We start from the raw sequence: 57,671 nt of genomic DNA, 5'->3' as shown, positions 1-57,671 counted from the left end.
TTGTAAGTAAGTTTAAAAAGGAATTGAAGCCAACCTCAACTCCTGGAACTTCTACGCCAACTGTTGGGAAGCAAGGTAAGACCGTATACCTCACCTTTGATGATGGGCCAACGGCTACAACTTCTACATTGCTTGATATTTTGGCAAAATATGATGCGAAGGCAACTTTTTTCATGATCGGACCGAATATGAACCAGCATACTGCGCAAGTGAAACGGATTGCGAATGAAGGGCATGCTCTCGCATTGCATGGAATGACGCACCGGAAAGAGAAGTTTTATGCTTCACCTGCGGCTGCGCTGGGAGAGATGGATAACGATAACGCCATTTTGAAAAAGATTACAGGTCAAAGCACTACACTGATTCGTCCTCCTTATGGAAGCAAGCCTTATTTCACAAAGGCCTTTAGAGATAAAGTGCTGGCTCAAGGTTATCATCTATGGGATTGGAACGTGGACTCAGAGGATTGGAAATACAAGGATGCTAGTACAACGATCTATAATTCGGTTATGAATCAGGTTCATAAGCTGCAGAAATCGCAGACCAATCCAGTGATTCTGATGCATGATCAAAAAGCTACGCTTAAAGTACTTCCGCGTATCTTAGAGTCATTGAAAAAAGAAGGCTATACATTCCACGTCATTAGCTCAGATCTGAAACCTCTGAATTTCTGGAAGGATACACGCTGAGTTTTTCAAAAAAATCAAGAGGGAATCCCAACAGCTGTGAACCAGCTATTGGGATTCCCTCTTTTTTCAAGTCTTGAACTAAACACTAATTTTTGTTTAATCCAACCACATTCATGCTCCCGAGTTTTTCTATCGGACCCAGATGACCTTAATTGCTGGATTTGCCACTGTTTCGGGTGCTATCGGACCCCATAGCCGCTATTGGTGCGAAAAACACTAGTTTCCAGCGTTTTCCACAACAATAGCTGCGCTGGTGTCCGAAACTTCGCTACAAAGGCGATAAATGGGCAAATAGCGGCGGCTGTGTCCGATACTCCGCTTCCAAGCCGCAAACCAGTGGGGATGAGTATAAGCCCACGTTATCGGACCCAGATGACCTTAATTGCTGGATTTAGCTATATTTCGGACGCTATCGGACCTCATAGCCGCTATTGATGCGAAATAAACCAGTTTCCAGCGTTTTCCACACCAATAGCTGCACTGGAGTCCGAAACTTCGCTCCAATGGTGATAAATGGGCAAATAGCGGCGGCTGTGTCCGATAGCCTGTGGGGGTAAGCATAAGCCCACATTATCGGACCCAGATGACATTAAACTGGGGAATATCAAGTAGATAGTGTGTTTAAAAAACTAGAGAACAGCCGGGGACACTAGGGTTACGGGGTACAGGGTACAGGCTACAGGGTACGGGGTACGGGGTACGGGGTACGGGGTACGGGGTACGGGGTACGGGGTACGGGGTACGGGGTACGGGGTACGGGGTACGGGTTACGGGTTACGGGGTACGGGGTACGGGGTACGGGGTACGGGGTACGGGGTACGGGGTACGGGGTACGGGGTACGGGGTACGGGTTACGAGTTACGAGGTACAGGGTACAGGGTACGAGGTATCATCTCCAAGGTTTTTATTGTTTCCTTCCCTTCGTCTTGCCACTGTTGTCGCTGGAGCCCACATAGCATATGTTTGCCCGCAACCTACTGAGTCCAGTTTACGTCTAACCGCTCCTGACCTACTGAGTCCAGCTTACGTCTATCCGCTCCTGACCTACGGAGACCAGCTTACATCTATCCGCTCCTGAGCTGCTGAGTCCGCTTACATCTCTCCCACCTTGACCAACTGAGATCAGCTGGCTCGCGCTTGCTCCCAATCTGCTAAAACCACAAACAGCAGAGCAGCGATCTCCGTTACTGGAGAACCGCTGCTCTGCTGTTTTTTTAACATTATTATGAAGCTCTATAGTTTGAAGCTGGACAATATTTTTTGCAGATCTTCTGCCAGCACCGCTAAATACTGAGCTGAAGCCGACATTTCCTCCATTGCGGATAGTTGCTCCTGACTCGCTGCACTTGTGTCCTGAACACCCTCCGCCCCTTTACTAGATATAACGTTGACCTGTTCCATAGCTGCTGCCACACCTTGTGATTCCATGGCTACATGAGCAACCGCTTCTCTAATTTCGGCTGTCTGTAAGGTAGCTTCTTTAATGGAAGTCTGAATCTCATGAAAAGCTTGAGATACCAGATGACTTTGAACTACGCCATTGGTGACTAGCTCAGTACCCAAAGCCATGGATTCTACTGCGCTTTCGGTTTGCTTTTGGATATGTGTAATAATATCTGTAACCCGCAAAGAACTATTTCTAGTTGCTTCCGCCAGATTACGAATTTCTCCAGCAACTACAGCAAATCCCCGTCCATGCTCACCGGCCCGTGCTGCTTCTATAGAAGCGTTGAGCGCAAGCAGATTCGTCTGTGTAGCAATACCGTTAATCGTTGTAATAATTGTATTAATCTCTTGTGACAATGTCCCCAGATTAGAAACAATCTCCTGACTCTGAGTTACACTGAGGTCAATTTCCTTCATCTGCACAATGATTTGGTCTACAGCCTCTACTCCACGATCCGATGAACCGGAAACTACGCCCATTAGATCCGACATTTCATAGCTGCTGCCCTCTACGGCTGCAATATCATTGGTCATTGCTTTTATGGAACGTGTTGTATTGTTAATGCTCTCTGTCTGTTCATCAAAACCCGCGGCAATCTCTCCAGAAGATACAGCGATCATTTGTGAAGCCAATGAGGTCTGCTCAGCGCTTGCACTCATCTCTTCCGATGAAGCTGACAGCAGCTCCGCACTCTCTGCAATCCCTTGCATCATCTTCCGCAAGCCCTGCAGCATATTGTTAAATGAACTGTTAATTTGGCCGATCTCATCCTTGGCAGTGTACGTTGCTATTACGGTCAAATCTCCATTTTCTGCCCGCTTCATTATTCCTTGCAGTTCTTTAAGGGGTTTTGTTATCAGTCGAATGATTGCAATACTAATCACGATACAAATCACACAGGCGAACGTAATCATTATGGTATTGTTTACCCGCATGCTTTTAGCGGTTGCCATGGAATCTGAATTGTGTTCATCAGCATCTTTAAGCAACGAATCACTAATTCCTTTAAGTAGGTTGATCATTTTTTCACGGGAATCGTTAAACTCGCCTGAAAATACTCGATAGGCCTCTTGATTATGATTACTATCAGCAATCTTTATAATGTTGTCCCGCTGTGCGCGATAATCTGGCAAAAAGGACTCATACTCTTTGATTTTACTTACAATAGCAGGATCATTATACTGAATCGCTTTCACCTTGTTCATAAGTTCATTGTTATCCTGAACCTTCACTTGGATACTCTCAGAAAGTTCTTTGTTTTTGCTGGCATCAACGCTAATCAAACGCTCCAAAAGATAGGATTCAATAGCCCGATTATTCGTACGCATCTGCCCCACGTAAGAAACAGGCAATAAATTTTCATTATATGTCTCATTTGTCTTTTCGGCCATTCGGGTCATCGTGATGATGCCTATGCCCCCTACAACATTCACCATGATTACAGCGAATACCAAAAGCAGCCCTATTTTGTATTTCACTTTCAAATTTTTCATCTACACTCCGCCTTCGCATTATCTTATGATCTATCTATTTTTATCGGTCGGAAGGGCTAAGAGTTTGATGATTTTTTGAATATTGTGTCGAATAAAAGTATATATTGTCATAAAACGACTTTCCTCCAAATATAAAAAGGGCGGGCACCCGATCCGTTAGTTACTCCGAATCCATGTACCCGCCTAATCAATCCTCTTCCTTATTCTCCAGAGGTATAGTACCAATATAAAGTATCACCGTTCTGCAAAATATAGCTGTCTGCACTTATGCTTGGATCAGCATCCCGGTTCGTTTTATACTTCCATCCGCTGCTTGGGCCTTCATCAAATTCAGCCAACCCGTCAATAGACTTCACGTAGATGCTTCCAGCGTTGCCGGATGATACTACCTTAGTGCCTAATTGACTGACTAGTAAGCTATAAGCCGTTTCGCCCTCTTTTAGAGCTACTGTTGTACTGGCTAGGATGGTTCCCTTCCGGCTATCTCCAATCACTGAAAGGGTAGCGGTAGCTTTAGCTGGAGCAATAACAGACGATCCAACAGTCAGAGACTGAGTATAACGCGCTACGCTCGGTACGCTGTCTTTAGCATAGCCGGTAACAGTCATTGTATAGCTATTTGCCGGGAGACCCCCATCAACAACAGCTACACCTTGTTCATTCGTGATTACCTTCTTATCACCAATCGAAACCTGCACACCTGCTGCTGGTGAGGTAACCGGATCAGAAGTGAAACTGTCCTGATTCCACACCCACTTTTTCTGAGAAACCTTTACGGTAAAAGCTTCATTAGCTTTTGGCTGCGTTGGGGAAAGCGCCACAGAATCTATAACCTGTGTATTTTCACCTGCATAATAGACAAGCACACGATCGGATTCCTGTAGTTCGAACGCATCCATACCCACACTTGGATATATCCACTCCCCGCCGCGTGATACTACGAAGCTCCACCATCCGTCGTAAGTACCTTGCGAAACTCCATGGATACCTGATACAAAGTTGCCATAAGACGATTTGGTGATATCTACTTTAAAATCATCGGTAGACCCTAGTTGCTGCAACGCTTCAAGAGCATTGGAGGCTTTTAAAGTCCCTTCACTAATCAATCCTTCCGGGCCTTCAACGGTAAGTGAAGCTGTTACATTCTTAGAAATTACCTTTATAGCTTTTGTATATTTAGCAACCGTTGGCGCTTTACCTTCGCGGTAGCCAGTTACAGTCAGTGTATAGTCACCTGCGGGCACATTTCCTGAGAATACGGCCTCACCTTTAGCATTCGTCGTTACCGTCTGAGCTCCAATTTGGACCTGAACACCCGCAGCTTTTGCAGTTACAGGAGAGGAAGTGTTCGTAGCAGCGTCCCATTTCCACGTCTTACTAGTTACAATGACGTTAAAAGAATCGCCCTCTTTAAGATTTGCTTTGGAAAGGGTAACGGAATCCACAAGTTTAGTGTCATCTCCGGCATAATAAACCAGTACCTGATCTGAATCTTTAAGTACAAAATCACTCATGCCTACATCGGGATTAATCCATTTTCCGTCACGTGATACAACATACATCCATCCGTCATAACCACCAAAGCTTCCAGCAGCAATACTTCCGATGCCAGTCACATAACTGCCCGAAGGATTCGTGATCGGCAAGTTCGTTTGAAGCGCCAGCTTCTCTAACGCTCCAAGTGCGTTGCCAGCATAGGCGTACCCTTGTGCCAACGTGGCCCGTGGTCCCTCAATCGTTACAGGAGCGTAGATGAGTGAGCTCTGAACGGAGGATTTGGAAAAATCGTATAGCTTACTGTTGCTTCCTTTATACAGCAAATTATACGCAACCAGCGCCTGAAGTCCTTGCTCTGTCGCCAGAACATTACTGCTTCCACCACGGCTATGGGTGAAGCTACCATCAGCTAGACGATAGCTAAGCAGGTTCTCCATTAGATCCACTTTGTTTTTGGTGTATTCTAATCCACTAGGATCAACTCCGAAGGATGTGAGTCCAAGGATTGCTTGTGCGCTACTTTCAGCACTGTCACCGTAACCCCCATGGCTATCTTGAGCTGCAGATAACCAAGCTACGGCTTGTAGCCCTGCTAAGTAGGCTTCAGGATTATTTTTATGTGCCGCCAGAGCCGTCAAGGTTATCGCTGTCATATCAGACTCACTTGCGCCCGAGGTTAATGCAAAGCCCCCATCCGGATTCTGTTTGGAGAGAATCTCCGTAAGGAGCTTATCCGCCGTCCATTTCGCGTCACTTGGGATATTATATTTACCAGAATCCAGCGCAAGTAAGGCATATACCGGATTATTTAGCGTCTGTTCACTGAGCTTGCTGTTATTATAAATTTTCTCAATCAGATTATAGCCAGGAGTCGTTCCGTTACCAGCAAAGCTAGTAGGATCTGCACCAATCGCTCTCACTGCGAGCACGATTCGAGCATAATCGGTTACATTGGCGAAATTGCCAGCTGCATCCTTTACTTTTTTCTCAAGCTCTGAATGGTAACTGGCTGGCAGCTTATATCCTGCTTGCGCTAATCCAATAGCTTGCCAATCCGATTGCACGCCACCTTTCAAGAGATATTCTGCAGCCGCATAAGTCGCATCCGCAACATTAATCCGCTCCGCAGCAGTTGCTTCCAGACCGGAGCCAGCGCTCGCTTCTGCAAATATTTGTCCTGCCGGAGCAAGAGATGTTCCTAGAATTGAAATGACCATGAATAAGGCCAGCCCAAGTGCTACAAACTTGGAAGACATGATTTTCTTCATTGTTTAACCTCTTTCTGTATAAGAATGGGTACTGCTGGGAATAAGACGCATAACATAAAGACCGCCCCTTTGGAGGGCGGTCAGGGAAGATTACAAATCGAGGCTCCGGCGCTTGCTTCCTGCCGATAGTCCATCTGTATATGTTCCACATTCTTACCCCACGAAGAATAGAAACGCTCACAAAAAAGGCAGGTCTCCTGGCTAATGCTTCATCGCTGTTCTTCACCTTCCCACCCTACCTTCAGGGCAGTGGCTTATAGAAGAAACGCTCCGCACATACAGTGGCGGGACCACGCCGGACTCATGCACCGGACTTCCCTTTTAAGCAGACGACTAGATTGATAGAGTCTGCACCTTTTCCAGTATGTAGTATCTTATTTTGACATCCATAATCATATCTATTAATACATAGCATGTCTATAGAAAAGCTTAGTATGGGCAGCAAAAAAATGAACAGCAATACACCACCTGCCGGTAGGTATTGCTGTTCAGAAAGCTTGTTATTCGGCTGTTCCTTCCGGACTTGCAGTTGGGGAGGGTTCAGCACTTGAATCAGAAGCTGGTGGAAAATTAGGGTCGGGATCTACGATCAATGTAAATCTTCCGGCCTTGATCATACTTTTCTCTAGAATTGTCGCTCCAGGCTCCAATGTAACCTCAACCTGATAGGATGGTTGTTCACCTTCAGTCACAGCTGTTGCGGAAGGCAACCCAGTGCTGTCCTCAGTATCAGAGGAAGGCGTAGGAGACGGAGAAGCATCAGCTACTGCGTTAGGAGCATCTGCACCTTCTGCTGTTCCTCCAGTAGTGCCAGCGGCATCTGAATCGTCAGCGGCGTTTCCCTCATCCGTCCCATCCGTTGACGGCACTGGACAAGTGCCATTCGTAGCAGCGACCTTAAAGCTTTTATCTATCTCTGTAGACGAAGACATTAAACTAATCTCAGTCGGTTGAAACTGCACACAGTCATCTGCACTTGCGAAGGTGAACACCAATATGCTGCTCCCCTTATCTCCTTCGTCGCTCTGATCCTTCAAGTATACTGAAGCCGGAGGCAGCTCATTACCTGCACTCTGAACAGGGGTCGGCTCAGGGCTTGTCCCCGGCAGAGCCGTCTTCGTATCATCCGGGCGTAACATACTGAATACGATAATTGCAATAATCACCAGAATACCCGTAATGGAGCCGGAGATTAAGAGTCGAAATCGGCTGCGGCTGATCCAGCGCGCCAGCGGGGAAGCCAGTTGGGAGCGGGCTTCATTGTACACATTTTGCAGAGCAGGCCGAGCTGCCGCGACATAGTTCTTTCGGAATTCCCGATTCTTGAACGCTTCACGATCACTGCTCAGGAAATACTTCAGAATCGCCTTACGGTAACCCGGTTGCAGCTTTTTATTCGAAACCGTAAATAAAGGATTGCCTTGCGACCAAGCAAAAAACCGATAGATGATTTCTTTGTCGGAACCGGATTTACGCTTTAACAGCTCCAGAAGCGCATCGTAATCCAGCGGACCCCCTTCACGCTGAGTTGTATAGTAAAAGGCTAGCGGAAGCCGTTCAAAGGGTTCCAGAACACGCGCCTCTTTTAGCAAACGACGACCCAGTAGCTGCACATCGTCTAGTTCCTGCGGAGACAATCCTGTAAAAATCTCTTCATTCGGCTTCTCTTCACCAAACCAGCGGTAAGCTGCACGCAGCGCATTCTCTTTCTGCTTGCTAATCCTATCCAGTGGCGGCTGCCAATCGACAACATTACCATACCGTAAAAAAACTACCTCCAGAAGCTCCTCCTGCGTCATATCGGAAAGCGATAAGCGGTTCAGTAAGAATCTATCTGCTGAAGCAGCAAGATCCTGCATTAGGGAGAGTGCCTTAGGAGCAACTCCTGTTCCTTTGCGGCGATCTTTTTCTGCCTTATCTACAATTTCATGAATTTCCGCTACAGAAGCCACCGGATCATGTTCCAGCTGGAGCTTTTCAAGCAAATAATCCTTCACAGCATTTTGAGCAAAAGACTGCTCTAACGCCACTGGCAGGAACCGCCCCCAATGGAGTACAAAGCTCAGTATATCCGCAGATCTGGACGCCGCAGCTAGTCTTGATTCCATATAAGGCTCAAGTAGCTGCTTACGGAAATATGTTTCAGACATCACGCGCTGGAAGTAGGCTGCACTTAACTCATCATTACTCTCAATGATCCCGTAAGCGGCACTCAAGATATCCTTGCGGCCCGCTTCCACACTATGAAGCATCCCATTGATGAAATAATCCACGATTCTGACCCTGTAATTGTGATCCTTAAGTACAAAATACTCCTTAAAACATTCCATAATCGCCGGATCTGGCACATTCCTTTGCCGAATCAGATCAAATTCCCGGTCGAACCGTTCTAAGAAAATATCGTTCAAGCGGATTCTAGAATGAATTGCACCGTCTGGTTTAAGGTAAGAGAGCAAACCACTTAGCACCGCACTCTTATTCTCCGTATATAAATGCTCGTTCCCTTGCTCAATCTCATAAAATATAGCCAGCTCATTATAGAAAGCAAGGGATAGCTTATGCTCAGGACTCTCTCCACGCAGAATCTGATCGGCGAAGCTTACAAAGTCGTTAATATCTCCTGGATTCAGCAGTAACAGCTTCCACACCAAATCAGCATAAGGCTGGCGGGACTCACCAAAATCGACATTTCCCATCCGTCTGGAAGCCAAATCGAAGGTATAATCCTTCTCAATACTGCGATCACCGGGACGCAGCGAACCTTTTTCCACAAAGCTAAGATGTATATATTTACGGCTTTTCGGTTCATTCGCATACGTAATCACGCCTAATCTACGGCGGAATTCATACGGCAGCACGCTATACAGAATTTCTGTAAGCTCCACCGCCCGCGCGGACAACTCCGTGATAGGTACGTTTAGAGCCACGTAGATTTTTTTCTTACCTGCTACAGAGAGCATCACAGCTTGCAATAACGCCTTGAATATCCCTTCATCAATCCCTAACAAGCGTAAGCCTGCGATTGGGTCAGGGCTGCGGTCTGTGCGAACAACTGGAATAGAGGGCAGCTCCGGCAAAGTTCCACCAAGCTCTCCAGTATAACTCTCTGCAAAATCAGCATGCAGCCAGTCCCCATAGCTCTGGACAATTTCTTCGGAACGTGAAGCAGGAACTACATAGTTATGTGCAAAAAAGGCGCTTCGTTGGCCTGTGAAATCGGCCGCTTGATAACGACTAAGCCCAATAACTGTATCCCCGTTCTCGGCATGAAATAGGTGCAGCGCACCAGGATATGCAGCCTCATCCTTCTCCCCACGCGCGGTCAACTCCGCAGGAGCATCGTAGAGGCAGAAGGGATGAAGGATTTTTTTCACAAAATTATTGTCTAGACTATCTGATTTCGCTACCGTATCGAAGCCTTCTGTGGAACGAAACACTCCGCGACGTTCGCGGGTATACATCTGTTGGGCGATTGTTGACCCTGAGAAACCATTCACGGGCCGTCGCTCCCCTCAATATACTTCAGCTTATGCAGCAGCCAAATAAAAGGCTCGTCTACACGAATCGGGCTTACTACACCCTCAATCTTTTGATTCACAGGATTGCTGCCCAACGCAGATACTGCAAAATAACCCGTATTCGCGAAATAAACATCCATCGTATCTTTAAAGGGTCTGTCCACCTTACCAATAAATCTGCGAATTTCCCCGTCGATGTTATGGAACTCGTCCATGTTTAATGTTTTGCGATGAACATAGTTATTGAACACATTGCTGTTGGACTTGATATAATCGCCATCCTCATCCTTCAGCGAATGCAGCATATCACTTTTTGCAAGTACAACCGCTGTTGGAATGTCTGTCTTACTCTTTTCCTGATAGGCAATAAAATCACCAAACATCGTCAGCACCACATCGCGCGGCTCGTCATATTGTGAGACCCATTCTCCGGGGCGGTCACCGATGTTAATATGAATTTTTTCACGGATAGAACGGATTTGCAGCGGATCGACCATAAACAGAATACCCGCAGAGTTCTTGATATGCTGACCATGAAGTCCAAGATAATCCTGATCCACCATCCCCTCACCTGCTACATCAAAGAATACAAGTGTCAGTGGCGGTTTATTTTCATCCTTAAAGACAAATTGAAAGATAAAAGGCTCCTGCATTTTTTCCTTCTGTGTAGAAGCCAGCAGATCCCCGCGCTCAAAAAGCGGTTCTTCATACAATGTACGGAACTTACGGCTAATCTCTGCATTAAGCGGCATACAAGCGGCATCAAAATGACCTGCTGTAGTATGCTGCAACGTGTGGATCAACGAGGTCATATACACCGATTTCCCGACTTGGGATGCCCCGATAATCGAGATGATGTTACTTGGCACCTTCCCGGCAGTCACCGGCAGCTCATTATGGCAGGCCGGGCAAAGCCGTCTGCGCGTAAGCACACCGTAACGATCCGTAAGCCCAGTTAACACATGATCCGTGTAATGATGATATTCTTCCGGAATATCCGCCGGGTTGATAATCGCTTCTATGTCATCTACCGTATCGAGCCCGAAGCGCTCACGGTATTTGTTCAAGGCGTCATCCTCACCCAATGCGTAATTTTCATCGTCCTCCCGGCTGTGCATAGCCCGAAAGACGACATCCTCCGGAGAGAATTTGGTGAAGCAATACGGACACACTATATCGTAAAAAAGCGGCCGCGGCTCCGGCTGATTCTTTTTCATAAAACGGCTAAAAAAAGACATCTACTCATCCTCCCAAAAGTTGTATCTACGTACTTGCTATGAACGCACTGCTCATTACCCGCTTGTACACGTAGACCGAGTCTCACTCCGGTACCAATTCGTAATAAAGCCCATATTTCTTGCCATCGGTGAAAAAGATGCGTACAAAATCATCCTTACCGATTTCAATCGGCGGAAGTACATTGCGTCCAGGAGCGAAATCCTGTACGAAGGGAAAGAGAATACCATCCTCTTTCCCTGCCGGATGCCCTCCACGTTTCTTGACATAACAGAGGACATCCCGTGCCACGGGCACTTCTGCCGTAATCGCCATATGTACGGTCTTTTGTTTTCCGAATAAGGCTTTTTTTTGTTGAATGGAATAATAGATTCGGGCTTTGCCTGCACTGACCATCACCCGGTTCACACCATCACTTTGCCTCACCAGTACAGTCTCACCGTTCTCAGCAAGACGAGCAAATATGGTATAGGATATCAGGCCGATCTCATCCAATCGATCACGATAACCATTGTTAGATTTGTATTCCTCACGAGTGTAGAGCTTCATCCCTACTGGCGGATCATCTCCGGTTCCCATGTCAGCCGCTTCTGCGGAGGTTTTGTGGATGTACACCGCCTGCACGCCGTCCGGCCAGCGCCATCTCAGCGTACAGAATCGGTCATCCACTTGGGATGTCACATCCGTTATTCCCGGAGCGGAAGCATTAACCTCGGCGTACCTCATTAATGTAAACCCCTTTCCGCTACACTAGAATCCTTTGCTGTTCCGGTTTCTGCGCCGACCCGGAAAGTTATCCGATGCTGGTGCAGGCGCTGCGTTATTGTTTCTTCTATTTCGATAAATACGTCCTTCACCTACCGGAATGACGCCTGTAAATAATGCAATAATAGCAGCTAATATTAGAACAGCCAGAAGACGAATAAGACTATCTGTAAAGGAGTCACCGCTAAGTCCAAATTCCAGAATCAGTCCTGCGAACAAGCCAGATATTACGCCGCCAATCCCAAAGCTTTTAGCCAAATGACGGTTATCAAACATAATTCCCAGACCTAATCCAAGCGCAGCCCCCATCAACATCAATGATAATATACGAACCGCAGCATAATAAGGACTGTCTGCCGTTGAATCACTGCGCTCAGTTAGCAGCGTCCGATCTCCCAGACGGTCATAGATCTGCTGGAACACATCGCCCAGAAGGGCTGAATCCTTGACATCATAATAGTGTCCGCCTGTCACTCTCGCAATATCCTGCAACAGCTGATTGCCTGCTGGATCATTCAAGCCCAGACCAATGGTATTCACGGCAATACCGCGCTCTACATAAGCCTGCAACTCTCTTGTGGTATCGAAATTACTCACTCCGTCAGACAACAAGATGACCATAGCTCCTTGGTCTTTTTTGCCGTCACTATCAATTTCCTTGAGTGCCTCCGAGACCGCACCGCTAATATTCGTGCCGCCTTCGGTTGGCTGCAGATTATCGATTGCAGTCAGCACCTTCTCACGATTCTCCGAATTTGAAAGTGGCGTTAAAGGCTGGACAACTACAGCTTCGTTGTTAAAGGTCACCACGGCCACCTTATTGTCAGTGTCCATTTTTGTAATTAACGCTTTTGCTGCTGAATACCGGCTATTATCGGGATCACTCTGCGTCATACTGCCTGAGTCATCGATAGCCATCACCACATTCTTAACCGGTCTGGCACCGCCAAAATTCAGTTCATAAACGAACTCCGTTAAGGCTCCAACTCCAAGTGCAAGGACAATCATCAGAGGCAGCAGTTTCCACGATAACCCCAGGTAGCGTTGTTTCCATGAAGCTCCGTTCAGTCGTGGCGAGATCATCTCTGCAAGCAGGCAGCCTACACCGACACCCAGCGCCACAATGGCAAAATAAATACCCACAAGCAGGATGGAAGGCAGATCGTTATACCAGCTTAGCAGCCATTCGCCAAAAAGAAAGGCGACCCCGCCGCCGATCAGACTGAAGAAGAGCAGCAGCAGATTGATTTTTCTCTGCATCGTTATACTTCCTTTCCGGGAAAACCTGAATTGTACTATTATCCTTTAAACATTCCGGGGGTTATGCTGCCTGATAAACGGGCTACCCGGATGTGTTATCATCCCCCAGATTGCACTTTGTGCAATAGAATGGAGTAGGAGGAACAACTATTTCTATTCTATTGCACAGTGTGCATTGGAAATAAGGAGAAATGTCCCTATCCCAGAAATCTACTTAAATCTACTGTATCAATATTGCACAAAGGCAATAAAGGGACTCAAAGTGAGGGTACCCATCTATTACGCCATCAGCGCATCTCAGGAAGCTGATCTTCACTCAGCCCATGGAGCTGATAGCCATTCTGAGCATAAGTCTCATAATAGACCTTACCGTTGCGATAATAGAGCAGGTCTTCTAAATGAAAGCCGCCCATCAGGTTGAGCTTCTCCACTCCGCTCCTCCGCTGCTCATGCACGAATCCTAACCGGTAAATCCGAGTTGTCTCATCCACTCCAAATGCGTAGCGTAGGAATTCTGATGAACTGTCTCCGAAGAAATATTTCTCCTCATGACGATGCTCTTGCGTATATTCGAATAGCCGAACATTAATGGCCGCGCCCTCTTCCAAATTATGATACAAGCGCTTGAACAGCTCTTCCCTCGATAGAACCTGACGATTCTCATAGGCAGCCGCAACATTTGCACGCCGCAGAAGCTCTTCCTCAAAAGATAAATTGAAAGGTTCTGCTGTCAGCAGCTCCCGGCGGCAAATATCAATCAAACGCTCAATCACAGCTTCTTTCCCTTGTTCTAAGAGCTTGGAGATACTGCCCATGTACTTCTCACTGAAGAATATTCCAGGTCCACGCCGGGTTTCGATATCCTTCATCACTTCTTCTGTGACTACGCGGTAGTATTCCATTACGTTCTGGCCCGTTGTTTCGTTTGTTCGCCCAATGCTGTCCATAACAGTAATACGCAATTCTTCCTCCAAAGTCTCCATAGCTTTCACACGAGCCATACTTTCCATATGAAGCTGCTCAAGTGCAGATTCCAAACGACTGCATAGGGCAAGCTCACTTTCTAGGCCCAATAGTTCATATTTTTTGCCATATACGGCTGAGAATAAGTAATGAATGAAGTTACGTACTGTTCTTTTGTCAAAAAGCGGCACACGCTGGAACGGCTGGCGCTCCACGCTTTCTGCATAAAGATCCTCAAGCTCCTCCTGCATGGAGAGAATCGCGGAACGCAAGCCTGCCATATGCTGACGTAAAAGATGGAGCACACTTCCGGCTTCATCACGATCTGCCGTCCACTCCGCAAGCTGATAAAAGGTTACCGCAGGCGTAGATGTTTCCTGTGCCGCCAGCATAGTGCGCCATTGGCGTAATGGATTCATTCCCTCTACTCTCCGGTTTGACTCTGCCACAAAGTTATTGCGGAAATAAGCTTCGCCCCCTTCACCGAACAACTGCCGTTCAGCTTCACGAAGTGACAGCTGCTTCAGTTCATTATAGGAAGGGCGTCCGTGACTCATTAAACCCGTCATTTCATTCAGGCCGTCTTTCTCCGGAAGTAGCTGTACCGCGTGTTCCCGCAAGCTGTCAGGGTCCAGCCCTAACAACGCCTGCCGTTCACGTATAGTCCACGAACTGCCCTCACTCATATCGGAGACAAGCCGCCGGAACGCATGATACAGCACTGCCAAAGCAATTTGAACATTAGGTCTTCTTACCCCGGAAAAGCCAGCAGAGGCGTAGCCTTGTCTTCCAGTGCTGCCTCTGATGCCGCTTTTGAAGGTCATATTGTTATATCCGCCATGACCAGTAGCCTGATCAGAAGCCGGGCGGACCCGATTTTTGAGCAGACTAATATGAGAAATAATCTCGTAGTTGTCATCCATACCGTGTGCAGACATCATACCGCGCTCATTTTTATCGGAGAGCAGATACACAAGGTCAAATAATGCGGAAGGACCATGGCCAACTGGAATCGACAGACCGTCTTCCGTCACAAGTAACGGCGCATTAAACTTATAGTCCGTAGCCTGCATTCTGTCCAATTCACGCAGAAAAGCCAGCCCTACTGAGCTGGAATATCCAAAATTATCCCCTTGCTCCCGCTCATTGATCAGAGCGTAGAGATCTGTCTGTACGGACTTGAAGGACTGGCCGAGTACAGCACGAGCCAGCAGTGTAATTTCCGGCAGCAATACATTAAGCGGATCATCAACCCGCGTAATGATAGAGAGATGGATGACGTCAAAAGATGAATATAGACGTCCATAATCCGCTATACTGTTGCTCAGCCGCCGGATAACTTTATTCATTTCAGCAAGATAACGTGTATCCTCATGAAACTTGCGGTAAAGTTCATGACGCACAGTGCGTGGATCTGACCCTGCCGTTTCCGGCAAGGCCATGGCCAGCACCCGGTCTTTCCCTCCCGCAACAGATTCACTTTTGCTTCCGTCTGTTCCCTCTTTTGCTGCACCTGACACAGCATGTAATGCCATAACACCGCCGGCGTTATCCCATTTTCGTTCGCAGCTATCCAGCACCGGACCGATGGCCGGAGCAACCTTGTCGCCTACGAACAGAAACAGGGCAGGGTAATGGATGCTGCTGCGTCCATCCCCTTTGCTGCGCTGTGCCTCTTCCTGTACCGCATATTGTTCACCATAAGATAATGCCTGTGTTTTGATCATAGGCCTATTTCAACTTTCTGCGGATACTGCCGAGCTTGCTAGTCATGCTCTTGTAGAATCCGTACATCTCATCGCCGCTCTCATACTCAACCCGTTCGTACTCCAAGCTGTCGCGTGCTTCCAGGAATGATACATACAGTCCTTCCAGCTTATAGAGCAGCGGGGTAACGTCTTCAGCGGCAGTCATTTCACCTGCACGACGTGCTGCCTTACGCAGCAGTACGCTGCGGCTCTTCTCATCCAGCTCCCGGAAGTGCCGATACACGGCATACTCTACGTAGCTGCGCTCTTTCATCAAATTAGCAAACGGCTCCCAAGCGTCCTCTTCTTCATCACGGTCATAAACGTAGAGTGCGCCTTTTTTGATAATGCTGTCCGTATACAAAGCTTCAATGAACTGATCCATCCACTTATCTTCGTCCAGATATTGATGAAGCACACCTTCAAGCTCAGCGGCTTTGGCAGTCAGTTCAGCATATTTGGACAGCTCGACACGAACACGTGAAATCAGCTGCGGTGAACGAATGAGATTCTCCTGCGCCATGTCCTTGTTGATGCTGCCAAAGATATCTTTAATGCCTTCGCGCTCCAAGCCCTTCTCACGCAGACTCTTCAGCTCATCAACCGCCTTCTTCACTTCACCGAGATTCGGGCGTGTGGATTGCAGTTGCATATCGAAACCACTCAAAATGGTGTCCAGATCAAAAGGTTTGGTGAACACAACAGAATATCTGTTACTTGTGTTCTCATCTACACCTTTTTCAATAATGACTCCACTTGCCAGCGCTTTTGCAAAGTCTGCACGCACTCTAGCGTTATAATCACGTACACGAGAATTGACGTAAGTGTCGCCCCATGATTTTTCCGGAATCGGAGAAGGCAGATACGTCCAGTTGTTCTTATCCGTCATCACGAGATGGCGGCCAATCCCTTCCTTGTCGAGAATGGTCCGCTCATAGTTCTCTTCAAACACCCGCAGTGGCGTGTATACGAAAAGTGGCACACCGTTACGTGTGTTAAGCCAGAAAATACGGTTTTTCACTTGGCTTTCCTTGATCGTAAATTGCGATTTGCCAAGCGCATTATTCTGATAATTACGAATCCCTTTTAGGATACCCGGCGCTTTAACAGGCACGGAAACGAAACCCCATGATGGGAAATGTAAGCTGCCCGAGCTATTGCTAAGGTGGAAGGTAGGCACAGCCTCTTCGTCCAATTTACCGGCAATAATCCGCTCAACGAATTTATCCAGCGGCTCTTCATGGCCGAATTTCATCACAAGGAAATCCTCCATCGAACGGGTAATCAGATCCCCAAACTTATCGCTAAGGAATTCCGAAATCGAGCGGACAATATCAATCTCCTGCTCTTTGACCCAACGTCCGGAATGCTTCAGCATTTCACGGGTGAAGTCGCGAATCAGGTCGTCGCCGTCCTTCTGATCCATGATCTTGGAGATGGTTGCCGAAATATCCGGCACGTTCACAATGTTCCAATAATAAGTTTTGTTTCCTTTATAGTCTGCCTGCTCTTCGCCATTGATAAGGATGTCCCCATTCTTGGCAAAAATCGAGCTAAGCGCACTAAGAATCTCTGTAAACACACCGTAAATCCGGCTGTTCTCATCGTTTAAGAGCTCATATAAGTCCTCGTAAAATTGAATCATTTGCTCAGTGCGTTCTACATCGGCATGCAGCCAATACTCATTGATTTTAGCCTCAATATAGGCATTTTTCTTCTTCTCTTTGGATACAAAAGCACTGCGGGCATCGCTCAGCTTCTCATCCGCACTGTCCTGAGCCGTCTCAATATCACGTGGCAAACGCAACAAGCTTTCACGTAAAGCCTCAATATAAGACTGAATCAGCTTCAAAATACAGAAGCCCTTCTCGGTATACAGCAGGCGGGAAACGTAGAATGGCCCTTGCTCTGGGTGCAGGAAGATGCGCTCCAGCTCTTCACTGAAACGTCCCACAATTTCGCCAGGCAACTGCTTTTTCGATTTGATATATTCTTCACGGGCACGAGCCAGGAAGTTCTGCTCCAGCTCTGTATCCATGCTTACCACTTGATTCTTAACAACATTGGCATGGCTCAAGCGTTCGCTGTTCTCGTAGCCTGGCAACGGCTCAGGCACACGGGATTCAAACGTCTTGATCATACTGTCGAGATCAATCCCCAGCTTACGTGCGAATTTCTCTACATCCTCTTGACCAGGGGCCTGCTGGAACATTTTTTCCATTTTATCAAACAAGCGGAAAGCCAGGTAAGTCGTCATTTCCTCAATCGGAAGCACAGCAGACGAGGCACCGATAATGTTGTATTCATAGTTAGCTGGGTAGGTCTTGTTCATCTGCGCAATGTTGGTGCGGATATTACTGATATAGTCATGGATGGCGAATTCTTCACCAGACTGTTTTTCTTCACTCGCCATAAAGTTCGTGATGTTCTCCGCCGTTACGTTCATACAGTAATCGTACGCATTCTCCAGCAGCTTACCCTCGGTATTCGTTGCAGAGATCAAATGACATAGATTAAATGGAGGCAGCGGTGAATTTACCGTCAAAATATTACCGTATTGCTGCTGGAATCGCTCACCACGACTGTCCACATTCATCCAGTAATCCAGCTCTTTTAGCGCTGCATAACCGTTCTTGCGAATATATTCACGCGTGTGCTCGCTTAGACTTTTATTAGACAGATTCACGTCCGGTGTAAATAGGTACCCCAGTGTGTTCACACGGTCAATGCCGGCTGATCCATAGTCACGTTCAATAATACCGCGCACGATATAGGCAATATCCAAGAAAGCCCCACTGCCTGTACCGCCCGACAGACCTGTCAGCAGAAAGACCATCAGCTTTTTGTTAGTGCCTACGGATAACGTCTTGATCTTCTTATCAATCGCGCCTACAACCTGATTAATCTTGGTGAACAAAAGCAGACGTCCAGCCTGCCGCACGCCAGCGGCACCATTCATACCATCTGTAATACTTAACTCAGGTGACAGCCAATCTGTAATATAAGAATCGAGAATACTACGGTTCTGTAGCAGTCCGCCGATTTCAGCATTCGCCAGGAGTACAAATTCATTTTGCGGGTCCAGCCCAATGCCTTTGTATTTTTTTCCGCGATCCTGTTCATTCGTCTCAAAAGCTAGAAATTCCACATTATCCGGCTTGTCCCGTTTCTTCTTGGATATTGGATCCTCCGGCAGCTTAAAGCGGCGGTTAATCTGATATTTAAGACGCAGCAGGGCATCAATGCCCGTGCCGCCTAGTCCAATGATCAGGATCGGATTATCAATCGTATCCACCCTGATTTTATCGCTGACAATCCCGCCGCCTAGTGATACATCCAACTGCTGTATATGCTCTCTTACTACTGGTTTCATATGCTTATCCTCCTAAAAGTTTTGCGGAAGCTGTACTTCAGATATCTTGCAGCAAAACTATTTCTGCGGCATACATTGCCATTGCCTACTATACTAAATATTCCAGATAAATCGTCTTATCTACCGTCTGTAGAGATACTGAAACGCGGTCCCCACTCTTCAGTTCAAGACCACGCGAAGCATCCGCAGCACGTCCGGATCTCTCCACAGTAACACCTTCTCCGCTGCGTAACAGCAAACGGTCATTCTTAGCCGGTGTGAAAATAACACTTTCGCTCTCCTTCAGTTCAGGCGCCAACTGCAGCAGCTGATGAAGGGTGAACTTGCCCTTGAAGCCTGCAAGCTTCTTATATTGTGGGTAGGTCTTCTCACCCGTATTGCTGTCTTTAACCTCTACTACCAGCTGTCCAACAAAACCACGTGCCGATTTCTTATTCAGCACATACCATGCTGCACCAGCTGCCAGCACTAAAAGAATGCCCCCTATAATGTAATACAGGGTTTTGGATGAAGCTTCCTTCAGGGGTTCTTCATTGCCAGTCCCTGTAGAAGGTGCTGTTGTTGCTGCGCCGCCTGTCTTCGCGCTGATTTGGACAGGTGCACTTTCCCGATAAAAGCTGCTTTCCTCTGCCCGTACCTTCAACTCGTAGTTATGGCTTTCTTTTACCTCAAATGTACCCTTGAAGACAGCTCCGGAGTTATCCAGTTCGATTTCTTGCACATCACCTGTATCGATATCTGTAGCAAGCAGTACCGCCTTCATATCTTGATACAAATTACTGAGTGTTACCTGAGTACCGTTGCTGAACAGATGCGAGGTGATGTCGATTTTATCACCCTTTTTATAGGTTGCTGATGGCAGCGCATCGATCTTAAGCTCCAAGTCATAGTTAAAGACTAGATTAATATCAATCTTATCCTTTGGCACACCTTTAACCTGAAGTTTCCAATCTCCTTCCTGCGGTGACAGTAGCTTAATCAAGCTATAAGTAGAAGACTTGGACAGCAGGACATTGTTTGAGGGGATCGCAACTTCTTTCCCTGACGGGTCCGTTAATTTCGCTGTCACAGGCTGTGAAGACATAATTGAGATATTGGCTTCCAAAACACTGCCGTTAGGCACGTTGACGGTCACATCCTGATAATCGCCATTTGCAGTAATCGACTGCACAGGCACTACCTTCAGCTTCAAATGGCTGGCAAAAATCTCACTCAGGATTTGCGGCAGATCATCTGCTGAGTCCGTCGAAAATGCTTTACCACCTGTCTCATTGGACAGGTCGGCGAGGCTTTGTTTATTCAGCTTGCCATCTGCATTAAGTCCAATGGTATAGATGGGATAGCCATTCTTTTTGGCAACCTCTACGGCCGCCTTCAGCTCTTTATCTGATTCACTTTGCGTCCGGCCTGTCGCTTTGTTGAAATCATTATTGCCGTCAGCGAGCATTACAATGATAGGCTCATGGGAAGGGTCACTTCCATTCTGCAGAACCTTCACAGCTTCCTCTACGCCAATAGCGATATCGGTGTAAGCTCCTCGGTCCAAACCATCAATAAAATCCTTCAAATCCTGCTTATCGCTCTCCGAGCTAATTTGCAGCAGAGCCTTTTCCCGTTGCACCTTGTCGGTATAGGCAACAATACCTACTTTATCACCTTGGGTGGATAACATATCTATGAACATTTTCATCGCTTCGTTGGCGATTTTGTTCTTGTCACTAGTCTTCATGGAGTTGCTGACATCAATAAGAAGCACAGCATCAATGTGAGATTGCGCCGACGTTGCTGCATAGGCTTTAACAGCTGCAAAAGGCGAGGCAGCTAGACAAAGAGCCAGGAGCAATACCGGAAAGATACGTAGAAAGAGAGTCTTGGTTGTTCTAATACTTTGATATTTACGAAGCATAAATAGGGCTCCTCTTGTGTTATATTAGGCACATATGACAGGTTCAGCACTATCGCTAAAATCTGTAAATAGCATGCCATTATGATATAATTAAACCTTGTAAACTTCAACTTTAGGACCGCCGGACCCAGTGCATTGATGCATAGAAGATTATCATTCTAAAAGCCATCTGGACTGCAGAGCGTCCATGAGAAAGGATTGTTCCATGATTTCATACGTCATTCTTGGGATTACGTTCCTAATTGCCGTAATTCAGATTTCCATTTATGCCGCACATCAGCGCAAACCACTGACACGTGATGATATTAACGATCGACTGCTAGCCGCTTTGAACGGAGGCGATAAAGGCCGTGAATAAGAAAAGACCCGTTACCTTCCGGCCTTTCAAGGCCCCGCGTTACGCTTATGACAAGCTGCGCATCTGTCGCCACTGCGGGCGGTATACCGCTCTTGGCGAAGACCGCTGTGGCAAATGTGGCAGAGCCTCACTTATTGCTGTAGAGCAGCACGCAGCATCACTAGCCAGACGGAAGATGCATACCCGCCTACTATTCATCTTACTGCTCACACTTGCCTCTGTCTATTTTGGAAATAGCATCCAACAAATGATATTGTGTGGTGCCGGGGGTCTTGTGCTTGCTGGACTATTGTACTATACGCAGCGAAAAGTAAGGCAGAACGAGAATCTTCGTTCTCTCAATGAGCTGCTTGGTCGTGGGATCGGCATCATCAAGGAAGGGCTGGAGGTCAACCGTCAGGAAGCTGTCTCCGTACTCCGTGAGGATGATGTTCTTGCCTATGAGAAGCTGCGCGAGCTCTCCATCCTGCTTCGCGGCGACCGGATCGCGCGGCAGCGAGTGGCTTTGCTGCATGGATTTTTACTCCGCAAGGATATGGATCTAGAACTGGAGCAGCTTCTTCTAAAAGACTTCGAACCACTGCTAGCCGAATATATCGGCGAGATCGCTAAAGTCCGTCCCGATCTCATTAAGGATCGTACACTACGCTACGTGAAGAACTATGAAGTGGAGATTCGCCAGATGGCTAACGGCTTAACCATCCTTACGAGCGTTGCAGGAGCGGCGGTAAGAATGAAGCGTTATGCCCTGCTCTACTCCAATATGATTGGCCGATACGTGCAAGATCTGCCCAAGGACCGTTTCTTGCGGTTGTCCAAACTCATTGCTGCGAATCCCGATGAACCTTGGAACGGCTTAGACCTCAGGGTAGCTGACATTCGTGAAGCCAAATACCGCTGGGACCCGGAGGTCCAATAGACCTGAAAGCTAAGATGAACCAATATAAAGCAAACATCCTTATTGATGACAACCAACCGTTTCTCAAAGAAATATAAGGATGTTGTATACCGTGAAACTTATACTTTCTTAGGCTTTCTTATATTTTGAAAAAAGAGGCTACTCTATATGACGTTCAAACAATTAATAACCCTGCGAAACTTTATGATCATTTTGTGTATATGCATGCTTGTGCTGCTTGGACAGAAGATTTTTCTCATCGCAGATAAAATACAAATCACCAAAGAAGCCGACCGTCTCTACGCTGCTGGGGATCTGATTAATGCAGAGAATCAGTACCGCCAAGCAGCGGCCAACCATTCTATTCATTACTTGGAAGAAAGAGTCGCAAAGCGTCTGGATGAATTAGCTCCAATCACAGATATCCGCAAAGTTCTGAATGTTTTGGTAGCCTCTACTAAGGAGGAAGCAGCGACTAAGGATTTTGCCGGATTTATGAAGAGCTATCAAGCTCTGCTCAGTTTAAAAGCTACATATATGAAGCCAGACGGCCCCTATGAATCCTATTATCGCCAGTTATCGTCGGCCTCAGGCATTTCAGACCAGTTCACCTCTTATTTCCGTCAGTTTAAGGAGCAGTTCCTTGCCGAGCTTGCCCAGAACCAGAGCGGAGGGGTGAGTAATGAAGAGAACTTCAAATGGAATCTTTTGCAGATTCCTGATGCTTATTATGGAAGTGCAGCTTCCAAAGAGGATTTACTAGCCTCAAAGTTTAAAAGCCATGATACAGCTATATTAAAATCCTTAGCAGGAGCAGGAAACTTTACCGGCATGCTGGAAAGCACCCTGTCCCTGATGAGTGCTTATAGCCAGCATAATTACGAAGCTCCTTGGGTACTTCAACAAGCAGAAAGCAGCGGGAAGATCATCCTGAACAAAGATCTCGAAGGTGACAATATCACAGCTTTTGCTGGGCATGCTGTAGCTTATCGTAATTTTGCAGGATCGGCAGGTGTCACTTCATCCAAGGTGCTGACTTTGATCGATACTAGTAAGACTAAGCTACTAAAAAATGCCAAACGTCTGACTACTAAAGGTCAATATGCTGAGGCGATACAATTATACGGAGAGCTTGCTCCGCTAGAGGATACTTCGACAAACATTGCCGCTGCTAGGCTGGCCTGGAATATCGCTGAGCCTGTTCGCCTCCTTCCTGGCGGTGAAGAGCAAAACAAATACGACAACGTCATCTCCCGCAAAGGACTATCGGGCACAAAAGTGATCGTCGCCGGGACGGATAACAGTGGCGTGCTCTATTATGCTGCGATGAATAACGACGACAATGTGGTCACATTAACCGGAAACAGCTTGCCACGCTTCGAGAGTCTGCGCAGTCTTACTTTTAATGAACAGTTGGCAACCTCTTCAGGTGTACCTGTGGTTTTAGCCCAATCTGAGGTTGAAGGTGGACGCACCCTTTTCACAGCATATGAGATGAAATCAAATGGTATTTCGCAGTTATTTTCAATAGCTGGCGATGGTTATGAACTCCAGTCCGATGACTCTATTCTCGTGCCTAATGCGGATCTTGGAGACGGTGTTGACGGGCAAACGGCACTTTACCGTAAAGTAGACGGCATCTATCAATTCGCGGAGATTGTTCAGGAGTATGCTGTAATCTCAGCTGCGGATCTGACCACTCATCCTTTGGAAAAGGTCTCTTTTCATTGTGAGATCGTCGTAGATAACTTCGGCAATAGTCTTGCTTACTCGGATGGGATTTATATTTTGCTTCAAGGAGAAGTGGGTTCCGTTACAGGTAACGCGTTAGTTAGTGGCCAATATCAGAATGGATATGAGCTTGTTGGAACAGACATAGGCGAGCAATATGTTCCTGTGTTTATAGTGGAATCCGTGGGTAGCATGAGCTTTGGGCGGTAGGGATTATGGAATGCAGGATACGGGATTACGGGATTTCGGGATTTCGGGATTACTTATTATGAATATGTGAAGTTAGTAGTGTGGTGGGTGAGATTCAATATAGTGACGGTGGCATAACCTATGTCGACAAGTGAACGACCATGATTAGTAGTGAGATAAGTTTAGCGGGTTGTGTGAACAACTCTGAGTGTAGGGTGTCACCTTCTGACGACTTAGGTGAACGACCCTGGGAGTAGTGAGAACCTTCTAGCGACTTGGATGAAGGACCTTGAGAGTTGCGGGAAACTTTAGCAACTTGGGTGAACGTCCTTGAGAGTCGCGATAAACTTCTAGCGACTTGGATGAACGACCCTGAGAGTTGCGGAAAACTACCTTGAGAGTCGCGGGAAGCTTCTAGTGACTTGGGTGAACGACCTTGAGAGTTGCGGGAAACTTTAGCAACTTGGGTGAACGTCCTTGAGAGTCGCGATAAACTTCTAGCTTCTTGGGTGAACGACCCTGAGAGTTGCGGGAAACTTTAGCAACTTGGGTGAACGACCTTGAGAGTTGCGGGAAACTTTAGCAACTTGGGTGAACGTCCTTGAGAGTCGCGATAAACTTCTAGCGTCTTGGGTGAACGACCCTGAGAGTTGCGGGAAACTTTAGCAACTTGGGTGAACTACCTTGAAAGTCGCGGGAAACTTCTAGCGTCTTGGGTGAATAATCCTATGGGTTGTATGTTCCTTCTATGGGTCATGAGTATGGGAGATCCTGTCTAGTCAGTTTTTGTCCAAGAGGTGTGGGTAGCCCGTCTATACTCTTAGTGTTCTTCTCTCCTCTATATTCTCTCAGACCTGCCTCGCCCTTTTGGATAGACCAACGCTGCAACGTATCTCGCTCACCCGCATAATTCATGAATGGAACCGAAAATCCGCAGGAAGTCTGTACTTTATGAACATCTATCAAAATGATCTGTCTGGCTCCAGGCAGAGATGTAAACATAGGGGACAGTGCTTCCCATTCTGCTGATTCAGGCAAAATCACAGCCCCTGTTCCATACAGCCTTAAAATGTTAGGCGTCCCCTCAAACGCACAAAACATAACCGTCACTCTTCCGTTTTCCAGCAGATGCGCGCTCGTCTCATTACCGCTGCCAGTCATGTCTAGATAGGCCACCTGATTAGGAGACAAAATCCGAAAACAATCATGCCCCTTCGGCGAAAGGTTAACATGCCCATCTTCTGAAAGCGGCGCCGACCCTACGAAAAAAAGGTGCTGCCGAAGAATAAACTCTTCATGTATTGGTAGTATAGCGGTAAATTGTTTTCCCATTTGGCATTCTCCATTTCTATATATTGGTGTGCTGGCTAATCGGGCATCTCTACTCAACTCCATCAGATCCGCCGACTCAACGAACTACATGAACTACATGAACTACATGAACTACATGAACTACATGAACTACATGAACTACATGAACTACATGAACTACATCAGCTTCACCAATCACTTCAGCTCCATCAACCACATTAGCTTAACTAACTAGCTTTGCCAACTACATCAACTACATCAACTCCATCAACTCCACCAGTTACTTCAGCTCTAACAACTTCGTTAGTTTCTCCCACTAGAGTAGCTCTATCAACCACATTAGTTTAACTAACTAACTTCACCAACTCCAGCTGTTACAAAGTTACACAAGCTCTATCAACTCGTTAGTTTCACCAACTAGATCAGTTCCATAAGCGCATTAACTCCATTAACAATACCAGTACCACTAGCTCCCCTACCAAACTAACTTTGACTAGGTCCGAGCGGCGTTTGCGGCTAATGTAAGGCACTTTTGCCTCTCTTTCTTGCTACTTTGGCTCGATGCGGCTAATGTAGAGCATTTTTGCTCTTATTTCTAACTAATTCGACGCTTTGCAGCTGATGTAGAGCATTTTTACCGTTCATCTCTGCTACCTACGCCTAACCCTGCGATTCTACGGGATTTCTACCGTTCATCCCTGCCACCTCAGCCTAATCCAGCAAATCTACGGGATTTCTACCGTTCATTCCTGCCATTTTGGCTCAACCCAGCAAATCTACGGGATATTTCCCGTTCATTCCCTCTACTTCTGCCCAATCCAGCAAATCTACGGGATTTATACCGTACATTTCCGCCACTTTGGCTCAACCCAGCAAATCTACGGGATATTTCCCGTTCATTCCCTCCACTTCTGCCCAATCCAGAAAATCTACGGGATTTATACCGTTCATTCCTGCCACTTTATCTCAATCCAGCTATTCTGCGGGATATTTCCCGTTCATTCCCTCCACTTCTGCCCAATCCAGCAAATCTACGGGATTTATACCGTTCATTCCTGCCACTTTGTCTCAATCCAGCTATTCTGCGGGATTTCTACCGTACATCCCCGCCACTTCTGCCAATCCAGCAAATCTACGGGATTTTTACCGTACAATTTTCCGCAGACACATTAGTTATGTATATGCTTCTCTTATGTCTCCCCCCGTCTGCCTAAATGCAAGCCTCAGCAAGGATTAACAACACATCCCCATATGAGATAAGAGTCGTTGTGCATTATTTTTTACTGATGTACATATTTTTTTAGATGTATATATTCTTTTCAAATGTATATATTCTTTTAAGTTGTCATATTCTCTTCCACCGTCAAGTAACCCTTCACCTCGGTACCCGGCACGTCAGCAAAAATAGGGACTACCTCTCGGCAGCCCCCTTTCTCTCGCAAGTTGCTTGGTACTACTATCAGAAGCAACTCCCTTAAACCCCTTTTTCCCTCTAAAATACTTCCCTTTAAACAATTTCCTATAAAATAAAACTTTTCCCTATAAAACCTCCCGCTTAAGCACTTAACCCACTAAGCACATAAAAACCATCTTTCCCCTAATCTATTCAATCGCAATATAAATCTCAACCTGCGTGTCAGCAGGATCAAAATTTCGCGAATCATAAATCTCAAAATCCCCCGTGTAAGTTCTTGCCTCCCTAGACTCCTTAAAGTACGCCCAAATCTCCCCCCACGCTTGCGCGACCACTTCAAATACCGGACCTTTTTTCGTCGTAAAAACCATGTATTTGCTCTCCGGTACAGCCGCATAGGTGAACTGGGTTTCCTCTAGTTGGCTTTCCTCCAGTCGGTTTTCCTCTAGTTGGTTTTCCACTAGTTGACTTTCCTCTAGTTGGTTTTTCTCTAGCTCGTTTTTCTCTAGCTCGTTTTCCTCTAGTTCGCTTTCCTCTAGCTCGCTTTCCTCTAGCTCGCTTTTCTCTAGCTCGTTTTCCTCTAGTTCGCTTTCCTCTAGCTCGCTTTCCTCTAGCCCGTTTTCCTCTAGCTGGTTTCCCTCTAAATGTCTCTCCTCAGCTACTTCATGCCCGATCACAACGGTATATGCTCCGCTCGCATCACTCTCATAATCCGTATACAACGCATAGATATACTCAGGATTTACCGTAGCTACCTGCCCCGCAATATTACTCTGAAAATAAGTTTCCCACAGCTGCGGCAAACCTCCATCAGGTCCCATTTCCACTTCATTAGTTGTGCGTATGCTAACCCCAGCCAAGGTCATTTTCGCTTTCTCTACAAAATAAGTATTCATCATTCTCCCTCATTTCCTGTGATTAAACTTAGTATACACAGGCAAAGTGGACATCTGTCTGTCCAGTTCGAATAGATTGATTTCAGTCTGGGTTATAAAGACACCATTAGGGTAATTAATAGTATGGAACTACACTCGAAGGGAATGACTACAGCATGTCAAAAATCAAATTAGCTGTCATCTACTACAGTGCCACAGGAACTAACTACCAGCTAGCACAATGGGCCGCGGAAAGCGCAGAAAAAGCAGGAGCTGAGGTAAAACTGCTGAAGGTGCAGGAACTGGTCCCCGAGGATAAAATCGCCGCAAATCCAGCCATGAAGGCCCTAGCTGAAGAAACAAAAGATATCCCAGTCGCCACACCCGACGATATAGTCGAAGCAGATGCGATTATTTTCAGTTCCCCAACCCGTTACGGTAACATTGCTTCCCAGATGAAGCAGTTCATTGATACAACCGGTGGCATTTGGGGCAAAGGACTAACAGTAAACAAAGTCGTCAGCGCCATGAGCTCAGCACAGAACCCGCATGGTGGACAAGAAGCTACGATTTTGGCACTCTACACGTCGATGTATCACTGGGGAGCAATTGTTGCAGCACCCGGTTATACTGATCCAGTCACATTCGGTGCGGGAGGCAACCCTTACGGAACAAGTGTCAGCGTAGATGGAGACGGTAAAATGATCGAAGATCAGGATCGGATCCGTGACGCTGTTTTTCATCAAGCGAAGCGTACCGTTGAAGTGGCCGGCTGGGTTCAGGCAGGCAAAAACGCCAATAATCAGAACTAGCGCAGCTTAGTTAATATAACAACACCCCTCGGAGCTACTTGTGCAGCACTACACCGAGGGGTGTTTAATTTATATTTTAATTACTCTCCAGGGTATTTAAGCCCCCACTGTGCACGCACTTGATCCAGCAGTTTCAGAATCGCTAACGATTCATCCAATGTCATCACCGGACTCTCTGTAAGCCCTGCCTGAAGACACCGTCCTACTTCCTCCGCTTCAAAACAATATCCAATAGAAGCACGGTCATCCACAAAGCTCTCTACCTTCTCATCTCCTATATAAAGCGCAGCCGATTTCGGGTTCACTAATGTACCCTCTACAATAATACGGCCTTCTGTGCCAAACACATGCGCTTCCTCCAACATGTTAAGACGAATACCACCGTTCAACGAAGCGGTTTTCCCGTTACCATATGACAACAGCATCGAGAAATGCTCGTCCACTCCAGTCTCACCTATGTGCACTGTGCTGGAAATAGACTCAGGATGAGGTCCAAACACCATGGAGGCAAAAGAAACCGGATAAATCCCCACATCCAGCAGCGCACCCCCGCCCAGCTTCGGATTCAGCAATCTGCCTTCCGGGTTCCAGTCGGTACGAAACCCTAGGTCTGCCTTCACCAAACGAACATCACCGATCTTGCCCTCAGCAATCCATTCTCTAACCTTTACAATCGCCGGGATGTAGCGACTCCACATTGCCTCCATCAGGAATAGCTTATGCGCTCTAGCATAGGCCACAACTTCTTCCAATTCACCGCTATTTACGGTAAAAGGTTTCTCACACAGGACAGCTTTGCCTGCACGCAGCGCCATTAAAGCATTTTCTTTGTGAAAAGGATGCGGAGTTCCAATATATACCGCGTCTACATTTGGGTCATTCAGCAATTCCTCATAGGTTGCATAGGCATGCGGAATCCCATGATTTTTAGCAAATTCATCGGCACTTTCCTGAGATCTTGACCCAACGGCATAAGCCACACCATTACTGGCATGCGCCAAATCAGTAACAAATTGATGAGCAATCCAGCCTGTGCTAATAATTCCCCATCTCACCTTGTAAGCGTTGTCCATTTTCATTTGCATGTTCCTCCTAATCCTTCTGCTAAGTCTCTTTAATTCTATCAGACCATTCTAATGAATGTATAGGAACTGATGCCAGCAAACACCACCGTCACCACCAAAATAGCAATATTCCAGATCTTGCTCAAAGCCGCTGAGTGCTCGTTAGAGCTTTGAATAAACGCTTTTTGCAAAAGGAACTGTAAAAGCTTCATAATTATGAATCCCAAACAACCCAGCCCGCTTTGCAAAATAACCTCCAGACTAGCTTTACTTACAAATCGATCAGCCATGTTCCCATCATAATGAATCGGGACGGTATCCGGCATTTTGGAATAAAGGAATAAATAAATAGCTACAGGAATCAAGGCCACCACACTGCTTAAGATCATCGTCAGTTTGGTTTTGAACAACGTTTTACCCTCCTTGTGCGGAAAAATAATCTCCCCGTTATTCTCCTTCCACTTCAATCAGATATATCCCCTTCTTAAATCCACCGCGACGTTTAGCTTTCTCTGCACGTTGCTTCTCCAGCTCCATGCTATTGCTCCCATGTGTCTCCGCCAGAGCCTGAATCACTTCCAGCATATCGGCAAGCTCCTCCAAAGCTTCTTCATCACTTGCTGCCTGAAAATATTCCTCCGACTCTTCTTGCAATTTTTTACGTAGTTCAGTTATGTATTCTTTGGACTCTAATATCCTTGTGTTAGAATCTTTCCCTTGAGAAGCTATCAAATCGGGGATGCCGTCACGCACTAGCTTTTCATATACAGGCATTTAAGCTCTTCCTTTCTTCTATATTATATTCTATCTCCCTTCAATCCGGCTTTGATTCCATCAGTAGACGTTCTACAAAAGGAAGATCTGCCGGAGCAAACATGAACTGACCCAGCTCAGCCGGAAGCACCCACCTATGTTCGTCGTGATCCACCAGATCAATTACACCTCCCTGATACCGCGCTTTCCAAGCAATCAATTGGATCTTTATCTCTCCATAGTTATGCTCGTTTATGCCAAAGCTCTCATAGGGAAGGATTGTGATCCCCATCTCTTCCTGAAGCTCTCTTTGCAGACACTCTGCGATGCTCTCATCCTGCTCTATTTTGCCACCAGGAAATTCCCACAGACCTGCCTGCGATTTACCTTGCCGCCGCCGGGCAATAAGAATCTGCCCTTCTACATTATGTATAATTGCTGCCGCCACCTTGATCATAAAGAACACCTCCACTATTGCTAGTTATTCGACAGATACTACTATTAAAACATACAATTCATTCCAAACCAAAGAGACTCTCCCAAACGCCAACACGGCCTGGGAAAATCTCTTCAGTACAGTCTCTCTATAAAATTCACAGCAGCGTTATCCTTACGGAAGAGCTACTATTTTGTCAGCACAAGCTCCAAGCGAACCTCAAGATTATTTTCTGTATCCAGCACAACGGTGTGGGGATTGCTTAGACCAAAGTCAGAAAAGGCTACTGTTGTCGTTCCCGACAACATCAACTGTCCCCCGCTATACGCCGCTTGCGACTGAAAGGTGACGTCCTTTTCTACTCCTTTTACGGTAAGCGTCCCCTGCATTTCAACAGGCACAGTTGCTCCTTCAGTCCATTCTGCCGGCAGCTCCGAAAATGACTTCACTACAAACGTGGATTGTGGAAATTCCGTAACGGATAGAAAATCCTCTCCTTTTACATGCTCGTCCCGTTGGCTATTGCCCGAGTCCAGAGCGCTCATATCCACTGTCCCTTCCCCGGCCATCGAAGTAGAATCCTCTATATTTACCTTCCAGGTTCCCTGAACTTTGTTGTCTACGAAGTTTACTGTTTCTTTAGAGGTCGTCACTGACCAATAGACTTTAGAGGTTTCCGCAAGGGTCCAATCCCCGTTTAATTGTTCGGCTGTGACCGCCACCCCTGCTGATGCTCCAGTGTTATTTGTTGTCTCTCCAGCACCTGCTGTTGTTGCTTGATTTGGAATCACGGACTCGATCTCTACATTATTGCCCAGCGATTTATCCAGTAATGTATAACCTGTGACTACTCCTACGATAATAACTCCTGCAGCGATCAAGGCTATTCTTTTTCTCTTCATCCTGTTCCCTCCAATATTCATAATTTCTGTATGCTTTCAAGCTCGTCCCTCATTCTAACAAAGCAATATGTCGGGAAGAAGTCAGAGCAGAGCGGGCTATGATGTGTTAAACTTGTCGTAAATTTTATGGACTGGAGGTACTCCAATTTGACGAAATCCATTCTTGTTGTAGAAGATGAAGAAGCCATCTCTAGGGTCCTCAGTGCTTATCTGAAAAAAGCAGGCTTTCAAGTCACCCGTGTAGCCGATGGACGCGCTGCGCTGGAGTCTTTTGCTATATCTCCTCCTTCATTAGTATTACTAGACATCATGCTGCCAAACATGGACGGCTTTGAACTGCTTAAGCTCATCCGTGAAAAAAGCAGCTGCCCTGTGATCATGCTGACGGCAAGAGATGGGATCAATGACCGGCTAGCCGGCCTCGACGGTGGTGCGGATGATTATATGTCTAAACCTTTTATTCCCGAGGAAGTGGTGGCACGTGTGAACGCTGTCTTACGCCGTCCCTCGCAGTGGTCAGATGGCAGCCGTAAACGGCATTATGGCAGTTTGTTTATCGACTTCACAGCACGTGCTGTCTTTTTGAATGGGGCTGAGCTGAGTCTTAGTCCTCGGGATATGTCAGTGCTGTTATTTCTCGCTGAAAGGCCTAATCAGATTTGTACGCGTGAGCAATTAATAGAATTTGTATGGGAAATGGATTATGAAGGAAGCGACCGGGCGGTAGATTTGTCGATCAAAAGACTACGCCAAGCGTTGTCGCACTGGCCTACTAGTGAGGGGGAAATCCGTACCCTAAGGGGGACGGGATATCAATTATGGACAACTTAAAGAGAAACAACGCCAAACGCACCTCTATCCTTTCTTACTGGACGATACGTTATCTGCTCATTATTAGTGTAGGCCTGCTCCTCACAGCTTTAGCTACATTATGGTGGATCCGTCAGGAGGCTATGAGCAATCGTCTGCAGACTGCGGGGCTTTTGGCACAGGAGATTGCAGATCGCAGCTTAAATATGGAGGGCTCCATTGAAATCAGCCAAAATCTCGAAAAGCTGATCGAAGACCGGAAACGGTTTTTCAAGTTAACCATAGAGATGTGCGTGATCATTACCGATCAACAAGGTCAAATGCTATTCTCCCTGCCACCTCTAACTGACAAGGAAATGAGATATAAGCTTAATGATAGCCTGAACGACTCCCGTAGTCCGGAGTTTAAAGCTGCTGTGGCTTCCATAAATTCGGATGACAAAACACTGGGACAGGTTATTGTTCTGCAATCCAAAAAATCGCTGCGGCATATTCCACAGGAGGAGATCATATTTTTCTCCATACTGCTGCTGTTTCTAATCATCTTAAGTTGGCTAACCATTTACCTCTTATCTCGTAAACTGGCAAAACCCATTCAGAAGGTAGTCGAGGCAGCGGCTCAAATCAGCCATGGCCGTTATGATATCGTTCTAGATAAGGATGCTAAAGAGCGGGAAATTCATGAGCTGATGATGTCTTTTGAAGAGATGGCAGGCAAGTTACAGCAATTTGAGCAGTCTCGAGCCGTAATGCTGGCCGGAGTCTCCCATGAGTTGAAAACACCCGTAACTTCTATTAAAGGCCTGGTGCATGCCGTCCGCGAAGGGGTCGTTGAAGGTGATGAAGCTGTGGAATTTCTGGATATTGCCCTGCTGGAGGCTGGGAGGTTGCAGCGAATGGTAGCCGACCTTCTGGATTACAATGCCCTGACTGCAGGAATGGTTTCCGTTCGTCACGACCGACTGGATGCCGTACCCCTGATATCCGAAATCGTATATCAATGGAAGCTGACACAGGCGGAAGAAGTTGCTGAACCCGTGCTCCATATGCCGATCAATCCCTTGTTTTTGCGTGGGGACTCCCTTCGTATCCAGCAGATTATCGTCAATCTACTTAATAACAGCGTACAAGCCAAAGCTCCTGATCGAAGGGTGCAGCTTACGATAGAACTGCTGGAGCAGCAAGGTCATGGCTTTGCCGAAATCCGTGTTCAAGATAATGGGCTTGGCATCTCATCCAATCATAGTGAGCATGTCTTCGAAGCCTTCTTCCGGGGCAGCGACAAGCAGAGCACACTGCGTGGTCTAGGACTCGGCCTAACCTTCAGCCGTCTGTTGGCCGAATCTATGAACGGAAGCCTCGTGCTTGAGGAGCACTCAGACAAAGGCTGCACCTTCGTGCTGTCTCTGCCGCTTGATGACTAAAAAAATAGTCTACGATCCATCGACATGGTATAATCATGTGCACAATCACACCGAAAACCGGAGGCTGTATATGCTTACTTTTGAACAAAAATTAGCGATTCTCGACTCTTACCCCCAGCTGGAACGCAAAAATGTATCCCTTGGGCGCGTGAACTATCACTACGAGGAAAGCCAGCATGATAAGAAAACCGTTGCTTTTCACCTGCATCCAAATGGTAATGGCTATGTGTTCGCAGGCTTACTGCGGGGCTACGAGACAGACGATAAGGGCTTCGTGAATATTCGCGACTACTCGGAATCCGAGCTGCGGAGTTTGCTGGATGCCTCCATCACCTCACTGTCTATTTACATTCCTGATGCTCCTGTAGCCAGCAAAAGAAAGAAAAAGGCTGCGGCAACTGCCGATACACTCTGGACTAATGATGAGGGCCATACCCTAACCCTAAAGCTTGAGGATGATTTATGGTATGTCTATGCCGACCTCAATCTGGAGATGGCGTTTGAAACGCTTGAGGAAGCTAAAGAATATTTAGCGGAAGAGGGGTTTACAGCAGCACAGGAGTAATTGTCAGACTTTAATCTACACACTAACAATAAAAGAGGTGTCTGAGCAGCCATTTATTTTGGCCGTTCGGACACCTCTTTTCTAATAAAACGATCCTTAATATACAGGTTCCGTATATATGTAACTATAAATACCCAAATCGAGCTCGGAAACCACTTCATAATCTAGTTGGAATTCTATAGTCTTATTTGATAGACCTCCTACAAAATAACTGCCCTCCACAACCAACCTATCCTTCCCTCCAACTGGGGCGACCAAGATCAGCTGTTCAGCTTTATTGGCTGGGATCACAAAGTTTTGCAGCCCACCCGTCTGATCTTGAATATATTTACGGACAGACACGAGGTTACTGCCTAATTCCGAGAGGCCGGAATTGTTGTTCCGCCATACATCAAGCGCATCTTGTTGGGATTGGTTGGAACTGACACACGCCTGATTAACTGAAAATTCCGGGATTTTATATATATTCCCGCCAATATTATCGATAACTACTTTATGGGTTACTTCCGTACAATTTTCAATTTTCAGAGTCGGCATGGGATCCTTTTCCTTTGAGAACGTCTTTATGATTTTTTGATCACCGGGCTTAAAATTTATTGAGATGTCTTTATTATCCATGTTAGAAAATTCGAGCAAGCTATACAACTGATTATTTTTAATACCGTAGTGCTTTACGTTTATAACAAACCTGTTTCTCTCATCTGATAACGATTTTGATTGCTCTTGACTTCCTACTGAAATTGTTCTGTTAACCGGAGCAATAAGCTTCTCCTCGGCAACTGGTGAGGTTATGTAAATAGATTTTGCACCTTCATCCCAAGTGACACTACTACCCAACACTTCGCTAATAAATCTTAGAGGGACGAGTGTATTATTTTGAAAATTGATACCCTTTAAGACATGCTCATTCTCTTTGGCGTTTACAATTACTCTTCCTTCTTTGACCAGATAAAAAATGTTAATATCCCCTTTAACCGCTGAGACCGACTTCGCATGATTATCCCATTTTATAGTTGCGCCTAAAGCTTCAAATATCGACCGCATGGGTACATATGTAACTCCATCTTTCAGGATAGGACTTACATTAAAATGTAATTGCTTACCGTCCAAATAACATTTGAGATCACTGTCGTCCGCAAAGGCTTGACTTGAAAATAAAACAGCAAAACTTATCATCACCACAAAAAAAGTGATAATTTTTGAAGCAAAGTTGTGGTTTTTCATGTTCTTAATTTAGCTCCTAATCTAGAAAAATAAAAAAATTACAATGCACACCTGAATATATCAAATGGCCAATCAAAATGTAAGTCTAAAAAGAAAACTACCAACAACACCCAAATTATGGTTAGATGAAGGAGAAGCCATATCCTAGAGGGAAAGAAGCGTGAACGCATATGAGTTTTGAAATCGTAGAGGCCACCATACCGGACATCCAAGCTGCATTAGAAGCCGGAGAAATTACGTCAAAACAACTAGTTCTCATGTATTATGAACGTATTGCTGATCACGACAAAAACGGCCTGACGATTAACTCTGTACTGGAGATTAATCCTGATGCGTTGTTTATCGCAGAATCTCTGGATGTGGAACGGGCAATTAATGGCCCTCGCGGCCCGCTGCACGGGATACCTGTGTTGTTGAAAGATAACATCAATACTGGGGACAAAATGCATACAAGTGCGGGTTCGCTGGCTTTGGCGAATTCTTTTGCCGGGGAAGATGCGTTTATAGTTACCAAGCTGCGTGAAGCCGGAGCCATTATTATGGGTAAAGCCAATATGACCGAATTCGCCAATTTTATGACGAACGGCATGCCCTCCGGTTACAGCTCCCGCGGCGGGCAAGTCCTTAACCCCTACAATATTTCTACGCCAACCGGCGGCTCTAGTGCGGGTTCAGCAGTAGCTGTCGCTTGTAATTTCTGTACGGTCTCTGTTGGCACAGAAACTTCAGGATCGATTCTTAATCCCGGTAATTTGGGCTCCATCATCGGCATTAAGCCAACCGTGGGGCTGCTCAGCCGTTCAGGAATCCTGCCGCTCTCCAATACACAAGACACCGCAGGGCCTATGGCTAGAACCGTTCATGATGCCGTGTTGCTACTAAACGCCATGCTGGGCAATGATCAGCACGATGCAGCGATGGGAACAAATACAGGTAAAGTCCACGGGGATTATACTGTATTCCTTGATCCGAATGGTTTGCAGGGAGCTAGAATTGGGATACCACGTGATTATTATTTTGAGGAGCTAACAGATGAGCAGCTTGCCTTGTTCAACGCTTCCGTCAACAGGATGAGAGAGCTTGGAGCAACCATCATTGATCCCGCGGATATTAAAACCGCCCGCGAAATTAGTTACTCTTCGGTGGTATTAAACGAATTCAAAACAGCACTGAATGCTTATTTATCTCATTTGAGCCCCGGAGCACCTATGCGAACCTTGAAGGATATTATTGATTTTAATCATGCACACCCTGTGGAGACTTTGAGATTTGGTCAAGCTACGTTAATAGATGCGGAATATACCTCCTCCGGCACACAAAGCGAAGCTCAATATTTACGCCATCGTGCGACTGACCTGAAGCTGTGCAAGGAAGAAGGCATCGATGCCACTATGAAAGAATACAATCTGGATGCCCTGCTGTTCCCTGCCGATTTTGGCGCCAGAATTACTTCCAGAGCAGGATATCCGTCCCTCGTCGTTCCTTCTGGGTACACGTCGGCCGGTGCTCCCTTTGGTGTAACCTTCTCAGCAAAAGCTTATCAGGAGCCCACGCTTATCAAGCTAGCCTATGCTTATGAGCAGCATTACAAGGTGCGAAAAGCACCTTCGCTAAAAAGCTTCATTTGATTAAACCTATTCCTGGAGTGGAACAATACCTAAATGCCTGTTTCCCTCATGGGACAGACTCCATGTACGCACTTCATAGCTACGAATGCCAGACAGCACGTAAGGATCTTTTTCGGCAAGGAGAACGGCTTCTTCGCGTGAGTTCGCTTTTACAATAACCATGCCGCCAGGACAATCACTAAATGGACCACACAGCACTAATTGTCCTTTACGGTCCAGCTCTTGTAAATGCTTAACATGACCACGAATAATCTCCATGTCTCTACGGTCTTGATTCGTCGGGCTAAGCAAAATAACATAACAAATATCTGCTTGATTGACCTCACTCATCCTATTCTCCACCTCTCGTTCAAATAGAAACTAAAGCCCGTAACGGTGATTTCCCAATGCCGATTCGGGCTTTTTTATTTCGCGATGTCTTCGTTCGTAGCTTTATTCATAATCTCGCTGATTTTCTTCATCGGCAATATTTTGAATCTCATCAGAATGAATAAGAAACAGCTCGTAGTCCCCCTCTGCATGCAGCTTCAGCGCTCGTTCTTTAAAAAACTTCGGGCTGCCTTCCGCCGCATCCTCATCATAAAAGAGCAATATCCCGTCACTTTTGCGGAACAACAAGTCATCTCTGGCCCGGAACTGCCAGCTGCCGTCATAAGGGGCATTACTGACCGCCCTGCAAAAGTCCGCACCCGCAATAATACGTCGGTATTCCTCCTGCTTCTCTTCCTTCCACTTCTCTTCCTGTCCAGTATGCGCCGTAATGATCCCTAATTTCAATTCAGGATATTGAGTCTTGAGTTCACTTACCACCTCACAAGCCCAAAGATCGACACCATACTGGCCAGGGGTAATAATCCATTCGACGCCTTCTTCAATTAGCGGCTTTAATCTGTTAGACAGCGCCTTTTTGATATAAGGAATTCCCGGATGTTTATTGTCAAAAATACCGAGCTCATGCGCACGGTAGCCTGTTACGAGTAAATTCTTCATGTACTGCCTCTTTCCTGAACGTTGGTTATGTCTTACCATGACTTACCTTTGTAGAGTTTTATCCCACTTATATGATTATTATATAGCATTTCCTTGATCTATTTCTTTAGGCAAACTTTCAGCTGATCTTAAGCAACCTTTCAGAACCGTCTGATATATTTCTCCTAATCAATCTAAAACTATTAAGGAGAGAAAATAAATGAAGAAATTAATACCGATTATGATCTCAGGAAGTCTACTCGCTTCTCTACTATTGGCTGGCTGCAGCACGAATTCGGAGGCCGAAGGAACAGCAGTTGCCAATAACCAAGCGAAGACGGCACCCGCAGATAACACTGATGCACAGCAATCTCAAGGAAACGACAATCAACAAAACGGCAGACCCGACATGTCCATGAATTTCGGCAAGATTAAGAGTATTAGCGACAACACGATTACAATCTATACGTCAGAAATGCCTTCCCCGCCTGCACAAGGCACTGGAGGTACGGCTGGAGCCGATATGCAAAATGGTCAGGCCGGTACTCCACCGGAAAGATCCGAAGGTGATCAAGGCTCAGAAAACGGTACACCTCCAGAGGGGGGAATGCCGGAAGGAGGTGGCCCTGACGGCGGTGGACAAGGTGGTGGACCACAGGGCGGTGGGATGCAGCAAACCTTCTCCGAGCAAACCACAGATATTACAATTGATGCTGATACCAAAATTGTAACGGTGACCTCCGACAATGGCACACGTCAGGAGAACACGATCAGCTTAGCTGACCTGAAAGCTGATGACATTATCCAATATACGCTGAAATCCGATTCCACTTTGGCGGAGAGCATTACTTTAAGCAGCGGAAACCCAATGGGTACGGCTGAAGGCAAAATGAGCAGCGACTGAAACACCAAAAGATAACAGAAAAAATCCCCACCTACGATCAGCTTCATAAAAGCGTTTTGTAGTGGGGATTTCAAATTTATATAGGTTAGACGAGACTCAACTATTTTTTATCCGACAAAATCAATACTCCGCGACCCGGCACAACAGCTGAACCGCTAATTACATTACCTGTCAGTAGATCAGTACGCTCAGCCGCCCCAATATCGGCGCTTAAATCACCAGCGGTGTGGTTCAGCAAGAACAGGTAAGATACGCCATCCTTCACACGTTGAACAGATTCGATACCTTCCGGTGCAGTTACCAGCGGCTGAATGTTCTTTTCGGCACACAGATTCGCTAGGAAACCTTGCAGGAATCCAGCTTCTGGGCTAGTCGCCACATAATAAGCTTTACCTTCGCCAAATTTATTCACAGTCAGTGCAGGCATTCCTTTATAGAAATCAGAACCGTACTCTGCCAAAACTTCTGCCCCTTCGGCATGGATCAGATCGCAGAGCAGATCACATTTATAAGAACCACTCAAGCTACCCCACGTTTTATCCAGCACGAGCTCATTGCTCATACCTGGCAGTAATGCATCGATTTCCTCTGCCCAAATTCCAAGTACTTTACGCAACTCGCCTGGATAACCTCCAACCGTTACAAGGTCGTTCTCATTAACAATACCGCTGAAATAAGTCGTAATGAATGTGCCGCCCGCTTTTACAAAGGCTTCAACCTTCTCTGCAAAACCTGGCTTGACCATGTACATTACGGGTGCGATAACAATTTCATACTTGGACAGGTTCTCTTCGACCCCGATCATGTCGGCTTCGATATTTTGCTGATACAGCGCATCATAATATTTGTGGACTTCATTCACGTAATCCAAGGCAACCGACGGACCGCTTGATAGATCAAGTGCCCAACGATTTTCCCAATCGTAGATGATCCCTACTTTAGCTGCACTGCGCGCATCCAGTAATTGATCTCCAAGCTGCTCCAGCTCTTTGCCCAGCTCAGCACATTCACGGAATACCCGTGTGTGTTCATGACCCACATGCTCAATTACCGCTCCATGATACTTTTCACAAGCCCCTATCGAACGACGCAGCTGGAAGAACAACACAGTATCTGCACCACGCGCTACAGCCTGGTAACTCCATAGGCGCATAACGCCCGGACGTTTCAAAGAGTTGTACGGTTGCCAGTTCTGCTGGCTCGGTGTTTGCTCCATCAGCATGAACGGTTGGCCATTTTTTAATCCACGCATAAGATCATGTGTCATTGCTGTAAAGCTGACCGGTGTGTCCAGTGAAGGATAGTTGTCCCAAGAAATTACATCCATATGCTTGGCCCACTCAAAATAATCCAGCTCCGGATAAAAGCCCATCAGGTTCGTTGTAACTGGTACGTTGGTGCTGTGTTCTTTGATCGCTTCATATTCGATTTTGTAACATTCGAGCAAGCTATAAGACATAAAACGGCGATAGTCCAACGAGATCCCTTGGAAGTTGGTACGGTTACCGTTCCATTCTTCACTCAGCTCATTTGGCACCACAATTTCTTCCCAATCATAAAACGTATGTCCCCAAAAGCGTGTATTCCAAGCCTTGTTCAAAGCATCCAGCGAACCATAACGCTCCTTCAACCAGACACGGAAGGCAGCAGCGGACTGTTCGGAATAATCATAGCCACCATATTCATTAGAAATATGCCAAGCTACCAGTGCCGGATGATCCTTGTAGCGTTCTGCCAGCTTACCAGCCAGCTTCGCTGCATACTTGCGGTAAACTGAACTGTTCGGATTGGAGTTATGACGTCCACCGAACTTACGTTTTCTGCCCTGGACATCGACACGTGTCACTTCAGGATATCGGTGAGCCATCCAAGCTGGATGCGCTCCTGTTCCTGTAGCTAGACATACATAAGTTCCATTTTTATATAGTCTATCCATTAATTCATCCAATGAGGAGAAATCATAAGTATCTTCGGAAGGTTGGATTAAAGCCCAGGAAAACACATTAATTGTGGCAACATCAATTCCCGCCAGCTTGAACATCCGTTCATCCTCAGCCCATACAGGCGCATCCCATTGCTCCGGATTGTAATCTCCACCGTACCAAATTTTAGGTAATTTATCGTTAATCACACTTCGCACACCCTTTATAGTATAATTATATATCTATTGTAAATGGTTAAGGTTGCCCTTTAAATATAAAATAATATCTCATACATATAAGAATATAGAACTAACAGGAGAGGATAACATTGTCCGAAATCATGCATCGCAGGATCGTATTCGTCCATGAAGGTGGACAGCACTTGCCAATCACTTTAGACAGTATGGGGCACAATCATGATCAGGAAAAAGTATCCCGCCCCGATGGCTATGACACGTATCATTGGCTTCAGACCTCAGAAGGTGAAGGGATCATCCATTTTGATAATAAAACCTTTTCCCTGCCCGAAGGCAGCGGCGTATTACTACTTCCTTATACACCCCATCGTTATGAGGCTTCCACCAAAAACTGGGGCACCTATTATCTAACGTTCGGTGGCGATTCGGTACAATCTATTTTGGAGACGCTTGGGATGAATAGTAATTCTTTTTACCGTTGGGAAAATGAAGCGCCTCTCCCCAATCTGCTGAAGGAAATGCTGGATCGTCATGATGCCTACCAGGATATGTTTGGTCTCGGCGCCTCCACAGATGCTTATCGTTTTTTGCTTACTTTGAGTAAATATGGCCAGCTTCATAACAATACGGCGATTTCCCGCAATGTAGATAAGCTGCAGCCACTGCTAAAATGGATGGACAGCCATTATGGCGATCCTGATCTCGGACTGAACGATCTAGCCGATGAACTAGGGGTATCTGGGCGCTATCTTAACAACCTATTCGTCCAAACTTTCGGACTCTCGCCTTATGCCTACTTCGTACGTTTACGCATCCGCAAAAGCAAAGAAATGCTCGTAAGCCAACCCGATCTTACGGTAAAAGCTATCTCCCAGCTAGTCGGCTTCCGCGATGTCAGCCACTATGTAGCCACATTTCGCAAGCAATCCGGGACTACGCCGGAGCAATTTAGACGCCTGCATTAAAAATGTCCCGCCCACTGTGGAAAAATTGCTCGCTGAGAATATGCGGCTAGAACGTAGTAAGAGTATGGTATGCGCTACTATTGTGTAGAAATGGGCGGTACGGTGAAGTGCGGTACGGTACGTTGGCTGGGTTCATTTGGCTGCGAGTGTGCGGCACCTCTGTGCTGGATCGTGTAGATCTGTACATGATAGGAGTCTATGTGGAAATCTGATCATGATGGAGTCCATGCGGAAATCTGATCATGTTGGAGCCCATGCGGAAATCTGATCATGTTGGAGCCCATGTGGAAATCTGATCATGTTGGAGTCCATGTGGAAATCTGATCATGATGGAGTCCATTGTGCAGCTCTCTTCAGTTCAGTATGAGTAAGTCAAACGAAATAATTGCACTTTGTACACTTAAAATAGCCTGCACGGCAGAAATTATCCATATAAGTGTATTCTGTGCAACTATATTCTCGGAAAATGGCCTTGCAGCGGGATAAGCCGATTTTTAGCTGCACAAAGTGCAACTAAAACCAATTAAACACTCCAACACTTCAAATAAGTGTACGAAGTGCAACTATTTTCTGTTGTGCTTCTGTTAAAGTTTCTGCATGCCCTACTCCACTCATTTTTTACTCCACACTTCCACTTACTTCACTATTCCTACTCCACACATTCCCCTACACCGCTCTTCCCTTACTCCACACATCCCTCGCTCCATCTTCACCAACCTCACTTCACCTTACTCCACACATCCCTCACTCCACTTTCCTCTCTCCTGCCACACTCCCAAACCCACTTCAATACCTCTTTACTCAAAACCACTCAAATCTCCAGCACCTCTACGCCATACGGCTCGAGCTGGAGCTCTCCCGATCGAATCTTATTATCCAGCAGGCTGCTGTATTCTCGTGGCAACGGAACGATCACCAACTCGCGGCTCAGGTTAAGCAGGAACAAGAAGCTTCCCTGATCTCCAGTCCGCACGGAGGCTTGTACTCCGTTTGGCAATCCTTCAAAGCGTAACAACCCTTTTTCCTTAGCCAGGTTCTCTAATAGAACTGACCAGTACTTCTCTTCCGCATGAGTTCCGAAGTAATAAACCTGACCTTTACCGAAGGAATTAACAGTTACAGCGGGTGTGCCGCGATAGAAATCATCACCATACCAAGCAATCGGCTGGGCCACTACCGGCCGGAGGATGTCGCACCACTGCGTACATTCGTATTGGTTACCCTCCGCATCCATGATGGCATGTGTTTCAGCGCCAATCGGATCATACTCCAGCACTTCAACGCCGGTACAGTAGCTCAGCTGCCCGGGCAGCGGTTGCATGACTGCGATGTTGTTTATATTTTTGACACCACTACGGTTGGTGATCAGCAAGGTCCCGCCAGCGAGGGCAAAATCCTCCAGATTACGTACGATCTCCTCATCCAGCAAATATAAATTCGGAGCGATCACTACTTTATATCCATCAAGCGGTTGTCTGAGGTCGATAACATCGCAGCCGATGCCAAGCTTGGTTACCGCCCGGTGAATCTGCTTAATGTTCTCATAATAATCAAAGCCCTCTGCCTGCGGCTGAATATCCAGTGCGGCCTTCTCTTCATGGGAATGGAGGATAGCCACTTCGTTTTTCAGCATCGTTCCTTGGAGCTTGTCGCTCAGCCTATTAACCTCATGACATAGCTGCGTGAACTCCGCTAATCTGCGTCCCGGAACATTGCTGTGGTCAATCAGCCCGTGCCAGAATTGTTCTGCTCCTGAAATTGCACTTCTCCAGCGAAAATGAACAACCGTATCCGCACCTCTAGCAATCGCCTGCCATGCATAGGCACGAATCAGTCCTGGATAAGGGGTTCGCCACATCGGCATCCAACAACCCGGCGATCCACTCAGCTGCTCCATAATCCAGAAGTTTTGACGTTTAATGCCACGGGTTACGTCCAATGAAAGCGCTCCGCTATAAGGCGTCGTCTCTTGTTTGGTTGGCGAAGTATTCGGATAATAATCAAACGCAGCCACATCCAGATCTGCACCCACTGCGTACATATCGAGACGCTGCGGATAGCTGTGAAAGTTATGGGTTATGAAATGCTCTGGACAAATCATACGCAAAATATTGATCTGCGCCGTCTGAAACGCTACCACCGAATCCCACTGAAACCGCTGAAAATCCAGCAGAAAAGATGGATTCTGATGAGGTGATCCGCCCAGCGGCACGGTAAGCTCATTCCAATCGCTGTACTCCCCGCTCCAAACTACGGTTCCCCATTCTGCATTGACCTCATCCAGTGTTCCGTATTTAGCTTGTACCCATGCTCGAAAAGCAGTATTACAAGCGTCACAATGACAATCCAACATGCCAAATTCATTATCAGTCTGCCAGCCTATGACAGCCGGGTGTTCACTGTAACGCTCGGCAAGACGCAGAATAATACGGCTGCCATACTCACGCAGTGATGTGCTGTTATAGCAGCGGTGTCCACGTACCCCCGGGTGAAAGGTCTCTCCATTAGCAAACACCGGAAGCACATCCGGAAATTTCGTCGTTAACCATCTTGGCGGTGTAGCTGTTGGCGTACCCATCACAACCTGCAGATCATATTGATGAAAAAGGTTCAGCGCGCGGTCCAGCCACTCGAACTGGTAATTCCCCTCAGTTGGCTCCAGTCGACTCCATGCGAACTCAGCAACCCGGACTACTTTAACACCTGTTTCTTTCATCAACTTGATATCTGGTTCCCACATGGATTCATCCCAATGCTCCGGGTAATAGTCCACACCCATCTGAACATGATCATATCGTTTCATTGGCGCTTCTCCCCATCCCTTGATATTCAGCCCTGTTTCCCAAAAAAAGCGCTCCCCGTCTCAAATTGATGAGGTATACGGAGAGCGCTTCTGTTAACCACTAATATCCATTAAATCTTCTCTATAAATGTGCTTTACTTATTTTTTAAGCTTGTCCCATGCAGCTTGCATACCAGTCATCCAGCCGTTAACGTCAACCTTGTCAGCGATGAACTGTTGGATCACGCTGGCAAATTCTTGCGTTACACCATCAGGGAATTTGGAGGATTGCAGGCCATAAACTTTGTTTTCTTTTACATAGTTCCATACGTCTGCTCCAAGCATACCGATGTCTTCAGGTGTTGCTTCGATTGTGGACAAAGCAGGGATGAATTTCCATTTTTTAACGATGTACTCTTTACCCATATCGGAAGTTACCAACCAGTTCAAGAAAGTTTTTGCTTCTTCTTTAGAACCGGATTCTTTGTTGACTACAAGGTTCGCAGGGATACCAACAGTCATTTTGTCATTCTTCTCAGCATCTTCATTGATTGGCATAGGGAACATACCAATGTTCATATCAGGAGTGATGTTATCAACAAGAGTTTGTGCCCAGTTACCTTCTTGCATCATTGCAGTTTCGCCTTTTGCGAACATTGCCAGGTGGGTGTTAGCATCTGTGGTCAAAGGATTCTTTTGACCGTATTGTAAAGTCAGTTTGAGATACTTGCTCCACTCTTCAAACGTTTTATTTCCTACAATTGTACCAGTTCCTTCATTCAAACCTTTGATGAATTCATCTACATTATCTTGTTGTGCAAAGGCTACACTGATCCCTTGGTTACCCAGCAGCCACCATTCCTGATATGCATTACCAAAAGGAGTTACGTCGATAGCTTGCAGCTTTTTAGCTGCTTCTTCAAGCTGTGACAATGTTTTTGGAGTTTCAGTGATTCCCGCTTTAGCGAACAAGTCCTTGTTATACACAATACCGATACCCTCAAGGTTCATTGCCATACCATATACTTTGCCATCTTTAGTCATAGGCTCTGCAGCCATAGGAATCAGATCTTTTACCCAAGGTTGGTCGGACAGATCTTCCATCTTGTCTCCCCAAAGTTCCATTTCTGCATATCCACCATTGGAGAAAATATCAGGCGCATCGCCGGAAGCGAATTTAGTTTTCAATGCTGCTGCGTAGTCCGCACCACCACCAACTGTTTGGATATCCAGCTTGATGTTAGGGTATTCTTTTTCGAATTCAACCTTAAGCTCATTGAGGCCTTCTACGATTTCAGTTTTGAATTGGAAGATCTTTACGGTCTTCACTTCACCTGAATTTGTGCCAGCGCTTCCATTTTGTGAGTTACTAGAAGCGTTATTATTACCACCACATGCTGTTAGAGCTAAACTCATTGCCATTACTGCTGATAGAGCAACTGCGGAGTGTTTCTTCTTCATTATATATTCCCCCTTAAAATAGTGGACTGCTTAAAAAATATTTGGAACGGAGGGCTCGGTGTTAACCTTTCACCGAGCCAGCCGCTATTCCCTCAACAATGTAACGTTGCATAAACAGGTAGAAAATGATAATTGGTGCGACCCCGATTACGAGAGCCGGAAGTGCCATATCCCATTGTTTGGTGTATTGACCAAAGAAGGAGAAAGTCGCCAGTGGAATGGTCCGAAGCTCTGGTGCCTGAAGAATCAAGGATGGCAACAGATAGTCATTCCATATTCCAAGTGCGTTTAGCACGATTGTTGTCATCACCATTGGCTTCAGCAAAGGAAGCACAATACGGAAGAACACGGTAATAGGATTACATCCATCTACTGTAGCCGCCTCTTCAATTTCAAGAGGAACGGACTTGATAAAGCCGTGGAACAGGAAGATCGCCATCGGAACACTGATCCCTAGATTCGTGATAATCAAACCAAGGAAAGAGTTGTTTACTCCAATAACATTTACGACCTTCAGAATTGGAATCATGATCGTTTGAAACGGAACTACCATTGCCGCTACAAATATAAGCAGCAAGAACTGATTGAATTTCGTATTCGCCCGAACCATACGATAGGATGCCATCGCACTGAACAGAGAGATTAGAATAACACTGATAACTGTGATAATAACCGAGTTTCGGAAAGCTTCACCGAAACGGGCTAATTTCCAAGCGGTTGAATAGTTCGACCACATAAATACTTTTGGCCAGCTTGCCGCATCACTCAGAATTTCACCGAAGGATTTCACCGAGTTTGCGAGCAAGAAATAGAATGGAGAGAGAAAGAGCAGGGCCAGGAGGATCATTATCACTTCCGTGCCAATATTCCATCTCTTTTTTTCTGTAGGTTTCATTACGCTTCAACCTCCTTGCTCTTCGTGATACGGACCTGAATCAGAGTAATGATGGCTACAATTACAAAGAACAGCAGCGCTTTTGCAGTACCCAGCCCGTAACGATTGTTCAGGAAGGCTTCATTGTAAATATTCATAGCAACGGATTCTGTCGATTTGAACGGTCCGCCCTTCGTCAAGGACAAGTTAAGGTCAAACATTTTGAATGACCAGGAAATGGCCAAGAATAATCCGATAGTTACAGCAGGCATAATTAGTGGAACTACGATATTGCGTAGCACCTGCCAACGGGAAGCCCCATCAATATCAGCCGCTTCTAGTACTTCTTTAGATACGTTACTCAACGAGGCAATGTAGATAACCATTAGATAACCGGAAGACTGCCAAACAAAGACCATTACAATCGCCCAGAATCCTGTTGTGGCATCACCGAGCCAAGGAAGATTAAAGAAGGACCATCCTGTAAGGTCGCCCATAGTGGCGAACCCTTTGATGAAGATAAATTGCCAGATGAAACCAAGCAACAATCCCCCGATCACGTTCGGCATAAAGAAAATGGTCCGAAGCATGTTACGTGTCTTTAAAGGTTTAGTTAACAGATAAGCCAAGAAGAAGCCTACCACGTTAGTCAAAATCACACCTAACACCGTAAATCTTACCGTAAACCAAAAGGAAGACCAGAAGTCAGGGTCATTTGAGAAAATAGTGGAAAAGTTTTGAAATCCGACCCAACTTACATTACCGGATACACCGTTCCAATCTGTGAAAGAGTAATACATCCCCATCAAAAATGGGATAATCGTTATTAAGGTAAAAAACAAAACTGCCGGACCAACGAAAAAAAGCTGTTGACCTAACTGGGACAACTTAGTGCCGCGCATTTATTGCCCCCCCCTTTCTTTTGCTCACTTACTTGTTTATGCTTTATACACATATTATCTGTTTTTTTCAGGGTACCTCACACCTACTAAAGTGATCTTTCAGGTGTAAAATATTGATCGGATGTGACAAATTTCGATGAAATGGAACACGATTCGCACAAAATTGATCGTTTTTATCCTACTGCCAACGTTAATTTGTATTATGGCCACCATGTTTATTAGCTATCACTATAGCACTCAATCCCTAAGAACAAGGGCAGTAGACGAGAATACGAACCTCCTCTTTCAAGGCAATAGAAACATCGAAAGTCTGATTCAGGAGATCAATCGTCTCTCCCTTATCGTTTATTCAGATTCAGATTTCTACAGACTGCTCGAAGCGGGATATGAGGATATGGCAGCAAATACACGAATTTATTCTTCTCTAAATTACATTTCTTCATCCATGCCAGATATATCCCAGGTGTATCTGTACGGTGCCAAGGATAGAAAAGCCACTTTGCTCACCCAGAATACACCCAAACGTTGGCAGGGTATTCCTCCCTATGCCGACTCAGACATCACTAGCAGTTCTCCTGTGGTTATACAAAGTACACATATAAGTCACAGCTACGGCCTAACTTCACCTATCCCGCAACTCATACCGGAACCTGTGTTCACATTGCATAGACGAATTGAAAGGATTCCAACTACCACTCCAATCGGCTTCCTGTCGATCGATGTTAAGCTAACGGCTCTTACCGACATCGTCAGTCAGTTATATGATCAGAAACAGGAAAACATTTGGCTGCTGGATGGCGATGGCAAGATTGTATACGGAAGCAACAGTGAGGAATACGGCAAGCGTCTACATGCCTCCTGGTACAACAAGCAAATCGCTACCAATCAAAGCTCCCAAGGGTATTTTGAAGAGGAAGATGCTGTGTTTATTTACCAGAGAATCGAAACCCAAGGTTTAAATTGGACCCTCGTGAAGCAGATTCCTACGTCCTATCTCTTCCGGGAAGCCAATGAGGCGGCAGCGATCAATATAATCCTCCTTGTTCTACTTTTGATTACAATTGCCACGTTAACGACCCTGATCTCTTTTCGAATCACGGCTCCTATCAAGCAGTTGACTCGTTACATGAATCAGGTGCAGACCGGTAATCTTGATGTTGAAATTCAACCTATGGGCAAAGATGAGATTGGCGTGGTTACCGAGCGATTCCGCAGTATGATGGACACGATCAACAACCTGATCCTAAGGGAGTACAAGCTGGAATTGTCCAATAAAACCAATGAACTGCGGGCTCTGCAAGCACAAATCAACCCGCATTTTCTGAATAACACGTTGCAAATCATTGGCACGCTGGCCTTAGAGCTTAAAGTGCCCCAAATTTACTCACTTCTTTCAGCTCTAGCCAAAATGATGCGCTACAGCATGTACAATGAGGAGAAGATCGTAACTGTTAAGGATGAGCTGGATCATGTCAAAGCCTACATTGAACTGCAAAAGGAACGTTTTGAAAATAAGTTCAGTTTCCGCTACGATATGGAGGAATCACTTTTAGAGACGTTTATGCCGAAAATGATTTTACAGCCTATTGTAGAAAATTATTTCAAACACGGCTTTAATCTTTCCCGCAGTGACGGATTCATTGAAATCACCGCAGCAAGAGTGGATGACAACCGGATGGAAATCTGTATCCAAAATAACGGAAATGCGATCCCTTCAGCGAAGTTAGATCTTTTAAAGCAGAAGCTACAGCATCCTACTAGAACAGATATAGATTTATTAAGAAATACAGAGCAAACCAAGGAAGCTACAGGATCAGGTATTGGTCTGCCGAACGTTCTGGCTCGACTCAAGTTTGTGTGCGGAGATAGTGCCACTTTAACTGTTGATAACCTTAGAGCGGGTGGAGTAGTAGTGAAATTGGAAATTGAAATTATAGCGGAGCGTGAAAAGATATGAAGGCGTTGATTGTTGATGACGAGGCAAGAGTTAGAAAGGCAGTCAGACTGCTTGTCGACTGGGACGCCCATCAAATAGATGAAGTTCTGGAAGCCGGAAATGGAAATGAAGCCATCGAGATCATCCGGCAGGCTAAACCAGCATTAGTCATTATGGATATGATGATGGAATCAGGTAATGGGATAGAGTTAATGACCTGGGTGAACGAATTCGCCGGCAACACTAAGTTTATTGTAGTCAGCGGACATAATGATTTTGAGTTCGTACGTCAGACTGTGCGGCATGGCGGGATTGATTATATCCTGAAGCCCATCGAAGCCGAGGCAATCAATGTAGCGGTAGCTAAAGCAGTTGCAGCCTGGCGCTCAGAAGAAGATGACCGAAGCGAGCGGCAGAAACAGAGTATTCAGCTTAATGAGTTCAAGCCCATTTATGGGGAAAAGCTATTATCCGCACTAATTGATGATCCGATCAATTCTGATTTATCTTTGCGGAGGTTATGCAGTGATGGTATCATTCCGGAAAACATCCATTCCGCTCGGTTAATATTGGTGCAGACAGATGCGGGTAACAATCCGTTGATTAAACGTTTTGGCGGAGACACCGAGTTAATGAACTACGCTATCGTCAACATTTGTAATGAATTTTTGCACAGTCCGCATAAGGGTGTTGCTTTTCGTTATTGGGGAGGTCCTCCGGAGATTGCAATTATTCTGTGGGATATTCAGACCTCTGTGGTCGAGCTAATAGGCAGAATCAATCATGGCATCTACTCTACCTTGCAGGTCCGAATGCATTTTGGAATCAGCAGCATCGGCAACTTACCTAAGCAGTTACCTTATCAGCGTGCAGAGGTGGCAGAGGCATTACAGCGCCGAAACTTATTAATTCATGAGGATTACTGCCATTTCTCCTCTTCCTCCGAAGAATTCAGAGATCGTAAAGAGATCGCCAAAGCAGAGGTTCGCGGTAATGTATCAACAACGAACTTTGCTGACGTCAAGGAAGATTGGAAAATGGCAGTCATCAGCGGAAGTCCAGAGATATTATCAACAGCTGCGCAGCACTGGGTGGATGAGCTTAGCCGAGGCGGAGTTGTGACACCAGAAATCCTAAACTCATGGAAAAATGATGCTCTACTATTTCGTTCCCAGCTGGTACGGGAAATGTTAGGCCCTGAAGCTGAAGGTGCACTGGCCGAGCTTGAACAGGCCGACCAGCTTCACCCAGCTCCTTATACGAACGGTTACTCGTTCTCCTTATTCGCTTGGCGTGACTGGTCGTATACCCTAATGCAGGAGCTGGCCGAAGTAATCGCCCTGAAACAAGCTAAAGAACGTAATCCGATGCATGATATCGTCAAATATATCGAGCTTAATTATGCTTCCGACCTGTCCTTACAGGAAGTGGCCGGAAAGTTTTTTGTTAGCCGTGAATATATTTCCCGCCGATTCAAACAGGAATACGGTATTAACTTTTCCGACTTTATTGTTAATATCCGAATAGATAAAGCTAAGCTGCTATTGCAGAATCCTCGTCTGAAGCTGGCCCAAATCTCCGAAATGGTCGGTTTTCATGATGTTAAATATTTCAGCAAAGTGTTTAAGAAGCAGGTCGGATCTTCACCTAAGGACTACCGGGACACATTTAAGAGTTGATCAATACCAGTTTAAAAAGGCGTCCGCAACCGTCTTACCGGCTATGCCGTTCGGATGCGGGTCGTCTTGTCCACTCATATATTCCGGTCTGATCCGGTGATCGTCTGGTGCAGGCAACGATAATAGGCTTGCTATATCAAACACACGGTCTACTCCAGCGGGTGGGTTAGTCAGGATTTCATGATTCACTCTACGCCAAGTTTCTTCTCTTGCCTCCTGAAAATTAAACGGCGGCACCGTACTTAGAATAATACTAGCATCAGCATTTGCTGTTTTGATCTTAGCAATAATAGTTGTCAGATCACCAAGTAACTCATCTGCAGAGCGGCAGCCAATATCAATATCATTTACGCCGAGGACAATCATCAGTTCATCACTCTGTTTAGCTTTGTGAAGCCAAGGGCCATCCGCAGCCACATCATACGCTCTAGCCCAGCCTGAGCCGAGATTCCATACGCCAATCTCTGCACCAAGACCATCCGCAATTCTCGCTGCCCAATATTCGTATCCGTCCTTTAATGTCCGCACACCTTGAGTAATCGAATCTCCCAAAAATACTAGCTTCTTATTCACAGCTTTCTTATACCCGATATAGCTTGGCAGTACCAGAAGCTTGTCGGATTCTGTAAATCCATCGGCTGATTCCTGTGCAGCCAGATTTCCGGGCGCATCATAAGCGGTTGCCAGCATGCCTTCTACATTGAAAGGAATGGATTTGCCCGCAGCGGTTGTCTTAATCGTCCATGTAAAAGCTAAGTAATGGCCATCGGGTAGATTAATGCTTGTCTCATCACTCCAGAAGCATTCACCGGCCGCTACTGGTTTGGAGACATTGCCTTCAAAGGTGACAGCATGTTGTGTATGCTCAATAATAGCTCCGTTTGGCTCAGTTCCTCCATCAGCGATAAAAGCCGATTCGATCACCCAACTGCCCCCAGGTTCACTACCCGAAGCTTCAAGCCCTTGGTCCCAAGTGGAATCCACTGCATTGCTATGCCAAAATTTTAGCTGCAACGGGCCGTTTTCCCGTAACCGAATATAAGTCCGGAAGGTATGTGTAAAAGGTTCTTGCCTATTCATAATAAAATTAGCGGCGGTTGAAAGAACCGTAGCAGAGGTATAGTCCGTCTGATTCAAAACTCCACTTCCCTTAATTAAATTAGTATTCATAACGTTTCCCCCGTTATTAGTTAAGATTGTAACACTAAAACCTCTCCTATAGACCAGGGAATAGATCGTTCACCCAGTCTACAAGAGAGGTTATGGCTATATCAATATGCTTTAAGAAATCATCTTATTTCAGTCTAATGGTAAACGATACGGATTTTGCACCTGCGTTTACTTTCACTGTAGTCTCATCTACTTGCTCTGCACCTTCTACGGAAGCGATAGCTCCCAGATCTTTAAGGGAAAGCGAGAATTCTTTACCGCTGCCTTCTGCAGTAACTGTTACGCTGTTGCCTTTGCGGGCAGCCTTCACAGTCAATTCAGGAGCACCTTTAAGATCACGTACGGTTGCAGAAGTAGTAGTACCTTCTTCAAGTGAATACAGGCCAAATTTCACGCCATCCGCAAAGTCATAATCCGGTTTGTTGTCGATGCTGCCGATTGCCAGCAAGGAGTTCTGACGAACGAACAGTGGCAAGCTGAAGAAATCATATTTCTCTTTGCGCCATGATCCGCCTTGTACAGTTTCACCAGATAGCAGGTGTGTCCAGCGACCCGCTGGCAGATAGTATTTCACTTCGCCGTTTTCTTGGAAAATAGGCGCTACGAGCAAGGAATCACCCAGCATGTATTGGCGATCGAGCACTTCGCATGTTGGATCTTCCGGGAATTCCATAACCATCGCCCGCATAGAAGCCCAGCCATGCTCTGCAGCCTGGCCAGCCACATCATACAGGTAAGGCATCAAGCTGCATTTAAGCTTCGTGAAGAAGCGGGTAACATCACAAGCTTCATCATCGTACGCCCAAGGTACACGATACGAAGTGCTGCCGTGCAGACGGCTGTGGCTGGACAACAGTCCAAAAGCTAACCAGCGTTTGAATACATGTGCCGGAGCAGTGTTCTCGAAACCACCGATATCGTGACTCCAGAAACCGAAACCGGACAAACCTAGGGACAAACCGCCACGAAGGCTTTCTGCCATGGATTCATAATCTGCGTAGCAATCTCCGCCCCAGTGAACTGGGAACTGTTGGCCGCCAGCAGTTGCAGAACGTGCGAACAATGCTGCCTCATTCTTGCCAAGCTTCTCTTCCAATACTTCAAATACAACTTTGTTGTACAGTTGAGTGTAGTAGTTGTGCATTTTCATCGGATCAGATCCGTCGAAATAAACTACATCTGTAGGAATCCGCTCACCGAAGTCTGTCTTAAAGCTGTCTACGCCCATATCTACCAAATCACGCAGGTAGCCGGCATACCATTCACAAGCCGCAGGGTTAGTGAAATCCACCAGTCCCATACCCGCTTGCCACAGGTCACATTGATAAACGTCGCCGTTAGGCTTTTTGATCAAGTATCCGTTTTTCTTGCCTTCTTCAAACAAGCGTGAACGTTGGCCAATATAGGAGTTGATCCATACGCAGATCTTCAGGCCTTTTTCCTTCAGGCGTTTCAGCATGCCCTCTGGATCTGGGAATACACGTTTATCCCATTCAAAATCAGTCCATTGATACTCACGCATCCAGAAGCAGTCAAAGTGGAATACATGCAGCGGCAGATCACGTTCTGCCATACCTTCTACGAAGGAATTTACAGTTTCTTCATCATAGTTGGTAGTAAACGAAGTTGTCAGCCACAAGCCAAAAGTCCATGCTGGTGGAAGCGCTGGTTTACCTGTAAGAGCAGTATAGTTGCTAATAACGTCTTTAATGGTAGGTCCATCGATCACGAAGTATTCCAAGCTTTCTCCAGCTACGCTGAATTGGGCCTTTTTCACTTTTTCTGAAGCGATTTCATAGGAAACCAATTCCGGATGATTAACGAATACTCCATAACCTTTGCTTGATACATAGAAAGGAATGTTTTTGTAAGCTTGCTCGGAGCTAGTACCGCCGTCTTTGTTCCAGATATCTACGGTTTGTCCATTTTTCACGAAAGCTGTAAAACGTTCGCCCAGACCATATACGAATTCGCCTACGCCGAGATCTAGCTCATCACGCATGTACGTGTTGCCGTCTTGGTCGGTGATGTAAGCCATGGATTTAAAGCCACTGCCTGTAATACGTTCTTCGCCGCGATAGAAATCCACCGCCCATTGTTCGCCTTTGCGAATCACTACACGAAGTCCGCCGCTGATCAGCACGGTTTCGAGATCCGTTTCTTCAATCTTCACATGATCGCCAGTACCTTTAGTCAGTTCGAAAACCGGACCACGTTCCTGTACACCATCATGATGAATAATTTTAATGCCTACCACGCCTGGAAGCGGGGAATGGAATTTTACAGTAAGCAGGGTTGAATTCAGCGTTGCTGCGCGCCCTGTGATTGGAGTCGTTTGTGTAATTGCTGTTAATCCTTCGGGAGTCTTTTCTACAACATAATTTTGAACTGCGCCGTTAATCGTGATACCATCACGAACCAGCCAGAGACCATCAGTAAATTTCATTGTGTACTTGCCACCTTTCAATTTGGTGTTTATAGTTGCATTATACCGATAAAAAATGAACAAAACTAATACTATATAGCTCATTTATAACACTATTTTGATGTTTTTTAAGAAAAGAGGCGTTTATATGGACCGTACAACTCAGAGTTTGCTAAAAGAAAACAGAGTTCATGGAGATAGTATGTTTCCACTCGCAGCTTATTGGATCGAGCTTCCATCCGGAACGCATGTACTTGATACACATTGGCATGAAGAAGCGGAGTTCTTTATGCTACTAGAAGGAGAAATTCTGTTCCAAGTAGACACAGAATATTTTCCACTCCGAGCTGGAGAAGCGGTATTTATCGAATCTGGCGATATACACGCCGCCTATGTGCTGAACGAAGACACCCCCTGCAAATTCTGTGCGCTTGTATTTCTGCCTGATCTTTTGGCTAGCGCCCAGTACGATACGATCCAGCAAAACGCGATTTTGCCACTGCAAGAGAAACGCCAAAGCTTTCCGAGACATATTACACCCGCTATCCCTTGGCAGCAGGAGCTGCTTCATCATCTGAAGCAAATGATGGAGGCATACGCTAATAAAATGCCCGGATTTGAGACCTTTATGAAAGGAACTTTGCTAATCATGCTTTCCAAGATTACCGCAGAGGGCCGATTTGAGAACCGCAGCCAATCGGATGATGCAGATACTACCAAGATTAACCGCCTTAAAAAGGTGATCCTTTATATCCAAGATAACTATCAGGAACCGATCCGTACCCGTGATCTATCAGAGCTTATTCCCATGAGCGAGGGGCAATTCTGCCGCTTCTTCAAAATGATGACTCGTAAAACGCCAGTCGATTACATCAACTCTTACCGGATTCGCCAGGCTGCCGATCTGCTGCAGCAAAGTGAAAGAAAAATATCCGACATCGCATTCGAGGTCGGATTTGATAATGTAAGCTATTTTATAAAGGTTTTCCGCAAAGCGATGAAATGCTCGCCTTCGGAGTTTAGGAAAGGTGCGGGCTAGTTTCATCTACTTCATGCAAAAACGATGGATTCCAACCTGATTTTTAGGAATTACAACCTTTTGGAGGCTCGCGATGAACTCACCGATTCTTAGCTTTATCACACCGCCTATTCCTTATTTCATAGACTGTGGCCGTGCTCACTACAATGCTGGAGACTATCATATCAGTCGTAATTGCATCGGCGTATTTGATCTAATCATTGTTAAAAAGGGTACGTTGCCTATCGCCGAGAACGAGGTGCACTGGGAGCTAAAGGAAGGAGAATTCCTCATCCTTCGACCAGATGCCCATCACTATGGCTTTGCCCCCTGTCCTATCGAAACAGAAATCATCTGGATTCATTTTCAGACTTTCGGCAGCTGGATCGAGTGTCAGGATATGAACGAATGTCTGGAAAATCAGAGCGAGCTCATCGAGAGCCATAAACAAAAAGCTTATTTAAATCACTGCGATGTATGCTCGATTTTTATTCCGAAGTATATGAAAATTTCAGAGAAGGCAATGGAGGTATTAGAGTTCTTTTTCCATCTGGAACAAGAACCCCAATCGATGCGCAACTGGAAGCGCCAAGCCTCCTTTCAACAGTTTCTGCAATTCTTGGACCGCGATCTCGCCGAGGCATCAGATGCAACCGCCATTCATCTCGCCGAGAAGATTGAATTGTTCATTCGGCAAAATTATACTCGTGATGTAACTAACTCCTTACTTCAAAAAGAACTTAACTATCATCCCAACTATCTCGCCAAAAACATGCTGAAAATATATGGTGTGACCCCTATGGCCTATCTCCTGTCCTATCGTCTAGAACAATCCAAGCGGCTGTTAATTCAGACTTCCTGGGCCATCGCCCGCATTGCTGAAGAGGTTGGCTTCCATCATATTACTTAC

42 protein-coding genes and 1 riboswitch (2 of these 43 cut by a window edge) are annotated in these 57,671 nt (G+C 46.0%); of the genes, 15 read left to right on the top strand and 27 right to left on the bottom strand.

The features are described from left to right. A protein-coding gene (locus NSQ50_RS04445) for a polysaccharide deacetylase (protein ID WP_076224972.1) crosses the window boundary here: on the top strand, positions 1 to 689 show its 3' portion. The gene continues 448 nt to the left of window position 1, outside the view; 689 of the gene's 1,137 nt are visible here — the last part of the coding sequence; the start codon falls outside the window, past its left edge; its stop codon occupies positions 687 to 689. A gap of 1,009 nt (positions 690 to 1,698) precedes the next feature. On the opposite strand, the gene NSQ50_RS04440 is transcribed toward NSQ50_RS04445, so the two are convergent. From NSQ50_RS04440 to NSQ50_RS04395, 10 genes are all read right to left on the bottom strand, one after another. Next, positions 1,699 to 1,836: a hypothetical protein gene (locus NSQ50_RS04440; RefSeq protein ID WP_340949291.1), complete on the bottom strand. Its 138-nt coding sequence runs from the start codon at positions 1,834 to 1,836 to the stop codon at positions 1,699 to 1,701. Positions 1,837 to 1,922: 86 nt separating this feature from the next. Further along, positions 1,923 to 3,629, bottom strand: a complete 1,707-nt coding sequence (locus NSQ50_RS04435; protein ID WP_036680818.1) for a methyl-accepting chemotaxis protein — start codon at positions 3,627 to 3,629, stop codon at positions 1,923 to 1,925. Positions 3,630 to 3,829: 200 nt separating this feature from the next. Next, complete coding sequence (locus tag NSQ50_RS04430) at positions 3,830 to 6,394, bottom strand: DUF4430 domain-containing protein (protein ID WP_051491156.1); 2,565 nt, start codon at positions 6,392 to 6,394, stop codon at positions 3,830 to 3,832. Positions 6,395 to 6,564: 170 nt separating this feature from the next. Then, positions 6,565 to 6,767: riboswitch (cobalamin riboswitch) on the bottom strand. 127 nt (positions 6,768 to 6,894) lie between these two features. Continuing rightward, positions 6,895 to 9,891, bottom strand: a complete 2,997-nt coding sequence (locus NSQ50_RS04425) for a GAP1-N2 domain-containing protein (RefSeq protein ID WP_076224971.1) — start codon at positions 9,889 to 9,891, stop codon at positions 6,895 to 6,897. After that, positions 9,888 to 11,150, bottom strand: a complete 1,263-nt coding sequence (locus NSQ50_RS04420) for a hypothetical protein (protein ID WP_038568871.1) — start codon at positions 11,148 to 11,150, stop codon at positions 9,888 to 9,890. The genes NSQ50_RS04425 and NSQ50_RS04420 overlap by 4 nt, the downstream gene beginning before the upstream one ends. Positions 11,151 to 11,232: 82 nt before the next feature. Next, positions 11,233 to 11,874, bottom strand: a complete 642-nt coding sequence (locus NSQ50_RS04415; protein WP_076224970.1) for a beta-mannanase — start codon at positions 11,872 to 11,874, stop codon at positions 11,233 to 11,235. 24 nt (positions 11,875 to 11,898) lie between these two features. Further along, entirely contained in the window at positions 11,899 to 13,173 is a 1,275-nt protein-coding gene (locus tag NSQ50_RS04410) for a vWA domain-containing protein (protein WP_036680812.1), read from the bottom strand. Positions 13,174 to 13,460: 287 nt separating this feature from the next. Next, positions 13,461 to 15,863: a transcription initiation factor TFIID gene (locus NSQ50_RS04405; RefSeq protein WP_051491149.1), complete on the bottom strand. Its 2,403-nt coding sequence runs from the start codon at positions 15,861 to 15,863 to the stop codon at positions 13,461 to 13,463. 4 nt (positions 15,864 to 15,867) lie between these two features. Continuing rightward, entirely contained in the window at positions 15,868 to 19,257 is a 3,390-nt protein-coding gene (locus tag NSQ50_RS04400) for a tubulin-like doman-containing protein (RefSeq protein WP_036680810.1), read from the bottom strand. An 88-nt stretch (positions 19,258 to 19,345) separates the two neighbouring features. Continuing rightward, positions 19,346 to 21,163: a vWA domain-containing protein gene (locus NSQ50_RS04395; protein WP_036680809.1), complete on the bottom strand. Its 1,818-nt coding sequence runs from the start codon at positions 21,161 to 21,163 to the stop codon at positions 19,346 to 19,348. A gap of 205 nt (positions 21,164 to 21,368) precedes the next feature. On the opposite strand from NSQ50_RS04395, the gene NSQ50_RS04390 reads away from it, so the two are divergent. The 3 genes from NSQ50_RS04390 to NSQ50_RS04380 all read left to right on the top strand — a co-directional run bounded on the left by NSQ50_RS04390 (position 21,369) and on the right by NSQ50_RS04380 (position 24,360). After that, positions 21,369 to 21,521 (top strand): hypothetical protein, encoded by a 153-nt coding sequence (locus tag NSQ50_RS04390; RefSeq protein ID WP_155986556.1) that lies wholly within the window; start codon positions 21,369 to 21,371, stop codon positions 21,519 to 21,521. Beyond that, positions 21,514 to 22,440 (top strand): hypothetical protein, encoded by a 927-nt coding sequence (locus tag NSQ50_RS04385; RefSeq protein WP_076224969.1) that lies wholly within the window; start codon positions 21,514 to 21,516, stop codon positions 22,438 to 22,440. Before NSQ50_RS04390 ends, NSQ50_RS04385 begins: the two co-directional genes overlap by 8 nt. 147 nt (positions 22,441 to 22,587) lie before the next feature. Further along, a complete protein-coding gene (locus NSQ50_RS04380; RefSeq protein ID WP_076224968.1) occupies positions 22,588 to 24,360 on the top strand; it encodes a hypothetical protein in 1,773 nt (590 codons plus the stop codon). A 732-nt stretch (positions 24,361 to 25,092) separates the two neighbouring features. Here the strand turns inward: NSQ50_RS04380 and NSQ50_RS04375 are convergent. Both NSQ50_RS04375 and NSQ50_RS04370 read right to left on the bottom strand, forming a co-directional pair. Next, positions 25,093 to 25,671, bottom strand: coding sequence for a pyridoxamine 5'-phosphate oxidase family protein (locus NSQ50_RS04375; protein WP_038568865.1), 579 nt, complete (start codon positions 25,669 to 25,671; stop codon positions 25,093 to 25,095). 1,581 nt (positions 25,672 to 27,252) lie between these two features. After that, positions 27,253 to 27,963 (bottom strand): GyrI-like domain-containing protein, encoded by a 711-nt coding sequence (locus NSQ50_RS04370; RefSeq protein WP_256717110.1) that lies wholly within the window; start codon positions 27,961 to 27,963, stop codon positions 27,253 to 27,255. A 152-nt stretch (positions 27,964 to 28,115) separates the two neighbouring features. Between NSQ50_RS04370 and wrbA the strand changes: the two genes are divergently transcribed. Beyond that, positions 28,116 to 28,751 (top strand): NAD(P)H:quinone oxidoreductase type IV, encoded by a 636-nt coding sequence (gene wrbA, locus NSQ50_RS04365; protein ID WP_036680804.1) that lies wholly within the window; start codon positions 28,116 to 28,118, stop codon positions 28,749 to 28,751. A gap of 80 nt (positions 28,752 to 28,831) precedes the next feature. Here wrbA and NSQ50_RS04360 read toward each other — a convergent pair whose 3' ends face one another. The 5 genes from NSQ50_RS04360 to NSQ50_RS04340 form a co-directional block, all read right to left on the bottom strand. Beyond that, entirely contained in the window at positions 28,832 to 29,830 is a 999-nt protein-coding gene (locus NSQ50_RS04360; RefSeq protein WP_080742404.1) for a Gfo/Idh/MocA family protein, read from the bottom strand. A gap of 44 nt (positions 29,831 to 29,874) precedes the next feature. After that, positions 29,875 to 30,225, bottom strand: coding sequence for a DUF1648 domain-containing protein (locus NSQ50_RS04355; RefSeq protein WP_081387265.1), 351 nt, complete (start codon positions 30,223 to 30,225; stop codon positions 29,875 to 29,877). A gap of 37 nt (positions 30,226 to 30,262) precedes the next feature. Beyond that, complete coding sequence (locus NSQ50_RS04350; protein ID WP_076224966.1) at positions 30,263 to 30,589, bottom strand: nucleoside triphosphate pyrophosphohydrolase; 327 nt, start codon at positions 30,587 to 30,589, stop codon at positions 30,263 to 30,265. A 40-nt stretch (positions 30,590 to 30,629) separates the two neighbouring features. Beyond that, positions 30,630 to 31,025: a (deoxy)nucleoside triphosphate pyrophosphohydrolase gene (locus NSQ50_RS04345; protein WP_036680800.1), complete on the bottom strand. Its 396-nt coding sequence runs from the start codon at positions 31,023 to 31,025 to the stop codon at positions 30,630 to 30,632. A gap of 167 nt (positions 31,026 to 31,192) precedes the next feature. Next, positions 31,193 to 31,906: a YceI family protein gene (locus NSQ50_RS04340; protein ID WP_038568856.1), complete on the bottom strand. Its 714-nt coding sequence runs from the start codon at positions 31,904 to 31,906 to the stop codon at positions 31,193 to 31,195. A 147-nt stretch (positions 31,907 to 32,053) separates the two neighbouring features. On the opposite strand from NSQ50_RS04340, the gene NSQ50_RS04335 reads away from it, so the two are divergent. The 3 genes from NSQ50_RS04335 to NSQ50_RS04325 all read left to right on the top strand — a co-directional run bounded on the left by NSQ50_RS04335 (position 32,054) and on the right by NSQ50_RS04325 (position 34,705). After that, complete coding sequence (locus NSQ50_RS04335) at positions 32,054 to 32,737, top strand: response regulator transcription factor (protein ID WP_232061150.1); 684 nt, start codon at positions 32,054 to 32,056, stop codon at positions 32,735 to 32,737. After that, positions 32,725 to 34,140, top strand: a complete 1,416-nt coding sequence (locus NSQ50_RS04330) for a HAMP domain-containing sensor histidine kinase (protein WP_036680794.1) — start codon at positions 32,725 to 32,727, stop codon at positions 34,138 to 34,140. The genes NSQ50_RS04335 and NSQ50_RS04330 overlap by 13 nt, the downstream gene beginning before the upstream one ends. Before the next feature lie 70 nt (positions 34,141 to 34,210). Further along, entirely contained in the window at positions 34,211 to 34,705 is a 495-nt protein-coding gene (locus NSQ50_RS04325) for a hypothetical protein (RefSeq protein WP_038568853.1), read from the top strand. Positions 34,706 to 34,801: 96 nt separating this feature from the next. Here the strand turns inward: NSQ50_RS04325 and NSQ50_RS04320 are convergent, their stop codons facing one another. Next, the gene (locus NSQ50_RS04320; RefSeq protein ID WP_076224965.1) at positions 34,802 to 35,929 is read right to left on the bottom strand and encodes a copper amine oxidase N-terminal domain-containing protein; all 1,128 of its coding nucleotides are present in this window, start codon (positions 35,927 to 35,929) and stop codon (positions 34,802 to 34,804) included. Positions 35,930 to 36,099: 170 nt separating this feature from the next. Here NSQ50_RS04320 and NSQ50_RS04315 point away from each other — a divergent pair, with 170 nt between their 5' ends. Further along, on the top strand, positions 36,100 to 37,557 hold the full coding sequence (locus NSQ50_RS04315) for an amidase family protein (protein WP_076224964.1): 1,458 nt from the start codon (positions 36,100 to 36,102) through the stop codon (positions 37,555 to 37,557). A 6-nt stretch (positions 37,558 to 37,563) separates the two neighbouring features. Here the strand turns inward: NSQ50_RS04315 and NSQ50_RS04310 are convergent, their stop codons facing one another. Both NSQ50_RS04310 and NSQ50_RS04305 read right to left on the bottom strand, forming a co-directional pair. Then, entirely contained in the window at positions 37,564 to 37,887 is a 324-nt protein-coding gene (locus NSQ50_RS04310; protein ID WP_052096790.1) for a YciI family protein, read from the bottom strand. A 102-nt stretch (positions 37,888 to 37,989) separates the two neighbouring features. Continuing rightward, positions 37,990 to 38,547, bottom strand: coding sequence for a DUF1273 domain-containing protein (locus NSQ50_RS04305; RefSeq protein WP_038568847.1), 558 nt, complete (start codon positions 38,545 to 38,547; stop codon positions 37,990 to 37,992). A gap of 199 nt (positions 38,548 to 38,746) precedes the next feature. On the opposite strand from NSQ50_RS04305, the gene NSQ50_RS04300 reads away from it, so the two are divergent. Next, positions 38,747 to 39,430 carry a hypothetical protein gene (locus NSQ50_RS04300; RefSeq protein ID WP_076105406.1) on the top strand — a complete coding sequence of 228 codons (684 nt, stop codon included), beginning with the start codon at positions 38,747 to 38,749 and terminating at the stop codon, positions 39,428 to 39,430. A 100-nt stretch (positions 39,431 to 39,530) separates the two neighbouring features. On the opposite strand, the gene NSQ50_RS04295 is transcribed toward NSQ50_RS04300, so the two are convergent. Continuing rightward, the gene (locus NSQ50_RS04295) at positions 39,531 to 41,561 is read right to left on the bottom strand and encodes a beta-galactosidase (RefSeq protein ID WP_036680780.1); all 2,031 of its coding nucleotides are present in this window, start codon (positions 41,559 to 41,561) and stop codon (positions 39,531 to 39,533) included. Positions 41,562 to 41,680: 119 nt separating this feature from the next. Here NSQ50_RS04295 and NSQ50_RS04290 point away from each other — a divergent pair, with 119 nt between their 5' ends. Then, positions 41,681 to 42,514 carry an AraC family transcriptional regulator gene (locus NSQ50_RS04290; protein ID WP_256717109.1) on the top strand — a complete coding sequence of 278 codons (834 nt, stop codon included), beginning with the start codon at positions 41,681 to 41,683 and terminating at the stop codon, positions 42,512 to 42,514. Between the two features lie 811 nt (positions 42,515 to 43,325). On the opposite strand, the gene NSQ50_RS04285 is transcribed toward NSQ50_RS04290, so the two are convergent. The 4 genes from NSQ50_RS04285 to NSQ50_RS04270 all read right to left on the bottom strand — a co-directional run bounded on the left by NSQ50_RS04285 (position 43,326) and on the right by NSQ50_RS04270 (position 48,533). Continuing rightward, entirely contained in the window at positions 43,326 to 45,317 is a 1,992-nt protein-coding gene (locus tag NSQ50_RS04285; protein ID WP_076224963.1) for a beta-galactosidase, read from the bottom strand. 138 nt (positions 45,318 to 45,455) lie between these two features. Beyond that, positions 45,456 to 46,757, bottom strand: a complete 1,302-nt coding sequence (locus NSQ50_RS04280) for an ABC transporter substrate-binding protein (RefSeq protein WP_094902687.1) — start codon at positions 46,755 to 46,757, stop codon at positions 45,456 to 45,458. Between the two features lie 61 nt (positions 46,758 to 46,818). Further along, positions 46,819 to 47,652 (bottom strand): carbohydrate ABC transporter permease, encoded by an 834-nt coding sequence (locus NSQ50_RS04275; protein ID WP_036680774.1) that lies wholly within the window; start codon positions 47,650 to 47,652, stop codon positions 46,819 to 46,821. Beyond that, complete coding sequence (locus NSQ50_RS04270; RefSeq protein ID WP_036680772.1) at positions 47,652 to 48,533, bottom strand: carbohydrate ABC transporter permease; 882 nt, start codon at positions 48,531 to 48,533, stop codon at positions 47,652 to 47,654. Before NSQ50_RS04270 ends, NSQ50_RS04275 begins: the two co-directional genes overlap by 1 nt. 136 nt (positions 48,534 to 48,669) lie before the next feature. Between NSQ50_RS04270 and NSQ50_RS04265 the strand changes: the two genes are divergently transcribed. Continuing rightward, positions 48,670 to 50,490 carry a cache domain-containing sensor histidine kinase gene (locus tag NSQ50_RS04265; RefSeq protein WP_076224962.1) on the top strand — a complete coding sequence of 607 codons (1,821 nt, stop codon included), beginning with the start codon at positions 48,670 to 48,672 and terminating at the stop codon, positions 50,488 to 50,490. Continuing rightward, positions 50,487 to 52,148: a response regulator transcription factor gene (locus NSQ50_RS04260; RefSeq protein WP_076224961.1), complete on the top strand. Its 1,662-nt coding sequence runs from the start codon at positions 50,487 to 50,489 to the stop codon at positions 52,146 to 52,148. The genes NSQ50_RS04265 and NSQ50_RS04260 overlap by 4 nt, the downstream gene beginning before the upstream one ends. Here NSQ50_RS04260 and NSQ50_RS04255 read toward each other — a convergent pair whose 3' ends face one another. Together NSQ50_RS04255 and yicI are read right to left on the bottom strand one after the other, a co-directional pair. After that, positions 52,149 to 53,318, bottom strand: coding sequence for an SGNH/GDSL hydrolase family protein (locus NSQ50_RS04255; RefSeq protein WP_076099536.1), 1,170 nt, complete (start codon positions 53,316 to 53,318; stop codon positions 52,149 to 52,151). Positions 53,319 to 53,442: 124 nt separating this feature from the next. Continuing rightward, the gene (gene yicI / locus NSQ50_RS04250; RefSeq protein WP_076141754.1) at positions 53,443 to 55,764 is read right to left on the bottom strand and encodes an alpha-xylosidase; all 2,322 of its coding nucleotides are present in this window, start codon (positions 55,762 to 55,764) and stop codon (positions 53,443 to 53,445) included. Between the two features lie 127 nt (positions 55,765 to 55,891). On the opposite strand from yicI, the gene NSQ50_RS04245 reads away from it, so the two are divergent. Together NSQ50_RS04245 and NSQ50_RS04240 are read left to right on the top strand one after the other, a co-directional pair. Next, positions 55,892 to 56,782: an AraC family transcriptional regulator gene (locus NSQ50_RS04245; protein WP_036680763.1), complete on the top strand. Its 891-nt coding sequence runs from the start codon at positions 55,892 to 55,894 to the stop codon at positions 56,780 to 56,782. Positions 56,783 to 56,855: 73 nt separating this feature from the next. Beyond that, positions 56,856 to 57,671, top strand: the 5' portion of a protein-coding gene (locus NSQ50_RS04240; protein WP_076224960.1) for a helix-turn-helix transcriptional regulator. 72 nt of this gene lie beyond the right edge of the window; 816 of the gene's 888 nt are visible here — the first part of the coding sequence; the start codon lies at positions 56,856 to 56,858; the stop codon falls past the right edge of the window.

The sequence above is a fragment of the Paenibacillus sp. FSL R10-2788 genome (assembly GCF_038003885.1).
GTDB lineage: Bacteria > Bacillota > Bacilli > Paenibacillales > Paenibacillaceae > Paenibacillus_AQ > Paenibacillus_AQ odorifer.
The sequence above is the reverse complement of the archived record's forward strand: the minus strand, read 5'-3'. Positions and strand labels throughout refer to the sequence as shown.

Bases quoted from the DNA above. Each gene is read 5' to 3' on its own strand.
- NSQ50_RS04435 (WP_036680818.1), bottom strand. From the start codon at position 3,629: ATGAAAAATTTGAAAGTGAAATACAAAATAGGGCTGCTTTTGGTATTC.
- NSQ50_RS04430 (WP_051491156.1), bottom strand. From the start codon at position 6,394: ATGAAGAAAATCATGTCTTCCAAGTTTGTAGCACTTGGGCTGGCCTTA.
- NSQ50_RS04420 (WP_038568871.1), bottom strand. From the start codon at position 11,150: ATGTCTTTTTTTAGCCGTTTTATGAAAAAGAATCAGCCGGAGCCGCGG.
- NSQ50_RS04415 (WP_076224970.1), bottom strand. From the start codon at position 11,874: ATGAGGTACGCCGAGGTTAATGCTTCCGCTCCGGGAATAACGGATGTG.
- NSQ50_RS04410 (WP_036680812.1), bottom strand. From the start codon at position 13,173: ATGCAGAGAAAAATCAATCTGCTGCTGCTCTTCTTCAGTCTGATCGGC.
- NSQ50_RS04405 (WP_051491149.1), bottom strand. From the start codon at position 15,863: ATGATCAAAACACAGGCATTATCTTATGGTGAACAATATGCGGTACAG.
- NSQ50_RS04400 (WP_036680810.1), bottom strand. From the start codon at position 19,257: ATGAAACCAGTAGTAAGAGAGCATATACAGCAGTTGGATGTATCACTA.
- NSQ50_RS04395 (WP_036680809.1), bottom strand. From the start codon at position 21,163: ATGCTTCGTAAATATCAAAGTATTAGAACAACCAAGACTCTCTTTCTA.
- NSQ50_RS04390 (WP_155986556.1), top strand. From the start codon at position 21,369: ATGATTTCATACGTCATTCTTGGGATTACGTTCCTAATTGCCGTAATT.
- NSQ50_RS04380 (WP_076224968.1), top strand. From the start codon at position 22,588: ATGACGTTCAAACAATTAATAACCCTGCGAAACTTTATGATCATTTTG.
- NSQ50_RS04375 (WP_038568865.1), bottom strand. From the start codon at position 25,671: ATGGGAAAACAATTTACCGCTATACTACCAATACATGAAGAGTTTATT.
- NSQ50_RS04370 (WP_256717110.1), bottom strand. From the start codon at position 27,963: ATGATGAATACTTATTTTGTAGAGAAAGCGAAAATGACCTTGGCTGGG.
- wrbA (WP_036680804.1), top strand. From the start codon at position 28,116: ATGTCAAAAATCAAATTAGCTGTCATCTACTACAGTGCCACAGGAACT.
- NSQ50_RS04360 (WP_080742404.1), bottom strand. From the start codon at position 29,830: ATGAAAATGGACAACGCTTACAAGGTGAGATGGGGAATTATTAGCACA.
- NSQ50_RS04350 (WP_076224966.1), bottom strand. From the start codon at position 30,589: ATGCCTGTATATGAAAAGCTAGTGCGTGACGGCATCCCCGATTTGATA.
- NSQ50_RS04345 (WP_036680800.1), bottom strand. From the start codon at position 31,025: ATGATCAAGGTGGCGGCAGCAATTATACATAATGTAGAAGGGCAGATT.
- NSQ50_RS04340 (WP_038568856.1), bottom strand. From the start codon at position 31,906: ATGAAGAGAAAAAGAATAGCCTTGATCGCTGCAGGAGTTATTATCGTA.
- NSQ50_RS04330 (WP_036680794.1), top strand. From the start codon at position 32,725: ATGGACAACTTAAAGAGAAACAACGCCAAACGCACCTCTATCCTTTCT.
- NSQ50_RS04325 (WP_038568853.1), top strand. From the start codon at position 34,211: ATGCTTACTTTTGAACAAAAATTAGCGATTCTCGACTCTTACCCCCAG.
- NSQ50_RS04320 (WP_076224965.1), bottom strand. From the start codon at position 35,929: ATGAAAAACCACAACTTTGCTTCAAAAATTATCACTTTTTTTGTGGTG.
- NSQ50_RS04315 (WP_076224964.1), top strand. From the start codon at position 36,100: ATGAGTTTTGAAATCGTAGAGGCCACCATACCGGACATCCAAGCTGCA.
- NSQ50_RS04310 (WP_052096790.1), bottom strand. From the start codon at position 37,887: ATGAGTGAGGTCAATCAAGCAGATATTTGTTATGTTATTTTGCTTAGC.
- NSQ50_RS04305 (WP_038568847.1), bottom strand. From the start codon at position 38,547: ATGAAGAATTTACTCGTAACAGGCTACCGTGCGCATGAGCTCGGTATT.
- NSQ50_RS04300 (WP_076105406.1), top strand. From the start codon at position 38,747: ATGAAGAAATTAATACCGATTATGATCTCAGGAAGTCTACTCGCTTCT.
- NSQ50_RS04285 (WP_076224963.1), bottom strand. From the start codon at position 45,317: ATGAAACGATATGATCATGTTCAGATGGGTGTGGACTATTACCCGGAG.
- NSQ50_RS04280 (WP_094902687.1), bottom strand. From the start codon at position 46,757: ATGAAGAAGAAACACTCCGCAGTTGCTCTATCAGCAGTAATGGCAATG.
- NSQ50_RS04275 (WP_036680774.1), bottom strand. From the start codon at position 47,652: ATGAAACCTACAGAAAAAAAGAGATGGAATATTGGCACGGAAGTGATA.
- NSQ50_RS04270 (WP_036680772.1), bottom strand. From the start codon at position 48,533: ATGCGCGGCACTAAGTTGTCCCAGTTAGGTCAACAGCTTTTTTTCGTT.
- NSQ50_RS04265 (WP_076224962.1), top strand. From the start codon at position 48,670: ATGAAATGGAACACGATTCGCACAAAATTGATCGTTTTTATCCTACTG.
- NSQ50_RS04260 (WP_076224961.1), top strand. From the start codon at position 50,487: ATGAAGGCGTTGATTGTTGATGACGAGGCAAGAGTTAGAAAGGCAGTC.
- NSQ50_RS04255 (WP_076099536.1), bottom strand. From the start codon at position 53,318: ATGAATACTAATTTAATTAAGGGAAGTGGAGTTTTGAATCAGACGGAC.
- yicI (WP_076141754.1), bottom strand. From the start codon at position 55,764: ATGAAATTTACTGATGGTCTCTGGCTGGTTCGTGATGGTATCACGATT.
- NSQ50_RS04245 (WP_036680763.1), top strand. From the start codon at position 55,892: ATGGACCGTACAACTCAGAGTTTGCTAAAAGAAAACAGAGTTCATGGA.